The following is a 57,671-nucleotide window of genomic DNA, read 5'->3' as shown; positions in this document are numbered from 1 at the left end:
CGAGCGACTGGGTTGGGCACCCCGTTCGTCTCGTCGATGAGCCTGCCTGCCGTCGGCGAGCAAGTCGATCGCGAAGGGAACGGCGAAGGGAACAATTGACTCGTTGAGCGCCCCCGAGGTGCCCTTGGGGGCGCTCAACGAGTCCAGTGGGTCAGTTCGGCAGGACGGACTCGACTGCGCCGGTCGCCTTCGCGGTCGTGTCCTCCACCTGCTTGCGCGCCTTGCGAGCGGCGCGCTTGGCGCGCCAGCCGACGGACGGCTTGCCCTCGGTGTCGGCCATCGCCAGCAGCAGACCACCGGCAAGCCCCGCGTTCTTCAGGAACTGGACCTGCTCCTGGGCGCGCTCACCCTGGTCGCGCTTCTCCCAGAACGGGTGTCCCGCCACGGTCGTCGCCGTGATGCTGGTCAGCAGTGCCAGCGACGACAGGCGACGGAACCGGCCGAGCGCGAGCATCGAGCCCGCCGCGACCTTCACGGCGCCGTCGAACTTCACGACCGCCACCGGGTCCGTTTCGACAGGCAGGGCCTCGGCCGCCGGCAGGACGTTCTCGCTGAGGAACGGCTCCGCCGCCTGGGCATGCCCCTCCGCGTTGCGGATGGCGTTCAGGCCACCCGTGATGAAGACGGCGGCGAGCAGGGGTCGGGCCACGCGGCGCAGGATCATCGGTGCTCCTCCGGTCGAGCTGGGAGTTGTGGTCGGCGAGATCTCGTATCGGCGAGTCGGCTGGGAATCTCTCCACCCAAACGAACCGCTGTCCAAACGGATCTCTGCTCAAGGGATCTTCAGAAGATCTCCGCCTCAAACCTACCCAGCCATAGCCGTCTCACGCTCTCTACCACTTTCTAGTTGTATCGCTAGAAAGTGGTAGAGAGCGCTACGAAGGAGCGGAGGGAACGTTTGAGGCTCCCACCCGCCGGCCCGACGATCACCCCGTCAGCGATACCGCTTCGGGAGCTTGAAGCCGTACTCCTCGGCCACCTCACGCAGCCGGTTCGGGTAGTCACTGATGATGCCGTCCACGCCGTCGTCGATGAGCTTGCGCATGGTCGGCTTGTCGTTGATCGTCCACGGGATCACGTCGAGCCCCGCGGCGTGTGCCTCGTCGACCAGCTCGGCCGTCGTGAACGGAACGTAGTCCGGGTCGCCGACGGCACCGTCCTGCGGGTTGCCGTGGACCGGCGACAGCGCACTCGCCCCGAACGACTCCGCCGCGCGCACCGGGCTGCCCTCGAAGTCGTCGATGTCCAGGCCACCGAGCCACGGCGACGCGCCCGGCTCACCGACCTCGAGGAAGCCCGGTTCGGTCAGTGCGACGAGCGGCAGCCTCGGCATCCGCTCCTTCATGGCCATCAACGCGCCCCAGTCGAAGCTCTGGATGCTGACGTTCCGCGCGAGACCGCTGCGCTCGACCTCCGAGGCCACGCGTTCGACGAACTGCTGCCGTGGCGCCGTTTCGTGCGGCGCTGCGGCCTCGACCTTCGTCTCGATGTTGAACTTCACCCCGAACGCCCGATGCTCGCGGACCAGCGCGAACAGCTCGGCGAGCGTGGGCATCGGTTCGCCGGGGGAGAGCTCCTGGTCGGGGTGGCTCGGGTCCTGCTGCGATCCGCAGTCGAGCGTGCGCACCTGCTCGAAGGTCAGGTCCTTGACGTACTTGCCCGCGTAGGGGAACTGCGGATCTCCCGGCGTGACCGGCGCGGTGTCGAGGCACTTGTCCGGGTTGATCTGCCGGTCGTGGGTGATCACCTCGCGGCCGTCGCGCGTGATCTGGACGTCGAGTTCGAGCGTCGTGACGCCGAGTTCGAGTGCGCGGTCGAACGCCTTGAGCGTGCCCTCGACGGTCATGCCGATACCGCCGCGGTGGGCCTGGATGTCGAAGTGGGGATTGCCGTGGGGCGCAGTTTCCGGGAGCACAGCTTTCGGGGGCGCGGTTCCGTGGGCGTTGCCGGTCGGCGCCGTGCCGGCCGATGCCGTGTCGTGCGATTGCGCCGAGGCGGGAGCCGCACCGAATGCCGCCATGAGTGCCGCCGCGCCCAGCGCGAGGGCTGTTTTCACTGTCGTGGTCACGGGCTCCGACGGTGACACGACAGAGTGAAGGGAGGGTGTCCTGAGCATGGCGGGTGCGCTGAACATGTGTGCCTCGTTCGCCGTACCCGTCGGACCTCGTGCCGTGGCCGCAGCGACGCGCCCCGAAACGGCCTCGCGGGTAGCGTCAGCACCGATATCCGGCCGTCCGGTTCCCCGCGCCCCGTGAGGACAACCCCGTGACGACGGCCGGGAGACGACGGGCGCGGCCGCGATTCGCGCCAGGGACACCGGATTCGCAGTGCTCACGACGTACGGAGCCGTTCATGGACCTCCCCGGCGTACTGACCTTTCTCGCCCTGCTTGTGCCCGGGTTCACGGCGTGCGCCGAGTTCGGCTCCTATGCGTTCGTCCACCCGGTGATCCGACGGCTGCCGCTCGAACACCACGTCGCCGTCGAGCAGGGCCTCGTGCGCACGTTCGGCCGGTTCATGCCGGTGGCCATGCCGGTGTCGCTGGTCGCCGTCATCGCGTGGGCGAGCAGCGAGGCAAGACTCGTCCCATGGCTCGCGGTGGGCGCCTGGGGACTCGGGCTCGTCACCACGGTGATCGTCAATGTCGGCATCAACGTCCGTACCGCGCGGACCGACGCCGGCACCGTGGAACAGCAGCGCTGGCGAGACATGCGCCGGCGGTGGGAGTTCTTCCAGGGATTCCGCTCGTGGGCGTTCCTGGCGTCCTTCGCGCTGATCTGTCTGTCGGTCGCGTTCGGCTGGTGACCTTCACCCGCGTGATCGGGCCGTGCCGGAGGCCAGGGCCCCCGTCACCCACCGGCACGTCCGCAACACGCGGGTAGGGATTTCTCGCGGAATATCGGACTGGAGCTAGACAACCCAATAGTGTCGTAGCGATGGACCCCGTGCGGAACCCGTTCGCCCCCGGAGCAGGTCAACGCCCACCCGAACTGGCCGGGCGTGAACGCGAGCTGGACGCGTTCGACGTGGTACTGGAGCGCGTGGCACGCGGGAGGCCCGAGCGCAGCCTGATGCTCACCGGACTGCGCGGTGTCGGCAAGACCGTGCTGCTCGGCGAGCTGCGGTCCATGGCGATCCGCCGCCGCTGGGGTGCGGGCAAGGTCGAAGCGCGTCCCGACGCCGAACTCCGCAGGCCCCTGTCTGCCGCGCTGCACCGCGCGGTCCGCGATCTGGCCGTCCGTCACCGCGCCCCCGACCGCGTCGACGAGGTACTCGCCGTCCTGAAGGCGTTCGCACTCAAGGCGAACAAGCCGGACGCGAAGATGCGCGATCGCTGGCAGCCGGGCATCGACGTGCCACCGGCGCAGGGCAGGGCCGACTCCGGGGACATCGAGATCGACCTCGTCGAGCTGTTCACCGAGGTCGCCGAGCTGGCCACCGACGTCGGCTCCGGGGTCGCCCTGCTGATCGACGAGATCCAGGACCTGGGTCCCGAGGACGTCTCCGCCCTGTGCGCGGCGTGCCACGAGCTCTCGCAGTCCGGGGCACCGCTCGTCGTGGTGGGTGCGGGACTGCCGCACGTGCCCGCGGTGTTGTCCGCGTCGAAGTCGTACTCCGAACGCCTCTTCCGCTACACCCGGATCGATCGCCTGAGCAGGGAGGACGCCGACCGCGCCGTCCTCGCACCGATCGAACGCGAGGACGCCGAGATCGCACCGCACGCGCTGGACGCGCTGCACACGGCATCCGGTGGCTATCCGTACTTCATCCAGGCCTACGGCAAGGCCGCGTGGGACGCCGCGCCGACGAATCCGATCACCGAGGAGGACGTGCGCGTCGCCGCTCCCGAGGCCGAGGCCGAGCTCGCCGTCGGTTTCTTCGGCTCCCGCTACGAACGAGCCACTCCCGCCGAACGCGAGTACCTACGGGCGATGGCCGAGCTCACGCAGGGCAAGGACGAAAGCGCCGTCACCTCCGACATCGCCGTCTACCTTGGCCGCAAGCCCTCGTCGTTGTCACCGGCACGCGACAGTCTGATGAAGAAGGGCCTGGTCTACTCGGCCGAACGCGGCCACATCGCGTTCACCGTGCCGCATTTCGGCAACTACCTCCTCACGCGCGCCGACTGACCGTCACGCCCTTCCCTCGGCGTTCTCCACCGGGAACCGGTGTGGCAGCCCCACCTCGAGCCGATCCATAGGCGTCGATACCTGTTTCTAGGTTTATATAGCGATTACGCTAGATATCCGAAGACGAACCTAGCTTTCGATGTCACCCGGATGGACCACGCGGAATACGTAACGCTGCCGACGATCATTCGGGAAGTAAGCCAGCTCACCGGATGATCACTGGCGAAGCCGGCGAAGGTTGCGGATAATAAGACATGTAGGGATCGAAGTCGAGGGGTGATCGGTCAATCCGTTCACGCTCCGCCGGCACACCGGTGTCGACGACCCACCGATCAGCCAGCGCCGGCAGTCGCCATGGGGGCTCGCGGCCGACAGGACGCGAGCGGGCAGCCGGCACCGAGCGGCCCACATCCGATCCCGACGTACGGCCGGCCCAACACGACCGGCACCACAACCGAGTAGCTCTCGAAGGAGATGCCACACCGCAGATGTCGAACCTCGCCGCACGCCTCCGCGCCCGTCGAGCCCACACCCGCACCCGCCGCGCCGTCAGCAAGGCGATCGACACCGCCACCACGACGACGATGCGCGACGAGCTCATCACCCTCGCTCAGACACACGGTTACCAAAAACCCAAGCCGCGAGTGTGACCTGAATTACAATAGGTTTCAGGTGTAACGCCGCCGGTATCGGTGGCGATATGCCCCATGACCCCGCGGTGCTGGCGGACCCCCGACCTGGCAGCACCGCGGGGTTTCCATATGTCCAGACCCGCCGTCGCACCGCCTGCGACCTGCGGTTCTACCTGTCACCGCGCCGAAACTCGACCCGAAAGACGTCCCAAGTGGACGAATCGGGCAGCGCGACGACGATCAGACCTCGATCTTCGCCGTCCACGATGGACGATTCGTCAGCCCGTCGACGATCACGCCCGCGACGACGCTGACAAGCCGTCACACCCACGCCTACCGACCGCCTGACCTCACTCGATAGAGTGAGCGCGATGTCGAGATCTGGGCGAATCGCGCTGGCCACGTCGGCGGTGGCCGCCGCCCTCGTGCTGGCCGGATGCGCCGACGCGACGATCGGACTGGCCGAACCCGATCGCATGCGCACCGTCGAGACATCGGCAGGCACGCCCGGCGACGTTCCCGCTACCGACGGCGACGCCGGCGGGGGCAGCGACAACGCCCAGCGCACGATCGTCGCGGAGGTCGGCGAATGCCTCGACGGTGACAACCCGGGTCCCGTCGAATGCTCCGACGAGCACACCGTGGAGGTCACCAAGCAGGGCACCTTCGGCGGCGACCTGGGCTCCACACTGGAAGGCACCCCACCCGACGCCTCGACCGTCTTCCGCACCGTCTTCCCGCAGTGCCGCGCCGCTGCCGCCGAATACCTCGGCAGCTCCTCCTACGACGCCTCCACGCTCGGGGCATGGCTGGTGTGGGCCGACGCCGAGGACTGGAACGCCGGCCACCGCTGGTACCGCTGCGGTGTCGCGCAGCTCGACGGCGCGGGCAAGCCCGTCGAGCGCACCGGATCGATCCGCAACGCGCTGGCCGAGAACTTCGACGGCTACCGGGTCTGCTCCACCACCCGGCCTTCGGCCGAGCTTCCCGAGACCGTTCCTTGCAGTGAGCCGCACCTGGCCGAGGCCGTCGGCGTCGTCGACACGGGCAAGGCCGTGCCGACCGAACGGGAATTCAACGACAAAGCACGCAGCGCATGTGGCACGAAAGTGCACGAGTTCGTCGGCGCGGACCGTCGCGATGTGGCACCTTCGTGGCGCTGGCCCGACAGCACGAACTGGCGCATCGGATTCACCAACATCACGTGCTACGCCGAGTTGAACCAGGCCACCACGGGTTCCGTGCGCGATATCGGCTCGTCGCAGATGCCCAATTAGGACGTTCGTCGTCGCTGTCAAGTCCCGATTTTCCAGACGATCGGCAGGTTGATACCACCGATTCGGCCCGCTTGAATGTCCTCGATCATTTCGAGATTGAGGGACTCCATGACCATGACGACATTGCGGCGGACCGTGGTCGCGGGATCGCTGGCGACCGCTCTCGTCGCCAGCATCACTCCCGCCGCCGCGGCCACCGGCACCCCGGCAGAGGAGCCGCCGCGGCAGCGGACGACGCAACAGGCGACGACCGCGCAGCCCGAGATCGCCCACGAGGTCCCGGAGCGCTACGCCGAGCAACAGCTGAACTGGCACGCGTGTTCCAAGGACGAACTCGGCGCCAAGCCGCCGAAGGAGTACGACCTGGAGTGCGCCACCTACCGGACGCCCCAGGACTGGAACAACGCCGATGCGGGCGAGGACATCACGATCGCCGTGAGCAGGCTGAAGGCCGAGGGCGATTCGACCGCGAGCGTGCTGACGAACCCGGGTGGCCCCGGCGCTCCCGGCCGTGACTTCCCGTTGCGCCTCGCCGATCAGGACCGCCTGCGCCAGCACCAGGACGTCATCGGCTTCGACCCGCGCGGCACGGGCCACAGCACGAACATCACGTGCGGCGGCGCCATCGGTACCGGCGACTCGCTCGATCCTCGCGACCGCAGCCGCGAGAACCTCAACCTGATCCTCGACGCCACGAAGTACGCGGCCGACTCCTGCCAGATCAAGTCCGGTGAGCTGGGCCCGCTGATCAACACCTTCCAGACCACCCACGACATGGATCTGCTCCGCACCCTGCTCGGACGTGAGAAGATCAACTGGGTCGGCTACTCGGCGGGTACGTGGCTCGGCGCGCACTACGCGCAGCGGTTCCCCGAGCACACCGGCCGGTTCGTGCTGGACTCGGCGACCGAGTTCACCACGACGTGGCAGCGCTCGTTCGACTGGCAGCCGCTCGGCTTCGAACGCCGCTGGCGGGACGACTTCCTGCCGTGGATGGCCCAGCACGACGAGCAGTACGGCTTCGGCGACTCCGGCGAGCGTGCCCGGCAGACCTACGAGCAGGTGCGCGCGGCGCTGGCCGAGAAGCCCGTGGAGCTGGACGGGGAGAAGGTCGGCCCGAACGAGCTCGACTCGGCGATCGCGGGCATGCTCTACAGCAAGGCGGCGTTCCCGTCGCTGGCCGAGTATCTCGTGTCGTTGCGCGAGCTGACCAGCGAGAAGATGCGCACCGGGTCCGCAACGGCGCTGGACAACGTGCGCGAGCTGCTCGCCAACACGAAGTCGCGCGGACCGCAGCCGCTCGTCGTGGACAACGGCCACGGCGCGCAGCAGTACGACGACGCCTATGACGCCAGCTTCTGGACCATCCCCTGCAACGAGGGTCCGTGGTACGGCAACCGGATGACCGCCAGGTGGCAGTCCGAACTGATGGGCCGGCAATGGCCCCTGCTGGGTTGGGGCTGGCTGATCCAGCCGTGCATCTTCTGGAAGGGCAACCCGATCGACCTGCCGAAGATGGACGGCGAGGGCGTGCCGCCGACACTGATCGTCCAGTCGGAGCGCGACCCGGCGACACCGATCGAGGGCGCCCGCCGCGCTCACGAGAAGTTCGAGGGTTCGCGGATGATCACCGTGACCGACGAGGGCGACCACGGCATCTACGCGGGCGACAACCCGGCCGTGGACAAGGTGGTGGAGGACTACCTGGTCGATGGCATCGTGCCGGAGGACCAGAGCATCCCCGGCGCACCGATGCCCACGCCGAACGGCGCGAACGGATCATGACCGCCGTCCGCCGGCGCACATCTCGCCGACCGGGACCGCACCGAACGGCGTGACACCGGCGGACCACCGACCGACCCGGTAACGGCCGGCGGATCTCCGCAGCGCACGAGGCCCGTCTTCCCCGTCTCACGGCAGGGGAGGCGGGCCTCGTCGTGTACGTCCCACGGGAGGTCTGCCACGGTCACGACGGTCGGTCACCGACGCGTTCACAGCCTTGTGCACAGCCTCCCCATGTTTTCCACAGAGTTATCCACAAGCTGTGTGCACAGGTGCGTGCCCGCTGTGTGCACGGCTCCGCTCCATGCGGCCGCCGCCGGTCGCCGGTCCCTGGTCACCACCGATCGGTATTACTATCGGCGCCGTGGTGCGAGTGCCGTTGAGCGAAGCCGAACGCCTCCGTGGCGAACGACTCGGCGTCGCCCTGCGCGGCGCACGCGGCGCACGCAGCATGGTCGCGGTCGCCGCCGACGCGGGCATCTCCGTGGAAACCCTGCGCAAGATCGAGACCGGCCGCATCCCGACGCCCGCGTTCTTCACCGTGATGGCGATCGCCGACGCCGTCGGCCTGCCCCTCGACGACCTGCGCACGACGCTGGCCGACCCCACAGGAGAAGCAGCGGACACCGCTCTGTCCCCGCGCGCCGACGCCGGTTAGATTGCTGCGCATGTCCTCCGATCCCCGCCACGGCGAGGTGGCAGAACCCGAAGTCCCCGTCGGTCTGAAGGCGAAAGTACGTCAGATCGGCCCCGGCATCATGGCCGCAGCGACCGGCGTCGGTGCGGGCGATCTCGTGGCCACGATGGTCGCGGGCTCGCGCTACGGCTACACGCTGCTGTGGGCGGTGATCGTCGGAACGATCTTCAAGATCGCGCTCGCCGAAGCCGTCGGCCGCTGGCATCTGACGTCCGGCCGCACGATGCTGTCGGGCTGGCGCACACTCGGCCGCTGGGTTCTCGTCTATTTCGGTGCGTACGCCGTGGTGTGGGGCTTCGTCTACGGCGCCACGGCCATGTCGGCGAGCGGCCTGCCGCTGAACGCGCTCTTCCCCGCACTCGACGTGCGCTACTGGGCGATCATCAGCGGCCTCGTCGGGTTCGCGCTCGTGTGGTTCAGCCGGTACGCCGTGATCGAGAAGGTGATGACCGCGCTCGTCGGCGTCATGTTCGTCGCCGTCGTCGGCACCGCGATCCTCGTGACGCCGAACCTGGTCGAGACGTTCCAAGGTTTCGTGCCGCGGCTGCCCGACGGCTCGTTCGTCTACGTCCTGGGCCTGGTCGGCGGTGTCGGCGGCACCATCACGATGGCCGCCTACGGCTACTGGACGCTCGCCAAGGGCTGGCGGTCGTCGCGGTGGTTGTCGATGATGCGGCTCGACAACACGACCGGCTACATCACCACGGCGATCTTCGTCATCGCGATGCTCGTCGTCGGTGCCGAACTGCTCGCGGGGCAGAACGTCGTCGACGGCGACGAGGGCCTGCTCATGCTCGGCAACACACTCGCCGCCGACTACGGCCAGTGGGCGCGTATCCCGTTCCTCGTCGGGTTCTGGGCCGTGTCGTTCAGCTCGCTCGTGGGTGTGTGGAACGGTGTCAGCCTGCTGTTCGCCGACTGGTGGCGCACCTGGCGCCTGCCGCGGTATCAGGTGGGCGAAGCCGAGGGACTCTCCGACTACGACCACCGTGCGGGCATCGGCAGCCCGGTGTTCCGCGGGTACGTCGCCTGGCTGACGTTCCCGCCGATGGCGCTGCTGTTCCTCGACCAGCCGTTCCAGCTGACCGTCGCCTACGGTGCGCTCGGCGCGCTGTTCATGCCGTTCCTCGCGGGCACACTGCTGTTCCTGCTCAACTCGAACCGGGTCGAGCGCGTCGGCCGCTCCGGCTGGGTGTCGAACACGCTGTTGACCGTGTGTCTGGGATTGTTCGGCTACCTGGCGGTGGACGAGCTCATCGGCCTGTTCTGAGTGGACCGGCTCCGAGTGGACCTGTTCTGAATGGACCTTTCCTGAGTTGACCTTTCCTGAGTTGAGTCAGCGAAGCAACGCCCAGCCGATGCCCGCGGCGGGCACGATCAGCGCCGCGGGCATCGGCACCACCGCGATGAGCTCCATCAGCGCAGCTGCTCGATGACGCTCGCGAAGGTGTCCATGTCCTTCTCCATGACCGTGATGTAGCTGAAGCCGAACCGTTCCCGGTGGGCGCGCAGCCGGTCGGCGATCTCTCCGGCGGTTCCGACGAGCAGCATCGGCAGCTCACCCAGCTCCTCGGCCGATTTCGTCTCGTCGTACGGCCGGATGCGTTCGAGTCCGGCCGCGCGGTCGTCGGTGATGTCGACGTGCTGCACGAGCATGTTCAGCTCCGGGTCGCGGTCACCCGCCGCGGTGCGCACGAATGCAACCCGTTCGTCCAGTTCGGACAACCCGGCGAGGCTCGCCTTGTCGCCGTCGCGGTTGAAGTGCGCACCCGTGAACCCGACGACGTCGGCCTCGCGCGCGGCGATGCGCAGCATCCGGTCGCGCTGTCCACCGAGGACGATCGGCGGCAGCTTGCGCTCGCCGTAGTGCTCCCGCAGCACGGCCAGGCATCGTTCGAGGTGGTCCAGACGTGCGCCGGGGCCCGGGAACGGCAGACCCGCCTCGTCGAACTCGGTCCTGGCGTAACCGGTGCCGAGACCCAATTCGAGCCTGCCGTCGAGGAGCAGATCGGTCGTGTCGACCTCACGCGCGAGCAGAGTGGGGTTGTAGAACGCGGTGTTGACGACGAACGTCGTGAGCCGCACCCGCTCCGTCGCCCCGGCCGCCGCGACCAGCGACGGAAACGGTGCGGGCATCCCCAGGTGGTCGGGCGTGGCGACGACGTCGAAGCCGAGGTCCTCGGCCTTGCGGCACTTGTCGAGCCACCGCGTCCGCTCGTCCGAGGCGAGCATGTTGACACCGAATCGGAACTCCATGGCGGCACGGTACCGAAATCGGGCGCCGGGCAGGCCGTCCGAGCGCCGGTTCCGCAACGAGCGAAATCCGTTCGCCGGTCGCGTCCGCGCGCTCGTACCCTCTGCGGATGCCGGACGCGATCTTCGAAGACCCACGCCTCGCGCTCCTCTACGACACGTTCGAGGGCGAGCGTGACGACCTGCCGCTGTATCTGGACATCGCCGACGAGACCGGAGCTGTGCAGGTGCTCGACGTCGGCTGTGGGACGGGCGAGCTCGCGGTGGCGCTGGCCGAGCGGGGCCGGGACGTCGTCGGCGTCGACCCGGCGGAGGCGTCCCTGAACATCGCGCGCGGCAAGAGCACCGACGTCACGTGGCTCGGCGGAGATGCCGCTGCCGCGGCCTCGCAGCTGCCCTGCTTTCGCGCCGACCTGGCCGTGATGACGGGCAACGTCGCGCAGGTGTTCCTCACCGACGACGACTGGCAGGCCACACTCAGCGCCATCCACGCGGCGCTGCGTCCGGGCGGTCACCTCGTGTTCGAGACACGGCGCCCGGACGCACGCGCGTGGCAGCGGTGGGCTCAGGCCCCGGCGGTGACCCGCGACGTGCCGGGGATCGGCACCGTGACCGGACAGCTCACCCTCACCGACGTCGACCTGCCGCTCGTGTCGTTCCGGCACACGTATCGATTCCCGGACGGGTCCACACTGGCCTCGGACTCGACCCTGCGGTTCCGCGACCCCGACGGGATCGCCGCGAACCTGCACTCCGCGGGGTTCGACGTCACCGACGTCCGTGACGCACCCGATCGCCCCGGCATGGAGTACGTCTTCGTTGCCCGCGCGGACGCCGCAGCCACCGTGGACACCGCAGCCCGGACATGACGACGGCTCCCCGCGGAAGTCCCACGGGGAGCCGTCGTCACGACAGGTGCGTCAGCCGAGGCGCTGCTTGAGCGCGGCGAGCTCGTCCTTCAGCGCGGACGGGATCTTGTCCTCACCGATCGAGGCGAACCACTCCTCGATGAGCGGGATCTCCTGCTTCCACTCCTCGACGTTCACGTCCAGCGACGCCTGGATGTCCTCGATCGGCTCCGACAGGCCGGAGGTCTCGATGTCCTCGGCGGTCGGCACGAGACCCACCGGCGTCTCCTGGGCGTTCGCCTTGCCTTCGAGGCGCTCGACGATCCACTTGAGAACGCGCGTGTTCTCGCCGAAGCCCGGCCACAGGAACCGGCCGTCGTCGCCGCGGCGGAACCAGTTGACATAGAAGATCTTCGGCAGCTTCGACTGGTCGGCGTTCTTGCCGGTGTCCAGCCAGTGCTGGAAGTAGTCAGCGGCGTGGTACCCGAGGAACGGCAGCATCGCCATCGGGTCGCGGCGCACCTCGCCGACCTTGCCCGCGGCGGCCGCGGTCTTCTCCGACGACATGGTGGCGCCCATGAACACGCCCTGCTGCCAGTCGCGGGACTCGTTGACCAGCGGCACCGTCGTCTTCCGGCGGCCACCGAACAGGATCGCCGAGATCGGCACGCCCTTCGGGTCGTCCCACTCCGGCGCCAGCGTCGGGATCTGCGAGATCGGAGCGCAGAACCGCGAGTTCGGGTGCGCGGCGGGCTCGTCCGAGTCCGGCGTCCAGTCGCGGCCCTTCCAGTCGGTCAGGTGGGCGGGCGCCTCCTTGGTCAGGCCCTCCCACCAGACGTCGCCGTCGTCGGTCAGGGCGACGTTGGTGTAGACCGTGTTGCCCTTCTCGATGGTCTTCACGGCCACCGGGTTCGTCTTCTCGCCGGTGCCGGGCGCGACACCGAAGAGGCCGAACTCGGGGTTGATCGCGTACAGCCGGCCGTCCTCGCCGAACCGCATCCACGCGATGTCGTCACCGATGGTCTCGGCGCGCCAGCCCGGCAGGGTCGGCTGCAGCATCGCGAGGTTGGTCTTGCCGCAGGCGCTCGGGAACGCGGCCGCCACGTAGTAGGCCTTGTTCTCCGGCGAGATCAGCTTGAGGATCAGCATGTGCTCGGCGAGCCAGCCCTCGTCGCGCGCCATCGCCGAGGCGATGCGCAGCGAGTAGCACTTCTTGCCGAGCAGCGAGTTGCCGCCGTAGCCCGAGCCGTAGCTCCAGATCGTGCGCGACTCCGGGAAGTGCGTGATGTACTTCGTGTCGTTACACGGCCACGCGACGTCCTGCTCGCCGGGCTCGAGCGGCTTGCCGACCGAGTGCAGCGCAGGCACGAACTCGCGCTCGGTGCCGTCCTCCTTCACGAACTTGTCGAGCGCCTTCTTGCCCATGCGGGTCATGACGCCCATGGAGGCCACCACGTAGGCGAAGTCGGTGACCTCGATGCCGAGCTTCGGGTCGTCGTCGCCGAGCGGGCCCATGCAGAACGGGATGACGTACATCGTCCGACCACGCATGGAGCCCCGGTAGAGCTCGGTCATGGTGGCCTTCATCTCGTCCGGGTTCATCCAGTTGTTGGTGGGCCCGGCGTCCTCTTCGCGCTCGGAGCAGATGAAGGTGCGCTCCTCGACCCGCGCGACATCGCTCGGGTCGGAAGCGGCCCAGTAGGAGTTCGGCCGCTTGTCGAGCTTGACGAACGTGCCAGCCTCAACCAGTTCCTGGTTGATGCGCTCGGCCTCTTCCTGGGAACCGTCGACCCACACCACCCGGTCAGGCGTGGTCAGTTCCGCGACCTCCCGCACCCAAGACAGCACGCCACTGTGCGTGGTCGGTGCGTCGTCCAGCCCTGGGATGGCTACTGCAGTCATCTCTTCTCCTGTCTTCGACGACAAGAGCCCACACCGAACTGCAGCGTCCTGGTGCGGGCTCCGTTGCCGGCGACCGAAATGGCTTCACACACCGCGGCTAAACGGTGCGTGCGTTTCTTGGGGATTCCCAGAGACTAACGGCCGTATTGCGACCACAGGCAGGTCAGTGCTGTCGGTTCTCTCACAAGAACGATCAGGGAATCGATTCAGTTACAGCCGATCGGCGCAGTTGAAGGATGACTTTCGCCAGGTAGAAGCGGTGAACTCGGACGTAAGGGGCGGCGAACACTTGCGGCCCGACGCCCGGTGGGGCATCGGGCCGCAATGAGCCGGGCACAGCTGGTCGCAACGTCCGGCGCGACCGGGCAAGCCACTCAGCGTGGTGAAATCGCCCGATCGGCAGAACTCCATGGTCGGCCGCCGATCGAGCGACGCCGGCCGCGCCGCGCGCCGCCTCGCCGGTTCAGTTCTGGCTGATCCACTGGCCGGTGGCCGAGTCGATCTTCGCGACGCCTTCGACACCGGCACCGATCGAGGCGCCCTCGCCCCATGCGTCAGCGGTCTCGGGGACGCGTGCGGCACTCGGCGAGCCGCTGGTGTCGGAGGTCTCGGTCCACTCACCGTCCCCGTCGCTCTCGAGCACGACCTCGTTGCCGTGCTCGTCGATGACCACGGCGATGTCCGCCTCGCCGTCGCCGTCCTCGTCGGTGAAGGCGATCGTGTTGCCGTCGTCGGTCTCGACGATGGCGGTGTCGTTCGTGCCGTCCTCGTCGGTGTCGATCGTCGCCGGGCCGACCTCGACGTCCCCTTCGCCCAGGTCAGCGGTGATCATGCCGCCGGCACCCGCGTCGGTCTCCGGCGGCGCGTCGGCGGGACCGCCGCCCATCTCGACCCACTGCCCGCTGGACTCGTCGTACTCGGCCTCGACGATCACGTTGCGGTCGGAATCGGCCGCGGCGTACTGGTCGGCCTCACCGTCACCGTCGGTGTCGACGAACAGCTGAGCCGAACCGTCCTCGTGCTCGATCAGGGCGGCGTCGTACACACCGTCGCCGTCGACGTCCTGGTTGAGCTCGGCCGTGTACTCCTCGCCGTCGACCGTCACCGTCATGTCCTCGGTGGTGGCCGTGGTGTCAGCGCTTCCGTCGTCGACCCACACTGCAAACTCCCCCTAGCTCAGGGCTGATGATCCTTTCGCACCTGCCGGCCGCGCCGCGGTCTCCCACGGCGATCACCGGCCTCCCCGGTGCTCCCGCCTTGCGCGGGTCCTGCCTTTGGGACTCACGGTATGCCGGTTCGGTTCCCTCCACCAGCAGGCCGCGGCACGCGACAGGAACGTTATCCCTGTTCGCCCGCCCGGGGCCGGTCCCGCAGCGCCCGGATCCGTGCCAGCAACGTCTCGGCACGCTCGCGGCCGTCGGCCAGGTCCTTGACCCGCTTGGTCGCCACCGCCAGCTTCTGCTTGCGCTCCTGGGCGTCCATCTTGATGCTCTTGTCGACCTCTTTGAGCTCGGCCTCGATCGCCTCGATCCGTCTGCTCAACGCCTCGTCCAGGGCCAGCGCCAGCTGTTGCTCCGCCTCGATGAGCTGTTCGGACACGAGCTGGTCCAGCGTGGAGCGCGCATCGGCGATCGACTCGACGAGCCACTGCTTCGTGTGCTGCTTGTCCGCCGAGTGCCTGCGCGTCCGGCCGACCCACCAGCCCGCGCCGAGGCCGACGACGACCGTCGCGGGCAACACGATCGGGTTGAACAGGGCGAATCCCGCCAACGGCGCAGCGGCCAGTTTCGCCGCACCCGCACCGCTGGTCAGGCCCATGAACACCAGCAACTTGTCCTCGGCCGACGAAGGGCGCTTGTCCGGCGGCCGCAGTTCCACCGGCGGCGTCACCCCGCGCAGGAACTGCGAGCGGATGACGGCCAGCTCCTCCTCGGAGAACAGCTCGGCCAGCGTCGCGTCGGCCACCTGGTTGAGCCGGTGCGCGAGCATCCCCGAGATGTGCTGCGACGACGCCTGCAGTACCGCGTCGACCTGCGCGGGCAGATCCTTCAGGTCCTGCCGCCGCGCCCCGTCGATCTCCTGCCGGAACCGCGCCTGGGCGTCCCGCATGCGCCGTGCCGACTCGTGCGTCAGATCGCTGCGAGCCCGCTGGATCTCGCCGCGCAGCTTGAGCTGCCAACCCCGCGTCGACGAACGGCGGGCGGCAGTCAGCTCGTCCCGGCGGGCCCGCAGCGCGGCGGCCTCGTCCTCCCCGGAGGTCAGCGCGCGCTGGTCGGCGACCGCGTTCGCATGCCGCTCGGACAGCGCCGTGGCCAGCGAGCGCATCGTGTTCGCCTCGGCCAGCATCGCCGCCCTGCCGACGAGCGTCTCCTGCAGCGACCCCTGCAGCTCGGCGATCCCCGACTTCTCCCGCAGCGTCGCCGCTGCCTGCTCGTTCGGCGCCTTCGCGGCCATCTCGAACATGCGCGCCGACACCGGGTGGAACACCGCCTCGGCGAAACGGGGAGCGTGCTCGGCCAGCAACTTGCGGTCGGCCTCGAGGATCTCCCGCCAGCCCCGGAACTGGTCGGTCTTGGCGAGTGCGAACAGCACGGTCTCGACGCGATCGCTCATCTCGGTCAGGAACCGCAGCTCGCTCGACGTGAACGGAGCCGACGCGTCGACGACGAACAGCAGCGCCGTCGCGTTGGCCGCAGCCTCCATCGCGAGCTCGGCGTGCCCGACGTCCAGTCCGCCGACACCTGGGGTGTCGACCACGGTGACGCGTTCCAGCAACGGCACCGGCCCGTCGACCTGCACGTACCGCGGCGGCAACTGGCCTGCCGGCAGTTCGTGCGACACCGAGGACCACGCGGGCAGCTCCACCATCGGGAACCCCACCGGGGCGAGCTGTCCCGGGTAGCACGCCTTGGCCGCCCACTCGTCGGCGTGATCGAAGACCAGGTACGTCGACGTCGCCACCTCGGCGTCCACGGGCGAGAGCCCCGGCGCCGCCAACACGGCGTTGACCAGGGAACTCTTACCGCGGTTCGTCTCGCCGACCACGACCACCGTCGGCTTGGCCGCCGCCGAGGAACGCTGCCGCTCCACCCAGTCGGCCGACTCCGGCTCCTCTCCGCGCAGCAGTGTGAGCAGCGTTTCCCTGGCCTGCTTGACCTGGGCGGGCAGGCCGGCCTTGCCCAGCGAGCGTGTGGATGCCGTCACAGCGCGCAGCCTATCGGGGAGCCGCCTGCGGGCTCAGCGACGCGTGTACACGGTGACGACGGGTGCGCGCAGCAGACGGTCGTGGTCGACGAAGCCGGGGACCTCGGTCTCGGCGACCGTGCCCTCCAGGCGGGCGTCCTCGGTGCGCACGGCACCGCCAGCCTCGTGTTGCGCCGGGTCGAACCGCGCACCGTCGGGACGCAGCGCGTGCACGCCGATCGCCGCGAGTCCCTTCTCGATTCGCTCGGCGACACCGTCACTGTGCGCGCGGTCCATGGCGTACAGGCAGAGCTGGATGAGCGCCTGGCGGTCGGCCAGCGCCTGCTCCGGCTCGATGCCGCTGGCGAGTGCTACCGGGTCCACATCGCTTTCCGACGTGCTACCCGCCGGTACGGTTCCCACGTTCCGGAACTCTTCGGTCGCTGAGTCGCCCACGGGTCACCGACCAGCGCCGCCGGGCCCGGCGGCGGGCGGGTGCACCGGCTGCGGGCGAGCCGCCTGCGGTGGTGCGGGATTCGGATACCCGGCGGGCCGCGCTGCCGGGTCCGGCCGTGCGGCCGGGTCGGGCCGTGCCGGCGGACCGGGGCGTGGCGGCGGGTCGTGACGTGCGGGCGGGTCCTGGCGAATGTGGCCCGTCCGGGCGCCGTCGGGAGCCGGATCGACTCGGCGAACACCGTCGGCGGCCCCGGCGGATTCGCCCCCAGGCCCGGGACCGGACGCGGAGCCCCCTGCTCCCGCCGCCTGGCTCGCCCGGGTCTTCAGGCGCTGCCACATCAGGAAGTACGCGCGGTGCACGACGTGCGCCACCCGAGCCTGCGCAGGCGTCGCACCGAATGAGGCGAACGACCGCCACCAGCCCGCGCGCTCCAGCGCGTATGCCGCCAGGTCGTCCACAGGTGCGCCGGGCAAACCGAGCTGGGCGTCCACCTCGGCGCTGCTGCCGACCCGCAGCACCTCGTCGGTCAGGTCCTGCGGCATCTCGACCGCACCCGACGTGACCAGCGTCAACGCCTCCAGCAGCCGCAGCTGGTGCGCCTCGGGGCGGGCGAGGAGGACCTCGATGGCGTCGTGCACCCGCTGTCGTTCCGCGTGGTCACCGGAATGGTGGGCGAATGCCGTGATCGAAGCCAGCGCCGCGGCCGCCTTGATGCCGTCGGCCCTCGCGGCGAACACGCTGGCCAGCCGCCGCTGCACGGCCTCAAGTCCGGAGACGTCGAGCAACCGCCGGTGCAGCGCACCCACCGTGATCCGCTCGTCCTCGCGAATGACCTCGATCGCCCTGCGGATGCCGAACAGGTCCAGCTTCTCCAGCAGCCGCACCCGCACCCCCGCGGGCACGTCGCAGTCCCAGGTGGTGAACAGGTCGGCCGAGACGAGCATGACCTCGAGGTCGCCGTCGTCGAGGCCGGCGAGGGTGCGGAGCGCGTCGGCCTCGGTGTCGGTGAACGCTCCCGTCTCCGTCGACTCGGCGAGCAGGCCGATCACCGGCAGTACGTCGGCGACCCGCGGGCGCAGCAGGCCGGCCTGCTTCTCGGCGAGCTTCGTCGCGGCGAGCCACACGTCGCCGTCGGCGCCCTCGACCGACTCCGGCGGCACCGTGTCGGCCTTGTTCAGCACCGCGATGGCGTTGACCGGACCCGCCTCGCGGCTCGCCGTCGCCGCCGTGAACGCGGCGAGTGCCTGCTGATCGTCGGCCCGGATGCCCTGCGTGACGACGTACAGCACCGCCTCGGCGCCGACCAGCGCGCTGCGGGACGTCTCGTCGAGCGCGTCGGCGCTGCCGGGGTCCTCGGCGTCCTCCGATGGTTCGGCCGGCTCGCCGGTCTGCACTTCCACGTCGTCGGCGAGTGATCCGCTCAGCCGGGTCGCACCGAGTGCCCGCTGGGTACGCGCCACCGACGACGTGTCGAGCGAGCCCAGTCCCGGGGTGTCGATCACCGTCATGTCGCGCAGCACCGCGTTCGTCAGGTACGCCTCGATGTGCGACACCCGCTCGATGTCGACGCCCAGCTCCGCGGGGATGCCACCGTCGGGCGCGAACGGTTGCACCTGCTTGGTGCCGTCGGTGAACACCACCTCGATGCGGTCCACCGTGCCGTACTGGAACCGCGTCACGAGCCTCGTGCACTCGCCGACGGCCGTGGGCGCCACGCGACGTCCGATCAGGGCGTTGACCAGTGTCGACTTTCCGGACTTGATCCGCCCGGCGACCGCGACCTGCAACGGCGCCTCGAGCCTGCGCAGCACCTCGGTGAAACCTGCCGCCGTGCGAGGGGAAACCTGACCACGCAGCCGGTGGCACAGATCCGCGACCGAGTCCGAAAGCGGGCCGGCCGGTCTGCCCTCACCTGCCGCCGTCATCCGAACCCCCTGCTGGCCGTGTCCGCCACCGCTGTTTGCGGGCACATCCTCCCACCCGGATCCCGCCGCCGACCACCTCGGACGCGGGACACGCCGACGGCGACGCCGGGCCCGGCGACCCGACTCGGGGCGGTTCCGCCCGCCGCCGGGACGCCGGGCCGTCCCACGCGGTCATCCCAGGCGGTCATCCCAGGCGACGACCCGGCGTGCGACCTCAGGGCGACGCGCGGGCGGTCCACAGCCGCCTACCGTGGGCTGGTGCGCCGCATCAGTCTCTGGATGAAGGCCCATCCCGTGGTGGGCGACAGCCTCATCGCCATCGTGCTGTTCGCACTCGACGTGCTGGTCTACGCCCTGTTCGTGGCGTTTCCGGTGCCCGACATCGCCACCCCGCCGTGGTACGTGGGACTGCCGCTGATCGTGATCCTGCTGGGCGTCGTCCCGCTGCGGCGCAAGTACCCGCTGGTCATGGCGTACTGGGTGCTCGTCTGGACGATCCCGTACGTCGCGGCGGGGTTCGGCGACGTCGCGTTCAGCGTGGCCGTGGTCAGCTGTATCGCGCTGTACACGGTGGTCGTCTACAGCGGACGCCGACAGGCCGCGTTCTACACCGCGTTGACGCTGGTCGTGAGCCTGACGCACCAGATACTCCAGTACCCCGACGACTGGGTCGTCAACACGGTGACCGTCGTGCTGGCCCTGGCGCTCTGCTGGGTACTGGGTGAGTTCGTCGGCGCCCGGCGCGCCTACCAGGCCGAGGTCGAGGCGCGGCTGCACCTGCTGGAGAACGAACGCCACCAGGCCACCCGCATCGCCGTCGCCGAGGAGCGCGAACGCATCGCCCGCGAGCTGCACGACGTCGTGGCGCACGCCGTCAGCGTGATCGTGGTGCACGCCGACGGCGCGTCCTACGCCGTCCGCAAGGACCCCGACCTGGCCGAACGCGCGATCGGCACCATCTCCGACACGGGCCGCAGCGCGCTGCACGAACTGCGCAGACTGCTGGCGATCCTGCGCGACGACGACCGCGACGACGAGAATCGCGTCGGCGGCGAGGGGGCGCGCACGCCGCAACCGACGGCCGCCGACCTCGTCGAACTGGCCGACCGCGTCGAGACGGCGGGCCTGACGGTGCGGCTCGACCTGGACGAGACCATCGACGAGCTGCCCGCGGGCGTATCGCTCGGCGTGTACCGGATCGTCCAGGAGGCGCTCACCAACAGCCTCAAGCACGCGGGCGTCGGCACGCGCGCGCACGTGCGGGTGCGCTGGGACCGCGGGGCCGGCCGCGACACCGACCACGCCGGGTCGGTGCACATCGACGTGGAGGACGACGGCGCGGGCCGGGCCAACCCGGTGCTGGCGGGTGGGCCCGGTGCGGGCGCGGCGCGCGAAGGACCGGCCGAGCGCGCACCGTCGGCGCCGGGTGGGAACGGCCTCATCGGCATGCGCGAACGCACGAACGTCCACGACGGAACCCTCACCGCAGGACCGGCACCCGGCGGCGGCTGGCAGGTCCGTGCCGTACTCACCGTTAGGTTGGGCGGATGATCCGAGTACTCGTCGTCGACGATCAGGAACTGATGCGGGTCGGCTTCCGCATGGTGCTCGACGCGTCCGGCGACATCGAGGTTGCGGGGGAGGCGGGCAACGGCGAGGAGGCGGTGCACCTCGCCGAGCAGCTGAACCCGGACGTCGTGCTGATGGACGTGCGCATGCCCGTGCTCGACGGCGTCGAGGCGACGCAGCGGATCGTGACGGCGGGCAGTTCGCGGGTGCTGGTCATGACGACGTTCGACCTGGACGAATACGTCTACTCGGCGTTGCAGGCCGGCGCGTCCGGGTTCCTGTTGAAGGACACGCCGCCCGACGATCTGGTGTCGGCGCTGCGGTCGGTGGCGCGCGGCGACGCGGTGGTCTCGCCCGCGGTGACCCGGCGGCTGCTGGACCGGTTCGTCGACACCGGACGGATCGCACCACGCGACGCGAGCGCGCTGGACGCGCTCACCGAGCGGGAACGCGAAGTCCTGGCCCACGTCGCGAAGGGACAGTCGAACACGGAGATCGCGCGAGAGCTGTTCCTGTCCGAGGCGACCGTGAAGACCCACGTCGGCCGCATCCTCACGAAGCTCGACCTGCGCGACCGCGTCCAGGCCGTCGTCCTCGCCTACGAAACCGGACTCGCCCGCCCCGGAACCTGACACCTCAACGCAAATCTTCCGGATCGGGCAGTGAGGCGGGTTGCTCCCAAGGGCACCTTGGGGGCGTTGAGTGCCACTAAGGTGCCCTTGGGGGCACTACCCGTGAGGGATGAGGCGGAAGAATTTCGGGGGATGCCTCAGCGGTACACCGACATGTCGACCGTCCTCGGGTCGAGCCCCGCCTGGAAGACCTCGCGGAAACAGCGGCCGAAGTCGGGACGGCTGCCGTCGACGTCGGTGATGTCGTACATCGACGACAGCGTCCACGACGCGAGCGTGCGGCCCGCCAGCCGCGCCACATCGGGATCGGCCGCCAGCGCGGCGACACCGCGCGCCAGGTACGCGGGCGTCTCCGACACGGCGAACTCCGGGCGCTCGTCGGTCACCGCATCCCGCCAGTTCTCCTCGGTGACGCCGAACAGGTCGAGCATGGCCTCCGAACGCAGGAATCCCGGTGTGACCGACAGCCCCGTGCAGCCGTGGGCGGTGAGTTCAGCGCCCAGCGCCCGCCCGATGGCCCGCACCCCGCACTTGACGAGGTAGTACGGGATGCCCGCACCGAGGTACTCGTCGTCCTCGGCGTCGGTCACCTCGACCACGAGACCGCCCGGATCGCGCACAACCAGCGGCAGCAGCCGGTGCAGCGCGATGAGGTGCGTCTCCAGTCCGCCGCGCACGAGAGTCAGCGCACTGTCCAACGGCGACTCCCAGTACGCGTTGTCGAAGTCGACGTACGGATCGCCGCCCCACACGTCGTCGACGAGCACGTCGATCCGCCCACCCGCTTCGGCGTCGACCCTGGCGACGAGACCGTCCACATCAGCCACGTTCGAGAAGTCGCACCGGACCGGGATCCCGCGGCCGCCTGCCTCGTCGACGAGTTCGGCTGTCCCCTCGATGGTCTCCGGCCTGCCCATCGGCGACGCGTGCTCGCGCGTCGTCCTTCCCGCGACGAACACGGTCGCCCCGCCGCGCCCGAGTTCCACCGCGATCGCCCTGCCGCATCCCCGCGTCGCACCCGTCACCACGGCGACCTTGCCTTGCAGCGGGCCGGTTCCGGTCATGGCAGCCATCCCTTCATGATCATGTCGACGGTCTCGGCGAGACAGGCCCGCAACGTGCCCCTCACCGGTCCCGCTTCGTTCGCCGCCGTCGTGTTGTTCGCAGGCCCGGTGTCGTCGGCGATGTCGTTCGCAAGTCCGGTGTCGTTGGTGGCGTCGTCGGCCCGCAGCGACCAGTCCAGTGCCGCGCCGTTGACCGCCGACAGCAGCACGCGCGCGGCGACGTCGGGTTCCGGTCCGCGCCACCCGCTGTCCGGCACGGCGCGCAGCAGCACGGTCAGCTCGCCCCTGAGGGCCGCGTAGTGCAGGCCGAGGAGGCCGCGCAGCTCCGGGTCGGCGAGGTCGGTGCCGAGCTGGGCGAGGTGGTTCGCGACGCCGGAGTCGCCGCCGTTGTCCAGACCTGCGAACACCGCGAGCAGCGCCGACCGCACGGCCGCTGCCGGCGAGTCCGCTTCGGCCGCGGCCCCGCGCATGCGCTCGACGGCCTGGGTGCGCCCGAGTTCAGTCAACGCCCGCAGCAGGCCTGCCTTCGAGCCGAAGCGTTGCGCGACGCTGCCGACCGCCACCCCCGCCTCGCGGGCGACCTGCGCCAGCGTGAAACCCGGCCCTGCCTGCTCGATGACTGCGGCCGCTGCCGTCAGCAACCGTTCGTCGGTGATCGTCCGCGGTCTCGCCACCCCATTAATGAACCACAGTTCAATAACTGTCGCAAGCCGTGGCTGCCCGCACCCGAGCAGCCCCCGGACACGACATCCCCGACATCGGAAATCGGCGGTTCAGGGGGAACTCAGGGTTGTCACCGATCGCGCGTACGCCACCGATCCAGGAAGCTATGAGCACCGGCGAAGACCTGGGAAGAAACGACGACCGGCCACCCGCCTACGACCACGGGACAACCCGATTTCGGTCTACAGGATGACGCGCAACCGGGCGGGTAGCCGGAATGATGAAGCCCACCACAGGCGATCTACCCAGGCGAATCGCCGCACCGGGGACGACAACGACGTTCGCCACGGCCACCGCAGTGACGCATCGGCATCCGGGTTCGACCCGTGAACCCGGCGCCCGCCACACCCACGGCCGTCGAACGCCGCCACAGGAGGACACCATGATCGAGGCGCAGAGCCTCACCAAGAGGTACGGCGACAAACTCGCCGTCGACGACCTGTCGTTCACCGTCGAATCCGGACGCGTGACCGGATTCCTCGGCCCGAACGGCGCGGGCAAGTCGACGACGATGCGGATGATGCTCGGGCTCGACAACCCGACGAGCGGCACCGTCACCATCGGCGGCAAGCGCTACTCCGAACTGCACCATCCACTGCGGACCGTTGGCGCACTCCTCGACGCGCGGTGGGTGCACCCCAACCGCAGCGCCCGCGCCCACCTGTCGTGGATGGCGAAGTCGAACAAGATCTCGCCGAAGCGCGTCGACGAGGTGCTCGACATCGTGGGCCTTTCCGAGGTGGCGAGCAAACGCGCAGGCGGGTTCTCGCTCGGCATGTCACAGCGACTCGGCATCGCGGGCGCACTGCTGGGCGACCCGGAGGTGCTGCTGTTCGACGAGCCCGTCAACGGCCTCGACCCCGAAGGCATCCTCTGGATCCGCAAGTTCATGCAGCGCCTCGCCGATGAGGGCCGCACCGTGTTCGTCTCCAGCCACCTGCTCTCGGAGATGGCCCTGACGGCCACGGACCTCGTCGTCATCGGCAAGGGCAAGCTGATCTCGCAGAGCACCACCGAGGAGTTCGTCGCACGCGCCACCGACAGCACCGTCAAGGTGCGCAGCCCGCACCTCGACCGGCTGCGTCCGGCCCTCGACCGCGTCGGCGCGACCGTCACGCCCACCGACGACGGACTGCTCGTGGCGGGGGTCGCGGGCGAGAAGATCGGCGAGCTGGCCATGGAGAACCAGGTGACACTGCACGAGCTTGCCCCGCAGCAGGGCTCGCTGGAGCAGGCGTTCATGCAGATCACGGGGGACTCGGTCGAGTACCACGCCGATCTGGAGACCGAAGCCGCCGAGCAGCCCGCCGGTCACGCGGCCGTCACGAACTGACGCCGACGGCCAACCCGAACGGCGCCACGAACCAACAGGGGTAAACCGACATGACTCTTCTCGCAGTCGAACGCATCAAACTGCTCAGCACCCGGTCACCGTGGTGGTGCGCGCTCACGGCTCTGCTGCTCACCGGCGGGTTCACCGCACTGGTCGTGAGCCAGAGCAACGCACAGTTCCCGGCCACCGTGTCGGCCACGCAGTACGCCTACAACTTCGGCATGGCCGTGATCATGGTGCTGGCGGCACTCGCCGTCACCACCGAGTACCGGTTCGGGACGATCCGCACCACGTTCCAGGCGGTGCCCAACCGCGCAGCCGCGCTCGCCGCCAAGGCGACCGTCATCGCTCTCATCGCGCTGGTCATCGGCGAGATCATGGCCTTCCTGTCGTGGGGCCTGGCCACGCTTATCAAGCCCGAAGCCGACCTGGCGCTCAACAGCGCAGCCGACTGGATCAACGTCGCCGGCGTCGGACCTGCGTGCGCACTGGCCGCCGTGGTCGCGATGGCGGTCGGCATCCTCGTGCGGCACAGCGCGGGTGCGATCTCCCTGGTGCTGATCTACTTCCTCGCCGCGGAGAACCTGGTAACGCTGATTCCGGGCATCGGCGCCGACATCTTCAAGTGGCTGCCGTTCAACGTGCTGCACAAGTTCGTCACCGGCAACGGCGAGTCCGCGGGCGGTGCAGCGTACGGGCAGCCGCTGTCGACGTCGACGCTGAGCCAGTGGTGGGCGCTGGCCTACTTCGCCGCGTTCGCCGTGGTGCTGCTGGCCATCGCGATCGCGACCGCGCGCAAGCGCGACGCGTGACCCGCGGCCGCCCTCGGGGGAGGGCGGCCGCTAGGGAGAAGAACCGCCCACCCGTGGAAGGCGTACGGGACCGCCGCGGGGCTGCGGGTGGGCGGAGACCCCGAGGAGGGGAGCAGCGGGTCCGGGCCGCGATTCGGGGGCGGCCCGGACCCGACTGTGCGGCTGCGTCCGGCTCGTCCTCACCCGCCGTGCCTGCTTGGCCCCAGACAGGCGACGGTGTGGACGTGAGCCGGGTTCCGGTAGCGACGGCCGGCGAACGTGGTGTGAATACCCCCACGGAGGACGCGCAGCCGGGCGGTTTCGGGGGATGCTGGATGTCAGCCCGTCAGGACTCTACGGAGGTGATCCTTGACGGTGTCCGAGATTCAGCAGGAGTTCCACATCCCGCGACCGGCAGGCGGCGAACTGCCGGACCGTGCTGCGCCGCCGACCCGTGCTGCGCCGCCGACCCGTGCTGCGCCACCGGGTGGAGTTGCCTCGCCTGGTGATGTCACACCGGGTGATACGGCTCCGGGTGATGTCGTGCCTGGTGAGGCCGGGCCGGCGGGCCGGGACGTACCCGGTGCCGATCCGCCCGACCTCGACCTGCCCGACCCAGACCGGCGCGACCCAGATCGGCGCGGCACCGACCGGCGCAGCCGGGACGACGCCTCACTCAGCCTGGAGCCGATGGTCGGGCTGGAATGGTCGCAGGCCATCGAGCTGCCACTCGTCACCGGCGACGCCGCCAGCCCCGCCGACCTGCGCGTGGCCTGGGTACACCGCGCACCGCTGAGCCAGGTGCTGGCCCTCTACCGTGCCGCCGGGCGAGGTGGCGCGACCGTGCCGTCCCCGTGGTGGTTGCGCGCGCTCGCCGACGGGACGCTCGAATCGCGCGACGCGGGGTTCCGCATCGAGGACCGCGTGCACAACCTCCTCAGTCGCCGTCCGGGCTGGGAGTTCGTGCCCTGGGCCGCGGGCGGCGAATCCGGCTACTGGGAGTTCATGCCGTCCGAGGGCACGGGTGAGAACCGGCGCACCCCGACCACGATCGTCAACACCTCGCGTCACACCGGTTGGATCGACATGCTCCCTGCGCACGAGGCTGCCGCACCGGAACCGGTCCCGATAGCGGGACCCGCGGAGCTGCGGGCGCGGCTGGGGGAGATCGAAGCGGTCCGCTGACCCGCGGCTATCGTCGGCGTCCGTGGAGAGCGAAGGACAGCCCCGGCTGCGCAGCGTCGTCAGTTACGTCAAGCGCGGCGGGCGGATGACGGTCGGCCAGCAGCGCGCGTGGGACACCCGGTGGTCCGAGCTGGGCCGGGCGGTGTCCGAACTCGAACCCGGCCGGATCGACTTCGATGCGTGGTTCGACAGGTCGGCGCCCGTCGTGCTGGAGATCGGCTCCGGCATGGGCGAGGCGACCGCCCAGCTCGCGGCCGAAGCGCCGGAGGTCAACTACGTCGCCATCGAGGTCTACGAGGCGGGTCTCGGCCAGCTGATGCTGCGCGCCGACAAGCTCGGCGTGTCGAACCTGCGGCTGCTGCACGGCGACACGGTGCCGCTGCTGCGCGACCACGTCGAACCCGGCTCGCTGGCGGGCGTGCGCATCTTCTTCCCCGATCCGTGGCCGAAGAAGCGCCATCACAAGCGGCGTCTCGTGCAGCCGACGTTCGTCGAGCTCGTGGCCTCTCGGCTGGCCGAAGGGGGAACACTGCACCTCGCGACGGACTGGCAGGACTACGCCGACCAGATGCTCGAGGTGTGTTCGGCGGAGAAGTCGCTGGTCAACCGCTTCGACGGCTGGGCTCCGCGGCCCGAGTGGCGCCCCGTGACCAAGTTCGAACAGCGCGCCGAACAGGAGGGCCGCGTCTCCCGCGACCTGATCTTCGAGAAGCACTGATTCTTCGAGAAGCACTGACCCGGTCGGCCCGGCCTCGAGCGGTGACGGCGGGCGGCGGGCGGGCACAACACGGTCCCGGAAAGCGCGACACAGCCCCCGGAGGACGCAACACGAGCCCCGGAAAGCGCAACACGGCGGGGCGTCCCCCGATGAACGCCCCGCCGTGTTTCCCCGGTCCCCGCAATCCCCCTCGCGGTTCCCCCTCGGCCCCTCGATCCCTCGATCCCCCGTCCCCGCGGGTTCCTCGTCCCCTCGATCCCTCGTCCCCGCGGGGTCCTCGTCCCCTCGATCCCTCGTCCCCGCGGGGTCCTCGTCCCCGCGGGTTCCCCTTCTCCCCGCGGTCCCTGCTCCCCGCCGCGGTTACTCGTCGGCCAGCGGTTCGGCCTGGACACGGCGCAGGGCGGGCGCACACACCGACGACGCGATCAGCGCGACCCCGATCCCCAGCACCACGGGCGCCGCCAGCCACGGGGTGAGCACCTCGGTGCCGTCGTCGACCACGGCGAACAGGCCGATCCCGACGAGCGTCCCCGCCACGCCCGCACCGACGGTCGCCACCAACGCCGGCAGTGCCGCCTCCGCGCGCAGCGCCCTCGCCAGCACCCGCACCGGAGTGCCCGCCGCCATGAGCGCACCGAACGTGCGCCGCCGGTCCAGCACCGATCCGGCCGTGCTGATGGCCGCGCTGCAGCCGCCGAGTATCGACGCCGCGAGCAGGCCGATCACCGTGACTCGCTGCAGGTCGTCGAGCTGGGAGAGCTGCCCGTCGAGGCGTGCCTGCCTGCTCTGCACCGGCAGGCCGCCCGCGGCGGACGCCAGTGCCGTGCGGACGACGTCGGCGTTGGCGGGCGTCGACGGGACCGCGACCGTGCCCGCGTTCGGGGTGAAGTCCGAGGGGATCACCGCCGGGTCGACGATGACCTCGGGCGCCAGTTCGGACTCGGCCGTCATCGGCCGCACGGGCACGTCCGCGGGCAGCGACGTGCCCGGCTGATCGAACTCCGCCGACACCGTCAGCTCGTCCCGCGAAACGTCCGGGTACGGCGTGTACACACCGGGCGTGCCCTCGCAGGCCCCGCGCATGTCGACCGCCAGGAGCTGCTCGGCCGCATCGCAGTCGACGACCCTGGCGTAGGCGTTGTCGTTGCCGAGGAAGGCGTCGCCGATCGCTACGGCTCGCTCGTCCTGGCCGTAGCGCGCCAGCGCCTCGTTGGTGTCGGCCGCGATCCGCTGCAGCGAGTCCTGGTCGACATCGACGTAGAGCACGCCGTCGGCGTACTCCCGCAGCGCTCCCGCCTGCCCTTCGATGCTCGGCAGCACCGTCAGTGCCATCGAGCCGGTGAACACGGCCAGGACCACACCGGCGGTCGCCCGGTAGGCCCCGCGGGGGTCGTCGCGCAGCCGACGTCCGGCCAGCAGTCCCGACGGCCTGCGCCAGCGCCGTACGAACATCCCGCCGATCGCCGAGGTGAGCCACGGGCCCGCCAACGTCAGTGAGCCGATCACCATCGCCATCGACAGCAACAGCAGCGTCGCTTCGAACTGGCTTTCGGCGGTGGTGGCCAGGAAGGCGAACAACGCGCCCGACACCGGGAGCGGCACGAGGCGCCACCAGTGCAACGGTTTGGGCTCGTGCCCACCCGCGGCGCCGAGCGGGGTCGACAGCACCCGTCGCAGCCCGAAGGCCGCGGCCAACACGACCAGCAACGGCACCACGACGACGATCGCCACGGTCGGCACCGCACCCAGCACGAAGTCCGAAGCCTGCCACGTGCCGCCGCCCCATGGCACGGTGGTGGCCGCCTGCCGCAGCAGCGGGCTCACCGCCCAGCCGAGCAGCGCACCGCCCGCAGCCGCGATCGCGGTCTCGGCCGTGACCATCGCGATGACCTGCCGCGGGGTCGCACCCGCCAGCCGGAACGCGGCGAGCCTGCGTTCCCTGCGTGCCGCGATCAGCCGTGCCGCCGACGCCACGAGCACCATGCTCGGCACCGTCAGCACCACCACGCCGACGCCCGCCAGCAGCCCCAGCAGCGGGTCCGGACCCTGGCCCCCTGGATTGAACCCGGCCTGCGGCGCCGCCGCCGCGGGCATGTCGTCGGGTGCGTGGCCGACCAGCGCGACCAACTGTTCCGGATACGCCAACGCGTCGTCACCGAGCACTCCTGCGTTCGCGCCGAAGCGCTCGCCGAGCTGCGAGCCGGGCGTGTGGTCGACCGCGTCGGCAAGCTCCGGCGACAGCAACGCCTCGCCGGGCGCGGGCAGGCGGTCGATACCGGGCGGGAGGTCGATCTGCGCGGGATCAGCCAGCGCGGCGACGTCCACCCGCTGGATCTGCCTGCCGTCCGGCGTGATGTCCTCGCTGGCCGCCAGTTCCAGGGACGCTCCGCCGGACGACGGCTCGCCGAACTGCTGCCACGCAGATCGGTCCGCGCGCGACTCGGTGGCGCCCGGCAGCGAGACGAGCAGCAGCACCAGGGCCGTGGCCACGGCCACGCCGACGGCGATCAGGATCGCCGAGACGCGTGTGCGGCCGTCGGTCCGCAACACGCGCAGCGCGAGCTGGAAGCTGTTCACGCCGGCACCACCGCTCCCGCGCGGGTGTCGGCCTCGATCCGGCCGTCGCGGAGGCTGACCGTGCGCGGCAACGACGCGGCCAGGTCCCGGTCGTGCGTCACGACCACGACCGCGGCGCCGGATCCGGCTGCCGCCTCGAGGAGCGCCCGCATCGTCTCGCCGCCGGTGCGGGTGTCGAGTGCACCGGTCGGCTCGTCGGCGAAGATCACGCTCGGCCGGTGCACGAGCGCCCGGGCGATCGCGACGCGCTGTGCCTGCCCGCCGGACAGTTCGCCTGGCCGGTTGCGTTCCTTGCCCTTGAGACCGAGGTGCTCGAGCCACCGGCGCGCTTCGGCCAGCGCCTCCTTGCGGCCGGTGCCGGCCAGCAGTGTGGGCAGCGCGGCGTTCTCCTCGGCCGAGAGCTCGCCGACCAGCATGCCCGACTGGAAGACGAACCCGAACTCGGTGCGCCGCAGTTCACTGCGTTTCGTCTCGCCGAGCGAGTCGATGCGCCTGCCGCCGAGCGTCACCTCGCCGTCGTCCGCCGGCAGGATGCCGGCCAGCACGTGCAGCAACGTCGACTTGCCGGACCCGGAGGGCCCCACGATCGCCATCGCCTCACCCGGCGTGACGTCGATGTCCACTCCGGACAAGGCGTGCTGCGCGCCGTAGCGCTTGCTGAGACCGCGGCCGCTCAACGCGGGCCGGGCCGGGATTGCCGGGGAGGGCGGCTGCCCTGAAATCCGTGTCGTCATGGCTGTGCAGCCTGGCTGAGCCGTGGGGGCGGCCACTTCGGACGGAAGGCCGGAACCACGCGTTGCGGCATCGGCCGATCGGCCGATCCGACACGAGCCGTCCGGCCGGGCCTCCTCCGTGGCCGGCTCGACTACCGTCCGCGGCATGCCCGACACGTCCCCGTTCCGCGAACGCGTCACCCGGCTGTTGCGTCAGGTCGACCCCGCCATCATGGTGCTGCTCGCCGCCGTGCTGGCCGATCTCGCCGTGTTGCTGCCCGCGGCGACCGACGGGGTGGGGATGCCGCTCGTCGACCTGATCCCGCTGCCGGGGATCCTGCTGCTGGCGGCCTGTGCGGTGACCGGCAGGTCCAGACCCGTGTTCGCGGGCTGGTCCGGCGCCTGCGTACTCGGCGCGAACTCGGTGCTGATCAACTTCACGGACGCCCCGACCTTCTCGACACTGCTGCCGGAGACGTCGTTCGCCGAATGCGTCGCCGGCCTGCTGCTCGTCTACTACTGCGCGCGGTCGGCACCCGCGGCGATCGCGGTCGTGACGATCTCGGCGCTCGTCACGGCCGAGGTGGCGACCGCGGTGCTGCGCGACGCGGGCGTGCACATCCTGCAGCTGGCAGGCATGGGAGTCGCGCTGCTGGTCGTGGCCGTCGTTCCCGGTGCCCGTGCCCGGCAGGGGATCGGCGACGGCGCGCTCGGCACACTGCTCCGGCAACAGTGGCTGCTCGTCGGCGTGCTGGCGCTGGCACTGTTCCTCGACGCGTCGATCGTGCTCAGCGGGCCGGACGTCGACCTCGTGATGATCGTGCCCGCGATCGCAGCCGTGGTGCTGGCGCTGCGTGGCGTGAACCACCCGTTCAGCCACGCGTTCGGAATCAGCGGAGTGATCGCGGCGACCACGATGCTGGCGCTGCTCACCCGCGCCGACCGGTACGTCTCGCTGGGCGGTGTGCCCGTGGCCGTCACCGCATCGGGCATGGTCGTCACCGCGCTGCTCGTGCGACTCGAATCGCCGCGGCGTGCCGTCACCGCGATCGCGACGCTCTCCGCCGCCGTCGCCGTCGGAACGGTCGTGCAGGTCGTGACGTTCATCCAGCCGTTCACGCATTACGACCGCCGCTTCCAGCTCTTGCAGGGGCTCGCGGTCACCGCGGCGCTGTTGCTGGGCATCAGTGTCGCCATCGGCCTGTTCCTGCGGGCCCGCGACTCCGAACGCAAGACCACGGTCGAAGCGGCCGTCGCGGAGGCGCAGACCGCCGAACGGATGGCGCTGGCCCGCGAACTGCACGACGTCGTGGCGCACCACGTCACCGGCATCGTGGTGCAGGCCCAGGCGGTGCGGATCGTCGCGGAGCAGAACCCGCACGTCGTCGCCGATTCGCTGGGGCAGATCGAGACCGCGGGCACCGAGGCGCTCGCGGCGATGCGGCGACTGGTGCGCAGCATGCGCGGGGAGACCGGCGACGCCGCAGCAGCCGCGGGCGAACAGCCGGGACCGGGCGAGCAGGCGACCACTGACCTCGACGCCGACCTGCGGAAACTCGCCACCTCGGCGGTACACGGCGTGCCGGTGCAGCTCGACGTCGACGTGCCGCAGGGACTGCCGCAGGAGGTCGCACGGTCGGCGCTGCGGATCGTGCAGGAGGCACTCACCAACGTCAGCAAGCACGCCACGGGCGCCTCCGCGGCATGGGCGACAGTGCGCGGCGAGACCGATGCCGGCGGGCCGGACGAGAGCGGGCGCGCCCTGCTGCACATCCGGGTGGCCGACGACGGTGAGCCGGGGGAACCGGGACCGCTCGCCGCCGTCGGCGGCTACGGTCTGGTGGGCATGCGCGAGCGGGTCGAACTGCTGGGTGGCACGCTCACCGCCGACCGGCACGGCGGCGGCTGGGTCGTCGAAGCGTGGTTGCCGTTGCAGGGAGATGAGGAGTCTCAGTGATCCGGGTACTGATCGCCGACGACCAGGACATGGTGCGCACCGGCTTCCGCATGATCGTGGACGCCTCAGACGACATGGAGGTCGTGGCCGACGTCGCGGACGGGATCGACGCCGTGTCCAAGGCGCGAGAGCTGCGGCCTGACGTGTGCCTGCTCGACATCCGCATGCCGGGCATGGACGGGCTCGAGGTCACGCGGCAGCTGGCCGGCCCGGACGTCGCCGACCCGTTGAAGGTCGTCGTCGTGACGACGTTCGACCTCGACGAGTACGTCCACAGCGCGCTCACCGGCGGGGCGTCGGGGTTCCTGCTCAAGGACGCGGGGCCTGCGCTGCTGCTGGAGGCCATCCGCGCGGCCGCCCGCGGCGACGCGCTGGTGTCACCGCAGATCACGGTGCGGCTGCTGCAGCACTTCGCCGACGCACCCGCCGAGGACGTGCCGACGGTGGAGGAGCCCGCCGAGCCGTTGACGACGCGGGAACTCGACGTCGTGCGCGCGGCGGCCCGCGGCTGCACGAACACCGAGATCGGCGAGGAGCTGTTCCTGTCGCTGTCGACCGTGAAGACACACCTCGCCGCGGTGCAGAACAAGATCGGCGCCCGCAACCGGGTCGAGATCGCCGCGTGGGCGTGGCGGAACCGCGTCGTCACCGACTGATCGGCCGACCGGTGCGCAAGGGCGCAGGACCCGGGTGGGTGGAGCATCGCTCGATAGAGTGGGCCGATGATCCACCGTCTGACAGCGCCCGTGGTCCTGCCCGCCGATCCGGCCTGTTCCGTCATCCGTGACGGGGCCGTCGACATCGACGAGACCGGCCGGATCACGTACTGCGGACCGGCGAGCGAGGCCACGGCGGCCGCCGAGACGACGGCCCACAAGTCGGGGATCCTGCTGCCCGGCCTGGTCAACACGCACGCGCACAGCCCGATGGTGCTGCTCCGCGGCATGGGCGGTGACCTACCGCTGCTGCGCTGGCTCCGCGAGGTCATCTGGCCCACCGAGGCGAGGCTCCGGCCGTCCGACGTGCACGCGGGCATGGTCCTCGGCTCGGTGGAGATGCTGCGCCGCGGCGTCACGACCAGCGCAGAGATGTACTTCCACGCGGAACAGATGGCCGACGCGGTGCTCACGACGGGTGCTCGCGGCATCATCGGCGGGCCGATCATCGACCTGCCGGGCCTCGACTGGCGATCGCTGCTCGCCGATGCCACCAAGTGGATCGACGCCGACGGCCTGCGATTCGGGCCCGGCGACCGCATCGAACTGTCGTACGCGGGCCACTCGGCGTACATGCTGCCCGCCGAGGCGCTCGGCGCGATCGCCGACGACGCCGCCACGCGCGGCGCCCTGGTGCAGATCCACGTCGCCGAAGCGGCGGAGGAGGACGCCGCGCAGCGCGCCGAGCACGGTTCGGTGCCGAAGCTGCTCGACGAGGTCGGCCTGCTGCGCGGCAGGCTCATCGCGGCACACGCGGTGCACCTGTCCGATGAGGACATCGCACTACTGGCCTCCCGTGGCACCGGCGTCGCCCACTGTCCGGGGTCGAACGCCAAGCTCGCGTCCGGCATCGCCCGGCTGGCCGACCTCCGCGCGGCAGACATCCACATCGGACTCGGCACCGACGGCCCCTCCAGCAACGACGACCTCGACCTGTGGGAGGAGGTTCAGCTGTCGGCGATGCTGTCACGTCTCGCCGAAGGGGACGCCACGGCGCTGACGGCTCCGGCCGCGTTGCTGCTCGCCACCCGCGGCGGCGCCGATGCCCTTGGCCGCGACGACATCGGCGCGCTCGAACCGGGCCGCTGGGCCGACGTCGTGCACGTCGACGTCGACGATCCCGCGTTCGCCACGGGCCTCGACGTTCCCGACGACCAGCTGCTGGGCAACCTCGTGTGGGCGGCCGGGTCGCGCAGGGTGCGGGACGTGTGGGTCGCGGGCGAGCAGGTCGTCACCGACGGCGAATCGTCCCGCGTGGATCGCGGGCAGGCTCAGGCGAACGTCGCCGCCGCGGCGCGGCGCCTCCGCACGGCCTGACCGCACCCCGACGCGGCGCCCGCGACGACGGCACCTCGTCGCAGAAGGCCGCACGGCGGACGGCGGGTGTTCGGGCACTCGACGTCGGACGGGCTTCCCCTCGGCAGCAGGCTGCGCCGGTCCCGGCATCCCCCGATGACCGGAACCGGCGCAGATCCCCTTTTCCCCTTACCGGAAGGCGCCGACGATCACTGCGGCGGCACCGTGGCCTGTCACGTCATCGCCGGTCACGGAACCGCGCGACGGCTGGTCGCGTAGGTCGCGGCCGCCAGGATCGCGGCGATCAACGTCGGATAGCCGGCGAACATCAACAGCGTCGGCGTCTCCGCGAAGAAGTCGAAGACCTGCTGCCACCAGCCCTGCGACCCGACCAGCGCCATCAGGCCGACGAGCAGGGCACCGAGGGCCAGCCCCAGGACCCACACGCCCAGCTGCCCCCAGCGGTGGAACACGATGCCCGCCCACAGCCCGGCGAACGACAGCAGCAGGAACGGTCCCGCGTACACGAGGACCTGCGTCACCACGTTGCTCTCCTGCAGGAACGGCAGGTCGAACATCGCGAGGTCGAGCCCCCAGCCACCGGTTGCCCCCTCGAGCAGCGCCATGACCCAGATGATGACGCCGTACACCAGCGCCTGGCCGACGATGACCAGTCCCGCAGCGCCGACGAAATCGCGTCGTGTGACGCTGATGCCGAGTGCGAACGGGAACATCTGCGTCATCGTCTGGACGTGCGTCACCAGCGTCACGATGTAGATCGAGATCAGCGCGCCGGTGATCGCGGACTCACCCGGAGGCGACGGTGTCTGGATCGCCATGAAGATCACGATGTTGGCCGCCAACACGCAGACGAGCACCAGCAGCGGCATGCCGAGCACCATGCGCGCGTTCACCAGCTGAATCCGCGCGACTTTCACGAGCTGTGTCAGTGTCATGACCAGGCCCCCTTGCCGTTGCCCTTGCCATTTCCGTTGCCTGAACCCGCGAGCGCGGCGTCGTGGAACTGTGTGGTGCGGACGACGAGCTGCTGCAGCGATACCGGCTCGACCTGCAGGCTTGCCGTGTCACGGCCGGTGGGTACGCCGGATACGAGCACGCGCGTGAAGCCGCCCAGGTCCTCGCGGTGCAGCACCTCGTGGCCGTCGGAGAACTGTTCGACCGCCTTCGTGGGACCGCTGACCGTCACGGCCTGGCTGCGCAGGTTCTCGGAGGAGTCGTCCATGACGATCCGGCCGCGGTCGATCACTGTGACGTGCTCGATGATGTCCGCGACCTCGTCGATGAGGTGTGTCGAGAGCACGATCGTGCGGGGGTGCTCGGCGTAGTCGGCGATCAGGTGGTCGTAGAACGCCTGCCGTGCCACGGCATCCAGCCCGAGGTACGGCTCGTCGAACAGCGTCACCGGTGCGCGCGCGGCGAGTCCGATGATCACGCCGACGGACGAGAGTTGCCCGCGCGACAGTTTCCTCACCCGACTCTTGAGCGGCAGCCGGAACTCCTCGACGAGCCGGTCGGCGAAATCCTGGTCCCAGTTCGGGAAGACCATCGCCGCGGCTTCGAGCGCGTGCCGGGCCACAAAGATGTCGGGATAGCGCTGCGATTCCTTGATGAAGCACACGCGGCTGAGCACGTCGGCGTTCTCGTACGGATTCTCGCCGAACACGCGGACCTGTCCCGAGGTCGGAACCTCCTGGCCCGTGAGCATCCGCATCGCCGTGCTCTTGCCCGCACCGTTGCGGCCGAGCAGGCCGTGGATGCGGTTCTCGTGCAGGTCGAACGAGACGTCGTCGACGGCCCGGGTGTCGCCGTAGCGTTTCGTCACCCCTCGCAGGCTCACCACGCTCATTGGTCGTCCCTCCAGGCGTCGATCATCTTCTTCACGTCCTCGGCGTCCATCTCGAGTCGTCTCGCCTCTGCGAGCAGCGGCGCGATGTAGGAGCGACCGAATGCTTCCTGCCTGCGTTCGACGAGCTTTTCCCTGGCCCCCGCCGGTACGAACATTCCGACCCCCCGTTTCTTGTAGAGCAGGCCATCCGCCACGAGCTGATTGATGCCGTTCGCCGCGGTGGCGGGGTTGATCCGGTGGAACGCGGCCAGCTCGTTCGTGGACGGCGCCCTGCTCTCCTCCGGCAGGGAGCCGTCGATGATCGAGTCCTCGATCTGTTCCGCGATCTGTTGGAACAGCGGCCGCGCGTCGTCCATCACGATCGCCACCCGATGAACCGCATTGGTTCATTAGTCATGTAGGTAACCATGACACCGGGGTGGTCGGGTGTCAACTCGACACGGAACGGAGGGAGCGAGACCACATCGAGCCAGGACCGCGGGCGACGTCCGCCGTTAGAGTCCGTGTTGTGGGAGCGGTCACAGCGGCGGGGGAGTTCTCCCCGTACGGGTTGTCGCACTGGCTGGCCGTGGGAGTCTTCGCGGTCGGCGCAGCGCTGGTCGTCCACCTCGGCCGACGGCAGCGGGGAACCGCGCGTGCCAGGCACTTCAGCCGGGCGTTCGCGGTGACGATCGTCGTCCTCAGCGTGGCGGACCTGTGGTACGAGCTCGTGCCCCCGACCCTCGAACGCTCGGTGCCGTTGCACCTGTCGGACCTCGTACCGCTGGTCGCCGCCTACGCCTTGTACTTCCAGCGCGCGTGGGCTCACGCCCTCGCCTACTACTGGGGGCTGGTGCTGAGTACCCAGGCGTTGATCTCACCTGCGCTGACCGGTCCGGACTTCCCGCACGCCAACTATGTGCTGTTCTGGGGGAGTCATCTACTGGCCGTACTGGCCGCGATCTACCTCACCTGGGGCCTGGGGATGCGCGTCGACTGGCGCAGCTACCGGCTCGCGGTCGCCGTCACGCTGACGTGGGCGACCGTGACGATGACGTTCAACGCCGCTGCCGGCACCAACTACGGTTTCCTCAACGGCAAATCCGACACGGTGTCCGCACTGGACCTGTTCGGCCCGTGGCCCTGGTATCTGCCGCCCGTCGCCGCGCTGCTGCTCGCGGTGTGGGCACTGATGACCTGGCCCTGGGTACGGCTCCGCGATCGCAACCACGTCACGTGATGCCCGGAAACCCGAGCGAGCGGCCGGGGCCGACGATCTGCCGGCCCCGGCGGAGGCTCACCGGTGAGGACGGGGACGGACTGTGACGTCGGTCAGATGGGCGTCGGCACCGGCCAGCACGGCCGCGGACACCGCACCCGCGACCGACTCCGGGCGCAAGTACCTCTCCGGGCGGTACTCGCCACCCTCGCCCGCGACCACGGCCTGCTGCATCTCGGTGTCGGTCCGGCCCGGGTACACCGACGTCACACGTAGGCCGTTCGGCTCCTCCTCCGCGCGCAGGGCGTCCGCGAACGCGCGCACACCGAACTTGCTCGCCGCGTACGGCCCCCAGCCCTCCCGGGCGGACAGCCCCTGACCGGAGTTGATCACCACGACGTGACCGTGTGCCCTGCGCAGTGCCGGCAGCAACAACCGGGTCAGCTCGGCCACGGCGACGACATTGACCTCGAAGTTCGCGCGCCACGACTCGGCTGCCGAATCGACCACGTCACCGAGCCGGGCGACACCAGCGGAGTGGACGAGCACGTCGAGGTGCTCGATCCGCGCGGCTGCGTCGGCGACGGCGGCCTCGTCGGACAGGTCGACAGCCCAGGGCTGCGCGTCGGGCAGCTCGGCCGCGAGCGCGGACAGTGCCGCCTCGTCCCTGCCACCGAGCAGGACCCGATGGGTGTCGGCGAGGGTACGGGCGACGGCGGCTCCGATGCCGCGCGAGGATCCGGTGACGAGTGCGAGTGGGCGATCGGTCATGGCCGCCACGGTAATGCGCTTGTGCCAGGCTTGGGCAGCGAGATCAACGACGATCGAGGAGGAACACGGCATGCGCAAGGTCGGCAGCGGCGAGCACATCGTCATCGCACTGCACGGATGGTTCGGCTCCAGTGGAGCGTGGACGGCGTTCGAGCCCCACCTCGACCGGGACCGGTTCACCTACGTCTTCCCCGATTACCGCGGCTACGGCGACAGGCGCGGCGAATCCGGCGACTACAGCATCGCGGAAGCGGCCGCCGATGTGCTGGCACTGGCCGACGAGCTCGGCGCGGACCGGTTCTCCCTCGTCGGCCACTCGATGGGCGGCAGCGTGATGCAGTACGTGTACGCCGAGGCGCCCGAACGAGTACGCGCGATGGTCGGCATCTCGCCGGTTCCCGCGAGCGGTGTGCCGCTGGACGAACAGAGCAGGCAGCTGTTCGCGGGCGCCGCCGATTCGCCCGACAACCGGCGCGCGATCGTGGACTTCACCACCGGAAACCGCCTCACCGGCACGTGGCTCGACGCGATCGTGCGGCACTCGCTCGAAGCCGACCGCGACGCCGTCGCCGCCTACTTCGAAGCCTGGAGCGGCACCGACTTCCACGACCGCATCGCGGGAAGCGACGTTCCGATCAAGGTGATCGCGGGCGAAAACGACCCGGCACTCGGGCCGGACACGATGAAGGCGACGTTCGCCGAGTGGTACCCGAGGGCGGAACTCGAACAGCTCGCGGGCGCCGGGCACTACGGCATCGACGAGACCCCGGTCGCCCTGGCCACGTCCGTGGAACGCTTCCTCGCCGAGGCGTGACGCGGTGTAGTCAGCGAAATGCCCCCAAGGGCACCCTGGTTGCATTGAACGCAACCAAAGTGCCCTTGGGGGCAAAACCGGACGACCCGCTCGGGGCGCTCAGGCGCCGATGCGGCCGCCGTCGGACTTGCGGACCGCGACGATCGCCGGCCGGGCGTGGCCGCCGTCGGGCCAGCTCGACCCCGGCTCACCGCCCTCGCCCGGGTGCTGCACCGCAACGAGCACGAGGTCGTCACGCACGACCGGACCGCACGTCTCGGCACCCACCGGCACGGTCAGGAACTGCTTGACCTGCCCGCGGTTCGGGCCCGTGACCGGCACGGAGAACAGCCCGTCGTTGGAACCCAGCGCGTTGCCGTCCGTGGAGATCCAGAGGTTGCCGTAGCCGTCGAAGGCCACGTTGTCCGGGCACGAGATCGGGCTGACCTGGCTCTTGTCGAACCCGCCGAAGTACGTGTCGGCCGCATCCGGGTCACCGCACACGAGCAGCAGCCGCCAGCGGAACTTCGTCTCCGTGCCGTCCTCGTCCCATTCGAGGACGTGGCCGTTCTTGTTGCCGTTACGCGGGTTCGGCTCGTCGGCACCGGCCTTGCCTGCGGCGCCGCGGTCGCTGTTGTTGGTCAGCGCGGCGTAGATACGGCCGGTGACCGGATTCGGCTCGATGTCCTCGGGGCGGTCCATCTTCGTGGCGCCCACCTTGTCGGCGGCGAGCCGCGTGAAGACGTACACCTCCTCGGCCGTAAAGCCGTCCACAAAGGACTTGTCGCCGCTGGCGAGCGCGATCCACTCGCCGGTGCCGTCGAACTCGCCGTCCGAGGGGAGCGTGCCGCTGCCGTCGATCTCCTCGGCCGGACTGTTGCCGGTGAACTTGGCGACGTACAACGTGCCCTCGTCCAGCAGGGCCATGTTGTGCCTGCGGGCGTGCGCGCTGCGGCCCGGCTTGTACCGGCCGTTGGAGACGAACTTGTAGATGTAGTCGAACCGCTCGTCGTCGCCCGAGTACACGACCACGCGGCCGTCCCGCGCGATCTTGACGTTGGCGGCCTCGTGCTTGAACCGGCCCAGTGCGGTGTGTTTGATCGGCTTGGCGTTCGGATCGTTCGGATCGATCTCGACGACCCAGCCGAAGCGGTGGACCTCGTTGGGCTCCTGCGAGATGTCCCAGCGCTTGTCGAAGCGCTCCCACTTGCGGGTCGTCTCACCGCCTGCGAGGCCGTACCGGTCGAGCCGCTCGGCCTGCACCGGATCGGTCACCCGCTCGCCGTGGGCGAAGTACTGGTGGAAGTTCTCCTCGCCGGACAGCACCGTGCCCCACGGCGTGACCCCACCCGCGCAGTTGTTCTGCGTACCGTGGACGATCGTGCCCGTCGGGTCGGCGGACGTCTTCAGCAGGTCCGAACCGGCGACCGGACCGCGCACCTCGAACTCGGTGTCGAGCGTGATGCGGCGGTTGTACCGGCTGGGCTTGACCTCGAGGCCGCCGTCACGGGTGCGGTCCGCCTGCACCACCGAAAGACCGTGCGCCGCCCACGCGATGCGCACCTGCTCCTCGGTGGGGTTCGCCTCGTCGTAGCTGCCTTCCGGGAACATCTCCGTCTCGGTGGTGTACTCGTGGTTTACCACCAGGAAGTTGCGCCGGCCGGAGCCGTCCTGCGGGATGAGGCCGACGAAGTCGTTGTTGTAGCCGAACTGCTTCGCCTGCGCTGCCGCGGTCTGGCCGTTCACGTCGAACGCGGGCGCGCCCGGCACCACGGGATCGCCCCAGCGGATGACGACCTGCTGCTCGTAACCCTCCGGCACGGTCACGGCGTCGCGGCTGTTCGGCGCGACGGGTTCGAAGTCAGTTCCGGGAACGGAACGCCCGCCCTGGCGACCGTTGCCCCGGCCAGGGTTCGCGGCCAGTGCCGGCACCTCGGCCGCGGCAGTGCCCGACATCGCGGCGAACCCGGCGGCCGTCGCCGCCATGACGCCACCGGCTCGCAGCGCGCCACGCCGGGACATGACGCTTCGCACGACGTCGCCGAAGTACTCGTTGTCGGAGGTGTTCGGGGCTGGGTGGGAACACTGATTGCCGCAACGGTATTCACACGTCACCGGCGAACGACCGGTTCGGTGGGTAGTCAGCAGTGGGAGCAGTCGCCCAGGCTTGGCGGACACGCGGCCTCCAGTCACTCGGTCAGGGGAACAAACGTGACGTTAGGTGCCGAACTTGAGTCCCTCTCATCCGCGAGGTGAACGACGGGAGAACGCCCGGCCGCACACGTTCAGACCTCCTCACCCACCAGCGCGGCCTCCGCGGGCACCTGGGTGGTGTCTTTACCGCCGGCCGGGACCAACAGCAACCCGGCGGCGACCGCCGACAGCACCGCCGCAGCCAGGAACGGCGCACGGTCGAACCCGAACCACTCGGCGACGTGCCCCACGAGCGTCGCCGCGGCGGCTCCGCCGAGCCAGCGGCAGAAGTTGTACCCGGCGCTGGCGACCGGACGCGGCGCGTCGCTGATCGACATCGCCGTCCCGGTGAACAACGTGTTCAGCAGCCCGGAGATCAAGCCACTGACGACGATCGCCACCACGAGCAGCGCCTTGCTGGGAATCACCATCACCAGCAGCAACACGGCATAGCCCGCGACGGCCAATGCGGTCGCGTGCCGTTCACCGAGCCGCGCTGCCAACCGCGGCGCGAGCAGGACGCCCGCGATCGCCACGCACAGCCCCCAGCCGAAGAAGATCAGGCCGATCTCGATAGCACCCCATTCGAGCACGAACGGCGACCACGCCAGCACGGCGAAGAACCCCGCCGTGTACAGCGCCGATCCGATCGAGGTGCGCAGCAGCCCGCCGTGCCCGAGCGCGCGCAGCGGGTCGAGCAGCTTCACTCGAGGCCGCGCCTGCCCCGCATCGCTCTTCAGGAACACCGCGCACAGCACGAGTGCCGCGCCCATGAGTACCGCCGTGCCCATGAACGGGCCACGCCACGACAGGTGCCCGAGCAGCGCACCGAGCAGCGGCCCGACCGAAAGCCCGAGGCCGAGCGCCGCCTCGTACAACAGGATCGCGCCCGCCTGGCCGCCCGCGGCCGCGCCCACGATCACCGACAGCGCCGTGGCGATGAAGAAGGCGTTGCCGAGGCCCCACACCGCGCGCAGCCCGATCAGCTGCTCGATCGAACCCGCCGCGGCGCACAGCGCGGTGGCGAGCACGATCAGTGTCAGGCCGACGACGACCGTGCGCTTCGCACCGAACCTCGCGCTCGCCGCACTCGTGAACAGCATCGCGACGACCTGGATCGCCAGATACGAAGAGAACAGCAACGTCGTCTGCTGCGGCGTCGCGTCGAGGCCCTCGGCGATCGACAACAGGATCGGGTCGACCAGACCGATCCCCATGAAAGCGATGACCGCGGCGAACGCGGTGATCCAGACCTGTTTCGGCTGACATTTGACGGCCGACAGCAGCGAATGCTGCTCACTCATCGGCTCGAACCTCCTGACGCGGATGTCGACGTGGTGGCTGGTGCGCTGCCCGCGGCGTGCGCATCGGCGATGCGGGTCGCCGTTGCGGCGCCGGTGGGGAAGCGGAGTGCGGTGTCGGCGGAGCGATACACGGCAGCGCCGATTGCCTGCCGGGCAGACGGGGCCTGCGGTCGAAAGGCAGCGGCCGCAGGTCGCAGCGGCTGTGACTCCGGCAGCGAGCCGCACTACGCGACCTTCCGATTAGCTATGCTAACCAAAAAAGGTTAGGTATACGAAGTAAGTTCGGTCACGGGTGTGCGACTCGTGCCTGACGACCCGGACGACGTGACCTCGGCCCGTGGGATGCACAGCTGGCCACGAACACGGAGACGACCCGCTCGGATCGGCGGCGCGGGCGACGACGCGGACAGGACATCCGCGGTAGCCGGCAAGTTCCCTGACTTCCTGGTCGCGGCCTGAGGGACCGCCGGACCCTACGCGAAGGCGACACCCTGTGCCGCCGTGCGAGGCCGCCTTCCGCAAGCGGATCCTCGATCGAGACGCTCGAAAGGCAGTCGCTGGTCAGTCGGCGTTGCTGCTGCGGTAACGGATATGGGTGGCCAACGGTGAGTGGAGCACCTCGACGGGCGTGAAGCCGAAGTTCTCAACGCCGTCGAACATGCGCTCGCCGCCGCCGAGCAGAACGGGCGCGATGTCGAGTGTGAGTTCATCGATCACGCCGGCGTTGAGCGCCTGCCGTACTGTCGACGCGCCGCCGGCGATGTCCACGCCGTTGCCGTCGGCCACCTCGAGCGCCCGTTCGTAGGCGGCATCGAAGCCCGCGGTGACGAAGTGGAACGTGGTCCCGCCCTCCATCTCGATCGGTTCGCGGGCGTGGTGAGTCAGCACGAAGACCGGCGCGTGGAAGGGCGGCTCGGGGCCCCACCATCCATCCCAGTCCTCATCCCACTCACCGCGGATCGGCCCGAACATGTTGCGGCCCATGACGTAGGCCCCTCGCGGTCGCAACAGCCAGCGCTCCGCCGTCACGTCGGCATCGGATGCGCGCTCGTCGCCGAGGTGCCAGCCGTGGTTCTTCAAGCCGCCCTTCCCCATGGGATTGTCACGGCTCTGGTCCGGACCGGCGACGAAACCGTCGAGCGAGATCGACATGTGGCACGTGGTGTCGGACATCAGCACCTCTCAGGAACCACCAGCTGCAGGCCACAACCGGTCGGTGACACCGTACGACCACGTCGGCCGATTGTCGTCCCGCGAGCAGTCGTGTTCGGAAACCGGCGGCCTTTCCGCATCCCGCAGGAGCGAACGTGGCGGTGCCGATTTTCGGCGAGCACCACGGCCACCGCTGCGACTCCGGAAACACCCGTGAACGCCGACGTGGGTACAGCTCACCCGTCTCCCGCCACCGCCCAACCGGACACACTCCGCGTGACTGCCTAGGATTCAGGTATGCAGGCGATCGTATTCGACATGGACGGCGTACTCGTCGACTCCGAGCAGCTGTGGGACGAGGTCCGGCGATCGGTGGCGGCCTCCCACGGCGGCACCTGGAACGGCGAGGCCACCCGCGCGATGCAGGGCATGAGCACCCCGGAATGGGCCGAGTACCTCGTCACCGAGGTCGGCGTTCAGCTCACGCCCGACGAGGTCGCCCGCACGGTGATCGACGAGATGCGCAACCGCTACGCCGGCGCACCTCCCGTGCTACCCGGAGCGGCCGAGACCCTGAGCCGGATCGCGGCGCAATACCCGGCCGCGATCGCCAGCTCGTCACCCCCGGTACTCATCGAGTCGTTCCTGAGCGCGACCGGACTGACGTCGCAGGTACCGGTCGCCGTGTCGAGCGAACAGGTCGCGAAGGGCAAACCCGCACCCGACGTCTACCTCGAGGCAGCCTCGCAGCTGGGAATCGCGCCGCGCGAATGCGCCGCCGTCGAGGATTCGACCAGCGGTCTGCAAGCGGCGTTGGCCGCCGAGATGACGGTGTTCGCGGTGCCCAATCCGCACTACCCACCGGACGAGACGGTCGTCGCCAGGACGCACCGCGTCCTCGGCGGCATCACGGAGCTGCCGGCCGCACTGGATCTGTAGGCCGCACTGGATCTGTAGGGCGCGGCTCTCCGCACACCGACCGCGGCCACGGGGAGCGCGCCGGCTGACGGGGCGCAGCTCACCCGGCCGTGACCGCAGCCCTCGCGACGAGACAGTCGTGCGTCACTGCGTCAGCGTGTCAGTGCGTCAGTGCGGCAGTGCGTCAGTCGTCAGCGTGTCCTCGAGCCGGCGGCGGCCGAGAGACGGACGGGCGCAGAACGCGCCGTCCCGAGCGCAGGACACGCGGTCCCGAGTGCAGGACACGCGGTGCCGAGTGCAGGACACGCGAGAGCGGAGCGGGCGCATCTGTGCCCGCTCCGCTCTCGCCGAAACGTTCCTCGTCCTCGCCCGTGACTCCGCCGTATGCGCGAAATGCCCACGGACCGGGCTTACTTGTCGCCCGTACCCTCGATGAACTTCTCCACCGCGTCGCGGGCCGTGGAGTCGTCGTACTGCACCGGCGGCGACTTCATGAAGTACGAGGACGCCGACAGCACCGGACCACCGAAGCCGCGGTCCTTCGCGATCTTCGCCGCCCGCAGCGCGTCGATGATGATGCCCGCCGAGTTGGGGGAGTCCCACACCTCGAGCTTGTACTCCATGTTCAGCGGCGCGTCGCCGAACGCACGGCCTTCGAGGCGCACGTAGGCCCACTTGCGGTCCGACAGCCACGCGACGTGGTCCGAAGGACCGACGTGCACGTTCGACTTGCCCATGTCGCGCTCGACCTGCGACGTGACGGCCTGCGTCTTCGAGATCTTCTTCGACTCGAGACGCTCGTTCTCCTTCATGTTGAGGAAGTCCATGTTGCCGCCGACGTTCAGCTGCATGGTGCGGTCGAGCTGCACACCACGGTCCTCGAACAGCTTCGCCAGCACCCGGTGCGTGATCGTGGCGCCGACCTGCGACTTGATGTCGTCGCCGACGATCGGCACACCGGCCTTCTCGAACTTCTCCGCCCACACCGGGTCGGAGGCGATGAACACCGGGATGGCGTTGACGAACGCGACACCTGCGTCGATGGCGGCCTGCGCGTAGAACTCGGTCGCCTCGGTCGAGCCGACCGGCAGGTACGACACCAGCACGTCGACCTCGGCGGCCTTCAGCGCGGCGGCGACGTCGACCGGCGCCTCGTCGGACTCCTCGATGGTCTCGCGGTAGTACTTGCCGAGACCGTCGAGCGTGTGCCCCCGCTGCACGGGCACACCGAGCGGCGGCACGTCACAGATCTTGATCGTGTTGTTCTCACTCGCGAGAACAGCCTCGGACAGGTCCTGGCCGACCTTCTTGGCGTCCACGTCGAACGCGGCGACGAAGTCGATGTCACTGATGTGATAGTCGCCGAACTGGACGTGCATCAAGCCGGGAACACGCGAACCCTTGTCGGCGTCGCGGTAGTAGTGCACACCCTGAACCAGCGAGGCCGCACAGTTGCCAACACCCGCGATGGCCACCCTCACGCGGCGATTCTCGCCCATGCCGGTATCTCCCTTACTCGTGTTCCGTACTACCTGGGTCACGCCGAGTGGCCGCCTGTGTCGACGTCTCCTGCTCGGCCTTTTCATGCGCGATGAGCTCGTTGAGCCAGCGCACCTCCCGCTCACTGGTCTCGAGTCCCAGCTCGTGCAGCTCACGGGTGTAGCGATCGATCTTTTCCTCGGCCCTGGCCAACGCTGCCCGAAGACCTTCGCGGCGCTCCTCGACCCGCCTGCGCCTGCCCTCCAGGATCCGCATGCGGACATCGGCGGGCGTGCGTGAGAAGAACGTCAGATGGACGCCGAAACCCTCGTCGTCCCACGTCTGTGGACCGGCGTCGGCGAGCAGCTCACCGAACCGCTCCTTGCCCTCGGCCGTGAGCTTGTACACGCGCTTGGACTTGCTCGCCCTGCGATTCCACGGCGTCGTGGTGGAGGCGTGCGCTGCCGAAGTGGGGCCGTTCGCCGGACCGGCCGCGGCGTCGGCCTCGGCCGTGTCCTCGGCGATCCAGCCGGCCCGCTGCATCCGGCGCAGTGTCGGGTACAGCGATCCGTAACTGAACGTGCGGAACATCCCCAACGATTCGTGGAGGCGTTTCCGCAGCACATAGCCATGCATGGGGGCCTCGTGCAACAGGCCGAGAATTGCGAACTCGAGCACACGGGCACCCCCTTCGGGAACGAATCGACATCGCCCGGCGTTTCGATCTTTCTGGTGACCAGCTTTTCTGGTTGACCGCCGCCGGATGACTACGACCCAATGTACCGGCTCATTATATCGCGCTGATACATCGCAGTGGCGTAGCTAACCTCGGAGCCACTCACGCAACAGCCAACCGTCATCCGACCGTTATCCGCGCCGACGGCGTGTCGCCTCGCCGCAGCCAGACCTCACCTCGAACGGCCCGTGGCCAATCGCCGGGAACCACGTACTCTGTTGAGGTGCAGAACCAGCGGCAGGTCGTCGACTACGCGCTTCAGCGCCGTGCGTTGCTGGCCGAGTTCCGGACGGGACGGGCCAGCGCCATGGACGTCTGCGACGCCACCCCGCAGTTGTTGCAGGCAGCCAAGTTCCACGGGATGCCTGACGACAACGCCTGCCCGGTGTGCGGCAAGCACTCCTTGGCGCAGGTCAGCTGGGTGTTCGGCGACGAGCTCAAGCACGCGGCGGGTTCGGCGAGGAAGCCGGACGAACTCGAGCGCATGGCCTCACTTTTCGCCGAGTTCACCGTCTACGTCGTAGAGGTCTGCCGCGCATGTGCATGGAACCACCTGGTGCTCTCATACGTCCTCGGGACGGCTGAGACACCGGAGCGGGTTCCCCGCCCTACGCGGAGCACACGGAGGACCGCGGGACAGTGACGACGTGACGACCGCGACCACGCGGCCGGGGGCCAGGTGCCCTCGGCCGTTCACACGAGAGGGTTGGGTCCGCAGAACGGCGTTCCCCGACGCGCCGATCTGGGAGGGTCTTGAGTGAACGACCAGGGAAATCACGGCTGGCCGGAACAGGAGCCGGGCCACCAGCCCCGGCATCGGCACCCCGAAGCCGGTGACGCTCCGCAATGGCCCGGTGACGGAGCGGACGAACCGCCGAGACCTCCGCGCGGGCCGCGGCAGGCACCGCAGGGCGATCAGCCCCGGCGGCAACAGCCCCAGCAACAGCAGCCCCAGCAACCAGGGCAGCACCCCCAGCAGCGCCCCGCGCGGCCGCCGCAGCAGCAGCGCCCGCCACAGGAGGGGCAGCAGCCACCGCGGGGCCAGCGCCCGCCGCAGGACCCCGGCCAGCAGCCTCCCCGGAGGCCACAGCAGCCCGACCAGCCGCGGCAGCCCCGCGGTGGTCCGCAGGCCGGCAGGCCGCCGCAGCAGCCGGGGCAGCCTCGCAACCCGGGCCAGCAACCGCCTCCCGCCTGGCCGGACGCCGAGAGCGACCACGGCGGCAGACACGCCTCGCCCGAAGGCAGGCCACCCCGGCAGCCACAGCGTCCGGCCGAATCGCAGCGTCCGCCCGAATCGCAGCGTCCGCCCGAGCGGCAGGGACGTCCGCAGCACCCCGAGGCGGGCCGCGACCCCGGTGGCCGCCCGGTGGACCCGCAGCAGGATCCGCGGCGCAGGCAGGCGCCACCGCCCGGTGGCGCGGACCAGACCCGTCGCGGGCAGCGTGGTCCGGAGGAGCAGCGCCGTCCGGAGGAGCAGCGTCACCCGGAGCAGGGCCCTGACCAGCAGCGCCAGGCCGGCACGCGCCGCCCCGACCAGCAGCGCAGGCCCGACGACCGGCGCAGGCCCGACGATCGCCGTCCCGAAGGGCGCCCCGGTGAACGCACCCAGCATCGCCCGGGCGCCGCGGCGGCGGGAGCGGCCGGTGCCGGTGCAGCGGGCGCGGCCGCAGGCGGATACGCCGCCGCGCACGCGTCCGAACAGCCCGACCCGGGACTGATCACCCACCAGGGTTATGGCAGGCGTGACTACTCCGACCCGTACGGCCAGGAGGCCTACCGGGCCGACCCGCTCACCGGCGCCTACGACGAGGACGGCTTCTCCGACGAGACCGCACTGACGTCGTCGGCCTCGCACGCCGAGGGCGGCATCGGACCCGACGACGAGGAGCCCACCGACCGCAAGGGGAAGAAGCTCCTGACACCGGCCCAGCGCAAGAAGCGCCGCTGGCGGCGGGTCCGCCGCACGATCTACGCCTGTGTCGGCGTGTTCATCGTGCTGCCCGCGATCGCCTTCGTGGTGACGTACTTCATGGTCGACGTGCCGACCCCGGAGGAGGTCGCCGCCCAGCAGGGCAAGGTCGTCAACTACTACTACGCCGGTGGCGAGAAGATGGCCGAGGAGGCGCCGCCCGAGGGCAGGCGCGTCATCCTGCAGCCGGAGGACATTCCGGACACGGTGAAGCACGCCGTGTACGCGGCCGAGGACGCCACGTTCGAGACCAACTCGGGTTTCGACGTCACCGGCATCCTGCGCGCCGTGTGGAATCAGGCCACGGGTGGCGCCGGCGGTGGTTCGACCATCAGCCAGCAGTACGTCAAGGTCGCGACCGAGAACGACGAGTACTCGTACACGCGGAAATGGACCGAGCTCGTCAAGTCGTTCAAGATGAACAACGAGCAGTCCAAGGCCGAGATCGTCACCGCGTACCTGAACACGATCTACTTCGGGCGCGGTGCGTACGGCATCGAGACGGCGGCGCAGTCCTACTACGGCAAGAGCGCCAAGGACCTGAACGCCTCCGAGGCGGCGCTGCTGGCCGGCATGATCCAGCAGCCGGGCCGCGTCGAGGACGAACAGGTCCGGGAGCAGCGCTGGGCCTACGTGATGGACCAGATGGTCGCCAACAACTGGGTGTCCAAGCAGGAGCGGACCGCGGCGCAGCCGCCGGAGCTGATCCCCGACGAGAAGGCCAGGCCGGAAGCGTTGACGGGCGCGGACGCGTTCGTCAAGAACCGGGTGATGGCCGAACTCGCCGCGAAGGGCTACTCCCAGGAAAAGATCCAGACCGGCGGCTACAAGATCTACACCACGATCGACAAACGGGCCCAGAAGGCGGCCAAGGAGTCGGTCAACGAGGTGATGAAGGACCAGCCGAAGGAGCTCCGCAAGGCACTCGTCGCCGTCGACCCGAAGAGCGGCGGGGTGCGTGCCTACTACGGCGGTCCGAACAAGGCGGGCGTCGACGAGGTGGACTGGGGCAACGTCCAGCGCAACCCCGGGTCGTCGTTCAAGCCGTTCGACTTCACGGCTCTGCTGCAGAAGGGCGAGAAGGGCCTGTACTCGACCTACGACGGCAGCTCGCCGCGGCAGTTCGGCACGGTCACGGTCGGCAACTCGAGCGGCGTGGAGTGCAACCCGTGCACCGTGCGCGAAGCGATGGAGCGCTCCATCAACACCGTGTTCTACGACATGGTGACCAACGACGTCGGCCCGCGCGCGGTGGTGGAGGCCGCGAAGGCCGCGGGTATCCCGGAGAAGCACGGTAAGAAGCCGACGATGGCCAGCCTCGACGGCAACATCTCCATCGGCGGCGGTCAGACCCAGGTCACGCCGACGGACATGGCGGGCGCCTATGCGACGTTCGCCTCCGACGGCATCCAGCGCGACGCCCACTTCGTGGCCAAGCTGGAGACGGCGGACGGTGAAGTGCTGTTCGACGAGACCACGCCGGCGGCGAAGAAGGGCGAGCAGGCGTTCGACTCCGATCCGGAGAAGAACCGGCAGATCTCGCGCAACGTCACCGAGTCGATGCTCGACGTGCTGCCCGGTTCGGACCTGTCGTGCCCTGGTGAGCACTCGTGCGCCGGCAAGACCGGTACGCACCAGTACGACCAGGGTGACGTCGACTCCGATGAGAACTCGCAGGCGTGGATGGTCGGTTACTCGCCGCAGATCTCCGCGGCCACGTGGGTCGGCACCGGTGGCGGTGAACCGATCAGTGACGCGAACGGCAGCCCGATCTACGGCAGCGGTCTGCCGGGCTCCATCTGGGAAGAGTTCATGACTCGCTACCTCGAGCCGCTCGACCCGGAGGAATTCAGCGACCTGTCCTCCGACGAGATCTTCGGGCCCGCGCAGGCGCCCGTCACCGACGACTCGTCGGCCACGCCGGAGGAGCCGGAGCAGCCCTCGCCCACAGAGGAGTCGACCAGCCAGGAGTCCAGCAGCAAGCCGTCGCGGCCGCCCCAGTCGTCGGAACCGCCGTCGCACGGACGGCCGTCCGAGCCCAGTTCGCCGGCTGAGCCCACCGAGAGTGAGGACGACGATGGTGGCGGTTGGCTCGGCGGTGCAGACGAACCGGAGAACGCCAACGGCAACGGCGGCGGCAACGGCGGCGGCCCGCCGGACGGCTGATGCGCCATCGCACGACTCGGACGTGAGCCCTCCGAGCCAGCCTGAGGGCTCACGTCCGAGTCAGGACGCTCCGAGTCGGGGACGCATCGCGGGCGACGCATTACAGGAGCGTCACGGCTACCGCTTGTAACATCCGACGCGTGCCCAGCGATACGCCTTCTTCCTCGTCGCACGCCGGCTCGGCGGACGGAACGGACAACGGCTCCGGCGACGAACCGGACCCGCCGGGCACGATCGACTCGGAATCCGCCGGGGCCGAATCCACCGACGCCGAATCAACCGGCTCGGATCCCGCCGGGGCCGGTCCCGCGGAGCGTGAACGGGCGGACCGGCAGCTCGACGACCCGGCCGGAACCCCGGAGACGGCGTCGCTGGACCCGTCACAGCGGGTGATCCCGAGTCACACCGACCCGGTGGCCGCGAAGGTCACCACGCCGCTCGGCGGTCCGCTGGGCGAGCACGCTGCCGTCGGCAGGCACTGGTTCTGGTCGCCGCTACGGGTAGGGCTGCTGCTCGGCGTGATCGCGCTGATGCTGTCGTGGTTCGGCAAGGCCGCCTGCATCCAGCAGTACGAGGACGCCGCGGGAAACCTGCAGCTGGACTGGCAGTCGAACCGCCAGTACGTGGCGATGTGCTATTCCGACATCGTCCCGCTGTACACCGCCGAACGTCTCGACCAGTCGGACACCTTCCCGTACGCCACCCACTGGAGCGAAGAGGTCTCCGAGGGCGAGTTCCAGCGCCGCTACATGGAGTACCCGGTGCTGACCGGCCTGTTCCAGTGGGTCAACGCGAAGCTCACGCACGGCTGGGTGGGGGTGGCCGACAGGGGTCTGCTGCCCGGGGCGCTGCCGGTGGCGGTGTATTTCAACATCACGGCGTTGCTGCTCGCGGCCGCGTGGTTGACGACGATCTGGGCCACGGCGCGCATCGCCCGGCGCAGACCGTGGGACGCGGCGCTCGTGGCGATCTCACCGCTGGTCGTCGTGCACGCGTTCACGAACTTCGACACGCTCGCCGTCGCACTGGCCATGTGCGGGCTGCTCGCCTGGGCCCGGCACAGACCCGTGGTCGCGGGGGTGCTCCTCGGGCTCGGCGCCGCGGCGAAGCTGTATCCGCTGCTGCTGCTCGGTCCACTGCTCGTGTTGTGCATCCGGGCGGGCAGAACCGGCGACTGGCTCAAGACGACCTTGGCCACCGGGGGCACCTGGCTGGTGGTGAACCTGCCGTTCCTGGCCGCGTTCACCGAGGGCTGGCGCGAGTTCTTCCGCCTCAACACCGAACGTCCCATGGATCCGGACTCGATCTACAACGTGATCTCGTACTTCACGGGGTGGGCCGGGTTCGACGGGCCGCTCGGAGCGGGCCAGACACCGAGCGTGCTCAACACCGTCAGCGCCGTGCTGTTCCTGCTGGGCTGTATCGGCGTGGCGTACGTGGCCCTGACCGCGCCCCGTCGGCCGCGGCTGGCACAGCTGTGTTTCCTCGTCGTGGCCGTGTTCCTGCTGACCAACAAGGTGTGGAGTCCGCAGTACTCGTTGTGGCTGGTGCCGCTCGCGGTGCTCGCGATCCCGCGCTGGCGACTGCTGCTGAGCTGGATGCTCGTCGACGCGCTCGTGTGGGCGCCGCGGATGCTGTCCTACGTCGACGTCGAGGACAAGGGCCTGCCGGACGACTGGTTCCTGGCCTCGGTCGTGGTGCGAGACCTGATGGTCGTCGCGCTCTGCGTACTGATCGTGCGGGAGATCTACCGGCCGTCGTCGGACCTGGTGCGCTGCCCGTCGGGGCCCGGTTCCGGGGACGACGATCCGATGGGCGGGGTGCTGTCGGGGGCGCGGGACGCCGTCGTCCTGCCACGTATGTCGTCGCTGCTGCGGCGCAGGCCCGCGGCGGAGTCCGCTACGGAGTCGGCAACTGCCTCGCCCAGCACGTCGCGGGGTGGGACGTCGAACGGGGAGTCCGCCCCGGAATCGACGTGGAACGGGCGGTAGCCGGGGGAGAGCGGACCGGCCGGCGTGCGGTCGGTGACCGCGCGGGAGGTCAGGAACGCCACGAACAGCCCGGCCAGCAGCGCCGCCCTGCCCCACACCCCGATGACGACCGCCTGCGCCGCGAAACCGTCCGCGACGGACTGTTCGAAGTCGCCGTACCAGCGGAAGACGCCGACGCCCAGCGCCACGTCCGCGGCCAGATAGCCCGCGATCCAGCCCCAGCGCACACGCAGCAGCACGAACATCGGCAACAGCCACAGCGTGTACTGCGGAGAGTGGACCTTGTGCAACAGCAGGAACCCGCACAGCGCCGCAGCGCACACCTGCAGCAGCGGGAAGCTCCCCTCCCGCTGGGCGCGGTCCCAGCCGACGCCGCACGCCAGCGCCAGTGCAGTGAGCACCGCCAACGGCGACACGACGTCGGTGAACTGCTGGAACGCAACGTCACCCGAGAACAGGTGCCGCACACCCCAGTACCAGATCGAGTTCGACGTGCCGTCGGCCTGCCGCTGCCCCTGGAACTCGATGGAGGCCCACCAGCCGTCGAACCCGGCCAGCACGAACGGCAGATTCACGGCTGCCACGACCCCGCCGGCCAGCAGCGGGACCCGCAGCGCCTCCCGCACGGCTCGGCTTCTGCCGACATCCCGGTCGTCACCGGCGCCGCGCCTGCTCTCGACATAGACATACAGCGCGAGCGGCACCACGAACAACGCGGGATACAGCTTCAACACCGCCCCGACACCGAGCAGCACGGCCGCCCATCCCGCGCGGCTGCGCAGCGAACCGCGCGGGCTCTGCAGCACGAAGAAGGCCGCCACCGCCGCCGCGACCACCGGCAGATCCCAGTTGTGGAACGCGTACAGCACCAGCGGTGGACCGAGCGCCCACAGCAGCGCACGCCACCCGGCGAGCCTGCCCAGCAGCCACGCGGTGAGCAGTCCGAACGGCGCCAACAGCACGGCGGAGCCGAGCAGGAACTCGGCGTCGGTGTCGGCGAAGGCGGCCCCCGCCCAGATCAACATGCCGGTCAGCACCGGATACTCCAGTGTGCCGCCGACGAGCCTGCCGTCCGGCGTGATGTCGCCGTGGACGTACGGCAAGACGTGGTTGTCGACGTCCCTGCCCAGCCAGAGGAACTGGATGTCCGAGTAGCACGCGTCGTGGTAGTTGCGCTCGGCGTAGTTGGGCGTGCTGCGACCGTTCTCGTCGAACGATGGCCCGGTGCAGCGGTGCTTGTTCAGCAGTCCGAACGCCAGCGTGATGCCGCACAGCAGGATGGCCGCCGCGGCGGCGGCACGGGTCGACGGCGACGGGCCCGACCCGGCGGCCGTTCCGCGCCCTGGATCGCCGGGCGGACCGTCAGCCGCGGAGGTATCCGATGTCGTCTCGCTGGCCATCGGGTGGAGTCTCCACGATCACCGGTGCCTGCGCGGCCAGCGCCACGGCCCGCAGCACCTCGGGGTCGATCGTGCCTTCCTCGCCGACGACGTTCGCGTGGCGGTCGCGCTGCGAACCGGCCTCGTCGCGCGAGTTGTTCAGGTGCACCAGGTCGATCCGCCCGGTGATCGCCATGACGTCGTCGACGACCGTGGCCAGGTCCCAACCCGCCGCGTGCGCGTGGCACGTGTCGAGGCAGAACCCCGCGCCGAACTCACCGACCGCGTCCCACAGCCGCGCCAGCATGTCCAGGTCTCGCGCCATGGCGCCGTCGCCGCCCGCCGTGTTCTCGATGAGGATCGGCACGTCGAGCGAGAGTCGTTCGAACAGCTTCCGCCAGTTCGCGATGCCCTCTGCCGGGTCCTCGCCCTTGCGGACGTGCCCGCCGTGCACGACCAGTCCCCGCGCGCCGACCGTGGCCGCCGCCTCCGCGTGCTGCGTCACGCCCTTGCGCGACGGGATGCGGATGCGGTTGTTCAGCGAGGCCACGTTCAGCACGTACGGCGAGTGGATGAACACCTCGACGTCGCTCGCGACCAGCTCCTCGGCGTGCGGATGCGGCTGCGGCTTCTTCCAGCCCTGTGGATCCGCTAGGAAGAACTGGACGGCGTCCGCCCCGACCTCACCCGCTGTGGTCAACGGATCGTCGTCGGGGACGTGCGCGCCGACACGCGTAGCGAGCTCCATCGCCCGAGGGTATCGACCACCCACGACACTCATCGAGTACCTTCACTCCTGACGACACCGATCACTCGGTGCGACCGCAGAGTGACGGAACCGAAGGCGGCGACCGACCGTCGCCGAGGCGGCAGCGGCAGTGCCCGGACGGCGGCGGTCGAGCGGCAGTGGTCGAGCGGGCGGCGGTCGAGCGGGCGGCGGTCGAACGGCGGCGGTCGGACGGCGGCGGTCTAACGGCACCGCCCGGAAGGCAGTGCTCAGAAGGCCGGGCATCGAACGGCAAGGCAGTGAAACGAGGGTGGGGCTCGTGAGGAACGTGCGGAAGACGGCGCGGAAGAGCGTCGTGCGCACGGGCGTCGTGACGGCGGCGGCCGGTATCGCCGCGTTCGGCATCGGCGGAGTGGCGCAGGCACAGGACAGCGATATCGAGACCGGGGGTATCGAAAGCACGGCTGTCGACGGCACGGCCACCGACAGCGCCACGGAGGACACGACCACCGGCGAGTCCGCACCCAACAACTCCGCGACCGACGACTCCGCGACCGGTGACAGCGAAACCGGTGACAGCACCGCACGGGACGTCGAACGCGAGGACACGACGCCGAAGGTCATCGAGGGCGAGTGCGACGCGACGGTCAAGGGCGACGACGGCGAGCCGCTGACCGTCGACGCGGGTGCCGCGGCGGGCGCCGAGGGCCTCGCGGGAATCGGCACCGGCTCCGAAGCCGAGGACACGCTGGTGTCACTGCCGCTGAAGGAGACCCTCGCAGGCACGGGCCTGAGCGAGACCGGCGTCGTGGTCGACTCGCTCGGCCAGGTGTGCGACACCGCGCAGAGCACCGTCAACACACTCGGGGCGACGACCCGCGACGTCACCGACGGCCTCACGCCCGACGAGCCCGCCCCCGAGGAACCGGCCGACCCGCCGCAGCCCGGCGATCCGCAGCCCGAACCCGACCCCTCGCCGGCCCCAGAGCGCCCTGCTCCCGGAGAGGGCGAGGACGTCCCCGAAGCCGACGTCCCGCCCGCACCGGACGCGCCTGCCGTGCCGCCCGCCGACCAGGGTGCGCTCGTCGAGCCACTCAGCCCCGTCGCGCTGCCGCCGTCGGCGGACATCACCGTGCCGAAGGCTCCCATCGGTCCCGGCATGGAGGCGCCGAACCGCGGTAGCCAGCCCGGCGAGCAGGAGAACACCGCGCGCAAGTCCGGCACGGCCAGGGCGTTGCCGCAGGCCTCCGAGACCGACCGCACGCCGCTCGTGCTGTCGGTGGGTGCGCTGTTGCTGGTCGTCGCCGGCCTGAGCAGGGCGTGGATCGCGCGGAAGAACGCCTGATCGGAGGGCATCCGTCACGCCTCCCCGTGTGGTTCGTTGTTCCCAGTGAGCCGACCTGGGAGGCCCCCGATGCGCACACCCGGCAGTGAGGCCGACGGCCGCGCCCACGACGACGCCGGGCCCACCCGCGCGGACGGACCCACCAAGACGAGGGTGACCTCGGCGGTGGCGAAACCGGCCGCCGTGGCAACAGCCGGCTTGATGCTCGCGGCGACCGCGGGACTCGCGGCTCCCGCCACGGCCGTGGCCGAGACCAAACAGGTCCGCTGCGGCGACACCGTGACGGCCGCCCCCGGCGACCGGATCCAGGGCATCACCGCGCTCGGCGTACCGCTCGACCTCGGCGTCGTCACGGACACGGTCGGCTCGCTGCTGAGCGGCGTCTGCAAGGTGACGGTCAACGTGGTCGACACGGCGGTGCGACCCGTTCCCGGTGCCGGAGAACCGGTCGCCGACGGGGTGAACGACGCCGTCGGCGACGTCACCCGCAACGCCAAGAAGGCCACCGACACGCTCGGCGGACGCGACTCCGTCGTGCCCGGTCCCGGTGACGACTCCGGCGAACCGTCGGAACCGGAACCCGGTGAGGATGGCGGTGGCGGCCCGGACTCCGGCTCGGGTGCCGGCAACGGATCCGACCACGGAGCCGGCAACGGATCCGGCGGCGACGAAGGCGGCACGGGTACCCGCGAGCCGAACAGCCCGGTCGTGGAAGGAAACGGGTCGGGGTCGGGCTCCGGGGGTTCCGGCGGCGCCTCGGCGCTGGCGGCACCCGCGGCGATGTCGCCCGAGCTCCGGTACGCCGGGATCCCGGTGGCCCGCGGGGCGATGTTCGACGCCGCGCCCGGCCTGCGCTACGGCGGTCAGATCCCCGGCTACAACCCCGAGTTCGGCGTACTGGGCAGTGCCGGCGACCCCGGCGGCCCGGCAACCGGTGCGGGCGGGAACGCCCAGGACACCGCACCCGAACCCGACGGCAGGGCGACGGGACAGGGCCAGGAGAACACCGACCTGCGCACGGCCGGCGACGCCTCGTCACTGCCCTCGGCCGCACCCGAGGACGAACGCGGGCCGTCGATCCCGATGCTGCTGGCGGTGCTCGCGCTCGCGGGTGTCAGCGCGGGTCTGGTCCGCACCTGGGTCATCCAGCGCGCGAGCGCCTGACCCGGCAACGTCGTCGCGGCCCGACGGCCGTCCGGGCACGTCGTCCCGGCACACGGTGCGGGCCCGCACCGCCACTGCAGGCCACCACCCACGGTCCGGCCTCGCACGGTCCGGTGACGACGCGCGGCGAGCTTGTCACCGGACCGTGGTCGGCACCAC

General features: G+C 70.0%; 47 protein-coding genes and 1 pseudogene. 25 read left to right on the top strand and 23 right to left on the bottom strand.

The annotated features are described in order from the left end of the window. Positions 1-151: 151 nt before the first annotated feature. Both FB384_RS08700 and FB384_RS08695 read right to left on the bottom strand, forming a co-directional pair. Complete coding sequence (locus FB384_RS08700) at positions 152-664, bottom strand: DoxX family protein (protein ID WP_183781245.1); 513 nt, start codon at positions 662-664, stop codon at positions 152-154. Positions 665-934: 270 nt separating this feature from the next. Further along, the gene (locus FB384_RS08695; protein WP_183785194.1) at positions 935-2,020 is read right to left on the bottom strand and encodes a glycerophosphodiester phosphodiesterase family protein; all 1,086 of its coding nucleotides are present in this window, start codon (positions 2,018-2,020) and stop codon (positions 935-937) included. A 332-nt stretch (positions 2,021-2,352) separates the two neighbouring features. Here FB384_RS08695 and FB384_RS08690 point away from each other — a divergent pair, with 332 nt between their 5' ends. The 7 genes from FB384_RS08690 (at position 2,353) to FB384_RS08660 (ending at position 9,788) form a co-directional block, all read left to right on the top strand. Next, the gene (locus FB384_RS08690) at positions 2,353-2,805 is read left to right on the top strand and encodes an anthrone oxygenase family protein (protein WP_221212675.1); all 453 of its coding nucleotides are present in this window, start codon (positions 2,353-2,355) and stop codon (positions 2,803-2,805) included. Positions 2,806-2,936: 131 nt separating this feature from the next. After that, positions 2,937-4,130, top strand: coding sequence for an ATP-binding protein (locus FB384_RS08685; RefSeq protein WP_183781242.1), 1,194 nt, complete (start codon positions 2,937-2,939; stop codon positions 4,128-4,130). Positions 4,131-4,618: 488 nt separating this feature from the next. Continuing rightward, complete coding sequence (locus tag FB384_RS08680; protein WP_183781239.1) at positions 4,619-4,780, top strand: hypothetical protein; 162 nt, start codon at positions 4,619-4,621, stop codon at positions 4,778-4,780. Positions 4,781-5,133: 353 nt separating this feature from the next. Then, complete coding sequence (locus FB384_RS08675) at positions 5,134-6,039, top strand: septum formation family protein (protein WP_183781236.1); 906 nt, start codon at positions 5,134-5,136, stop codon at positions 6,037-6,039. A gap of 114 nt (positions 6,040-6,153) precedes the next feature. Continuing rightward, complete coding sequence (locus FB384_RS08670; RefSeq protein WP_183785190.1) at positions 6,154-7,824, top strand: alpha/beta hydrolase; 1,671 nt, start codon at positions 6,154-6,156, stop codon at positions 7,822-7,824. 361 nt (positions 7,825-8,185) lie between these two features. After that, on the top strand, positions 8,186-8,479 hold the full coding sequence (locus FB384_RS08665; protein ID WP_183781233.1) for a helix-turn-helix domain-containing protein: 294 nt from the start codon (positions 8,186-8,188) through the stop codon (positions 8,477-8,479). A gap of 10 nt (positions 8,480-8,489) precedes the next feature. Then, complete coding sequence (locus FB384_RS08660; protein ID WP_183781230.1) at positions 8,490-9,788, top strand: Nramp family divalent metal transporter; 1,299 nt, start codon at positions 8,490-8,492, stop codon at positions 9,786-9,788. Positions 9,789-9,934: 146 nt separating this feature from the next. Here the strand turns inward: FB384_RS08660 and FB384_RS08655 are convergent, their stop codons facing one another. Next, positions 9,935-10,774, bottom strand: coding sequence for a TIGR03621 family F420-dependent LLM class oxidoreductase (locus FB384_RS08655; protein ID WP_183781227.1), 840 nt, complete (start codon positions 10,772-10,774; stop codon positions 9,935-9,937). 107 nt (positions 10,775-10,881) lie between these two features. Between FB384_RS08655 and FB384_RS08650 the strand changes: the two genes are divergently transcribed. Continuing rightward, the gene (locus tag FB384_RS08650) at positions 10,882-11,640 is read left to right on the top strand and encodes a class I SAM-dependent DNA methyltransferase (protein ID WP_183781224.1); all 759 of its coding nucleotides are present in this window, start codon (positions 10,882-10,884) and stop codon (positions 11,638-11,640) included. A 51-nt stretch (positions 11,641-11,691) separates the two neighbouring features. Here FB384_RS08650 and FB384_RS08645 read toward each other — a convergent pair whose 3' ends face one another. From FB384_RS08645 to FB384_RS08625, 5 genes are all read right to left on the bottom strand, one after another. Beyond that, positions 11,692-13,521 (bottom strand): phosphoenolpyruvate carboxykinase (GTP), encoded by a 1,830-nt coding sequence (locus FB384_RS08645; protein WP_183781221.1) that lies wholly within the window; start codon positions 13,519-13,521, stop codon positions 11,692-11,694. A gap of 463 nt (positions 13,522-13,984) precedes the next feature. Further along, a complete protein-coding gene (locus FB384_RS08640) occupies positions 13,985-14,680 on the bottom strand; it encodes a hypothetical protein (RefSeq protein ID WP_183781219.1) in 696 nt (231 codons plus the stop codon). Positions 14,681-14,859: 179 nt separating this feature from the next. Beyond that, positions 14,860-16,725, bottom strand: a complete 1,866-nt coding sequence (locus FB384_RS08635) for a dynamin family protein (RefSeq protein WP_183781216.1) — start codon at positions 16,723-16,725, stop codon at positions 14,860-14,862. Positions 16,726-16,758: 33 nt separating this feature from the next. Continuing rightward, positions 16,759-17,088 carry a nucleotide exchange factor GrpE gene (gene grpE / locus FB384_RS08630; protein ID WP_323985289.1) on the bottom strand — a complete coding sequence of 110 codons (330 nt, stop codon included), beginning with the start codon at positions 17,086-17,088 and terminating at the stop codon, positions 16,759-16,761. A 75-nt stretch (positions 17,089-17,163) separates the two neighbouring features. Continuing rightward, complete coding sequence (locus tag FB384_RS08625; protein WP_407676071.1) at positions 17,164-19,086, bottom strand: dynamin family protein; 1,923 nt, start codon at positions 19,084-19,086, stop codon at positions 17,164-17,166. Positions 19,087-19,365: 279 nt separating this feature from the next. Between FB384_RS08625 and FB384_RS08620 the strand changes: the two genes are divergently transcribed. Next, entirely contained in the window at positions 19,366-20,637 is a 1,272-nt protein-coding gene (locus FB384_RS08620) for a histidine kinase (RefSeq protein ID WP_221213112.1), read from the top strand. Beyond that, positions 20,634-21,287 (top strand): response regulator, encoded by a 654-nt coding sequence (locus tag FB384_RS08615; protein WP_183781210.1) that lies wholly within the window; start codon positions 20,634-20,636, stop codon positions 21,285-21,287. Before FB384_RS08620 ends, FB384_RS08615 begins: the two co-directional genes overlap by 4 nt. Positions 21,288-21,424: 137 nt before the next feature. Here FB384_RS08615 and FB384_RS08610 read toward each other — a convergent pair whose 3' ends face one another. Together FB384_RS08610 and FB384_RS08605 are read right to left on the bottom strand one after the other, a co-directional pair. Continuing rightward, positions 21,425-22,351: an SDR family oxidoreductase gene (locus tag FB384_RS08610; protein WP_183781207.1), complete on the bottom strand. Its 927-nt coding sequence runs from the start codon at positions 22,349-22,351 to the stop codon at positions 21,425-21,427. After that, complete coding sequence (locus FB384_RS08605; RefSeq protein ID WP_183781204.1) at positions 22,348-23,025, bottom strand: TetR/AcrR family transcriptional regulator; 678 nt, start codon at positions 23,023-23,025, stop codon at positions 22,348-22,350. Before FB384_RS08605 ends, FB384_RS08610 begins: the two co-directional genes overlap by 4 nt. 431 nt (positions 23,026-23,456) lie before the next feature. On the opposite strand from FB384_RS08605, the gene FB384_RS08600 reads away from it, so the two are divergent. The 4 genes from FB384_RS08600 to trmB all read left to right on the top strand — a co-directional run bounded on the left by FB384_RS08600 (position 23,457) and on the right by trmB (position 27,101). Beyond that, positions 23,457-24,407, top strand: a complete 951-nt coding sequence (locus FB384_RS08600) for an ABC transporter ATP-binding protein (protein WP_183781202.1) — start codon at positions 23,457-23,459, stop codon at positions 24,405-24,407. Between the two features lie 50 nt (positions 24,408-24,457). After that, the gene (locus FB384_RS08595; RefSeq protein ID WP_183781198.1) at positions 24,458-25,219 is read left to right on the top strand and encodes a hypothetical protein; all 762 of its coding nucleotides are present in this window, start codon (positions 24,458-24,460) and stop codon (positions 25,217-25,219) included. A 669-nt stretch (positions 25,220-25,888) separates the two neighbouring features. Next, complete coding sequence (locus tag FB384_RS08590) at positions 25,889-26,383, top strand: hypothetical protein (protein WP_183785186.1); 495 nt, start codon at positions 25,889-25,891, stop codon at positions 26,381-26,383. A 22-nt stretch (positions 26,384-26,405) separates the two neighbouring features. Then, a complete protein-coding gene (gene trmB / locus FB384_RS08585; protein WP_183781195.1) occupies positions 26,406-27,101 on the top strand; it encodes a tRNA (guanosine(46)-N7)-methyltransferase TrmB in 696 nt (231 codons plus the stop codon). A 360-nt stretch (positions 27,102-27,461) separates the two neighbouring features. On the opposite strand, the gene FB384_RS08580 is transcribed toward trmB, so the two are convergent. Beyond that, positions 27,462-29,678, bottom strand: coding sequence for an FtsX-like permease family protein (locus tag FB384_RS08580; RefSeq protein ID WP_183781193.1), 2,217 nt, complete (start codon positions 29,676-29,678; stop codon positions 27,462-27,464). After that, positions 29,675-30,412, bottom strand: a complete 738-nt coding sequence (locus FB384_RS08575; RefSeq protein ID WP_183781190.1) for an ABC transporter ATP-binding protein — start codon at positions 30,410-30,412, stop codon at positions 29,675-29,677. The genes FB384_RS08580 and FB384_RS08575 overlap by 4 nt, the downstream gene beginning before the upstream one ends. Before the next feature lie 145 nt (positions 30,413-30,557). On the opposite strand from FB384_RS08575, the gene FB384_RS08570 reads away from it, so the two are divergent. From FB384_RS08570 to FB384_RS08560, 3 genes are all read left to right on the top strand, one after another. After that, positions 30,558-32,348, top strand: coding sequence for a sensor histidine kinase (locus FB384_RS08570; RefSeq protein ID WP_221212673.1), 1,791 nt, complete (start codon positions 30,558-30,560; stop codon positions 32,346-32,348). Next, positions 32,345-33,004 (top strand): response regulator, encoded by a 660-nt coding sequence (locus tag FB384_RS08565; RefSeq protein ID WP_183781187.1) that lies wholly within the window; start codon positions 32,345-32,347, stop codon positions 33,002-33,004. The genes FB384_RS08570 and FB384_RS08565 overlap by 4 nt, the downstream gene beginning before the upstream one ends. Before the next feature lie 66 nt (positions 33,005-33,070). Beyond that, on the top strand, positions 33,071-34,381 hold the full coding sequence (locus tag FB384_RS08560; protein WP_183781184.1) for an amidohydrolase family protein: 1,311 nt from the start codon (positions 33,071-33,073) through the stop codon (positions 34,379-34,381). Positions 34,382-34,608: 227 nt separating this feature from the next. Here FB384_RS08560 and FB384_RS08555 read toward each other — a convergent pair whose 3' ends face one another. From FB384_RS08555 to FB384_RS08545, 3 genes are read right to left on the bottom strand one after another with little or no spacing between them, the layout of a single operon-like run. Further along, positions 34,609-35,316: a hypothetical protein gene (locus FB384_RS08555; protein WP_307876669.1), complete on the bottom strand. Its 708-nt coding sequence runs from the start codon at positions 35,314-35,316 to the stop codon at positions 34,609-34,611. After that, positions 35,313-36,227 (bottom strand): ABC transporter ATP-binding protein, encoded by a 915-nt coding sequence (locus FB384_RS08550; protein WP_183781180.1) that lies wholly within the window; start codon positions 36,225-36,227, stop codon positions 35,313-35,315. Before FB384_RS08550 ends, FB384_RS08555 begins: the two co-directional genes overlap by 4 nt. Beyond that, entirely contained in the window at positions 36,224-36,583 is a 360-nt protein-coding gene (locus FB384_RS08545) for a GntR family transcriptional regulator (RefSeq protein WP_183785180.1), read from the bottom strand. The genes FB384_RS08550 and FB384_RS08545 overlap by 4 nt, the downstream gene beginning before the upstream one ends. A gap of 152 nt (positions 36,584-36,735) precedes the next feature. Between FB384_RS08545 and FB384_RS08540 the strand changes: the two genes are divergently transcribed. Beyond that, a complete protein-coding gene (locus FB384_RS08540) occupies positions 36,736-37,446 on the top strand; it encodes a YwaF family protein (protein ID WP_183781176.1) in 711 nt (236 codons plus the stop codon). A 57-nt stretch (positions 37,447-37,503) separates the two neighbouring features. On the opposite strand, the gene FB384_RS08535 is transcribed toward FB384_RS08540, so the two are convergent. Further along, positions 37,504-38,196: an SDR family oxidoreductase gene (locus FB384_RS08535; RefSeq protein ID WP_183781173.1), complete on the bottom strand. Its 693-nt coding sequence runs from the start codon at positions 38,194-38,196 to the stop codon at positions 37,504-37,506. Positions 38,197-38,266: 70 nt separating this feature from the next. On the opposite strand from FB384_RS08535, the gene FB384_RS08530 reads away from it, so the two are divergent. Further along, the gene (locus FB384_RS08530) at positions 38,267-39,010 is read left to right on the top strand and encodes an alpha/beta fold hydrolase (RefSeq protein ID WP_183781170.1); all 744 of its coding nucleotides are present in this window, start codon (positions 38,267-38,269) and stop codon (positions 39,008-39,010) included. 99 nt (positions 39,011-39,109) lie between these two features. On the opposite strand, the gene FB384_RS08525 is transcribed toward FB384_RS08530, so the two are convergent. The 3 genes from FB384_RS08525 to FB384_RS08515 all read right to left on the bottom strand — a co-directional run bounded on the left by FB384_RS08525 (position 39,110) and on the right by FB384_RS08515 (position 43,659). After that, positions 39,110-41,167: a PhoX family protein gene (locus tag FB384_RS08525; protein WP_183781168.1), complete on the bottom strand. Its 2,058-nt coding sequence runs from the start codon at positions 41,165-41,167 to the stop codon at positions 39,110-39,112. Between the two features lie 107 nt (positions 41,168-41,274). Next, a complete protein-coding gene (locus tag FB384_RS08520) occupies positions 41,275-42,486 on the bottom strand; it encodes an MFS transporter (RefSeq protein ID WP_183781165.1) in 1,212 nt (403 codons plus the stop codon). Positions 42,487-43,047: 561 nt separating this feature from the next. Beyond that, entirely contained in the window at positions 43,048-43,659 is a 612-nt protein-coding gene (locus FB384_RS08515) for a dihydrofolate reductase family protein (RefSeq protein WP_183781162.1), read from the bottom strand. 276 nt (positions 43,660-43,935) lie between these two features. On the opposite strand from FB384_RS08515, the gene FB384_RS08510 reads away from it, so the two are divergent. Next, positions 43,936-44,577 carry an HAD family hydrolase gene (locus tag FB384_RS08510; protein ID WP_183781159.1) on the top strand — a complete coding sequence of 214 codons (642 nt, stop codon included), beginning with the start codon at positions 43,936-43,938 and terminating at the stop codon, positions 44,575-44,577. Positions 44,578-44,966: 389 nt separating this feature from the next. Here the strand turns inward: FB384_RS08510 and FB384_RS08505 are convergent, their stop codons facing one another. Both FB384_RS08505 and FB384_RS08500 read right to left on the bottom strand, forming a co-directional pair. Next, positions 44,967-46,055, bottom strand: coding sequence for an inositol-3-phosphate synthase (locus FB384_RS08505; RefSeq protein ID WP_183781156.1), 1,089 nt, complete (start codon positions 46,053-46,055; stop codon positions 44,967-44,969). 13 nt (positions 46,056-46,068) lie between these two features. After that, positions 46,069-46,713: a PadR family transcriptional regulator gene (locus FB384_RS08500; protein WP_183781153.1), complete on the bottom strand. Its 645-nt coding sequence runs from the start codon at positions 46,711-46,713 to the stop codon at positions 46,069-46,071. Between the two features lie 281 nt (positions 46,714-46,994). Between FB384_RS08500 and FB384_RS26800 the strand changes: the two genes are divergently transcribed. The 3 genes from FB384_RS26800 to FB384_RS08485 all read left to right on the top strand — a co-directional run bounded on the left by FB384_RS26800 (position 46,995) and on the right by FB384_RS08485 (position 52,897). Further along, complete coding sequence (locus FB384_RS26800; protein WP_183781150.1) at positions 46,995-47,414, top strand: DUF5318 family protein; 420 nt, start codon at positions 46,995-46,997, stop codon at positions 47,412-47,414. 114 nt (positions 47,415-47,528) lie between these two features. Further along, complete coding sequence (locus tag FB384_RS27290) at positions 47,529-50,906, top strand: transglycosylase domain-containing protein (RefSeq protein ID WP_323985170.1); 3,378 nt, start codon at positions 47,529-47,531, stop codon at positions 50,904-50,906. Positions 50,907-51,277: 371 nt separating this feature from the next. Continuing rightward, on the top strand, positions 51,278-52,897 hold the full coding sequence (locus FB384_RS08485; RefSeq protein ID WP_221213103.1) for a glycosyltransferase family 87 protein: 1,620 nt from the start codon (positions 51,278-51,280) through the stop codon (positions 52,895-52,897). Positions 52,898-53,217: 320 nt separating this feature from the next. Here the strand turns inward: FB384_RS08485 and FB384_RS08480 are convergent. Continuing rightward, positions 53,218-54,297 (bottom strand): annotated as a pseudogene (locus FB384_RS08480) (glycosyltransferase 87 family protein); the annotation flags it as partial. Then, a complete protein-coding gene (locus FB384_RS08475) occupies positions 54,260-55,024 on the bottom strand; it encodes a deoxyribonuclease IV (protein WP_183781147.1) in 765 nt (254 codons plus the stop codon). The gene FB384_RS08475 and the pseudogene FB384_RS08480, both read right to left, overlap by 38 nt. 298 nt (positions 55,025-55,322) lie before the next feature. Between FB384_RS08475 and FB384_RS08470 the strand changes: the two genes are divergently transcribed. Together FB384_RS08470 and FB384_RS08465 are read left to right on the top strand one after the other, a co-directional pair. After that, positions 55,323-56,348 (top strand): hypothetical protein, encoded by a 1,026-nt coding sequence (locus FB384_RS08470; protein ID WP_183781144.1) that lies wholly within the window; start codon positions 55,323-55,325, stop codon positions 56,346-56,348. Positions 56,349-56,417: 69 nt separating this feature from the next. Then, entirely contained in the window at positions 56,418-57,512 is a 1,095-nt protein-coding gene (locus FB384_RS08465) for a hypothetical protein (RefSeq protein ID WP_228725987.1), read from the top strand. Positions 57,513-57,671: the final 159 nt, after the last annotated feature.

The sequence above is a fragment of the Prauserella sediminis genome (assembly GCF_014195435.1).
Lineage (GTDB): Bacteria > Actinomycetota > Actinomycetes > Mycobacteriales > Pseudonocardiaceae > Prauserella > Prauserella salsuginis.
Note: the sequence above shows the minus strand (reverse complement) of the source record. Positions and strands in the feature narration are given on the sequence as shown.

Excerpts from the sequence above, each read along its gene's own strand:
- FB384_RS08505 (WP_183781156.1), bottom strand. The coding sequence starts at position 46,055 with ATGGGCGAGAATCGCCGCGTGAGGGTGGCCATCGCGGGTGTTGGCAAC.
- FB384_RS08680 (WP_183781239.1), top strand. The coding sequence starts at position 4,619 with ATGTCGAACCTCGCCGCACGCCTCCGCGCCCGTCGAGCCCACACCCGC.
- FB384_RS08670 (WP_183785190.1), top strand. The coding sequence starts at position 6,154 with ATGACGACATTGCGGCGGACCGTGGTCGCGGGATCGCTGGCGACCGCT.
- FB384_RS08615 (WP_183781210.1), top strand. The coding sequence starts at position 20,634 with ATGATCCGAGTACTCGTCGTCGACGATCAGGAACTGATGCGGGTCGGC.
- FB384_RS08675 (WP_183781236.1), top strand. The coding sequence starts at position 5,134 with ATGTCGAGATCTGGGCGAATCGCGCTGGCCACGTCGGCGGTGGCCGCC.
- FB384_RS08700 (WP_183781245.1), bottom strand. The coding sequence starts at position 664 with ATGATCCTGCGCCGCGTGGCCCGACCCCTGCTCGCCGCCGTCTTCATC.
- FB384_RS08600 (WP_183781202.1), top strand. The coding sequence starts at position 23,457 with ATGATCGAGGCGCAGAGCCTCACCAAGAGGTACGGCGACAAACTCGCC.
- FB384_RS08625 (WP_407676071.1), bottom strand. The coding sequence starts at position 19,086 with ATGACGGCGGCAGGTGAGGGCAGACCGGCCGGCCCGCTTTCGGACTCG.
- FB384_RS08595 (WP_183781198.1), top strand. The coding sequence starts at position 24,458 with ATGACTCTTCTCGCAGTCGAACGCATCAAACTGCTCAGCACCCGGTCA.
- FB384_RS08475 (WP_183781147.1), bottom strand. The coding sequence starts at position 55,024 with ATGGAGCTCGCTACGCGTGTCGGCGCGCACGTCCCCGACGACGATCCG.
- FB384_RS08510 (WP_183781159.1), top strand. The coding sequence starts at position 43,936 with ATGCAGGCGATCGTATTCGACATGGACGGCGTACTCGTCGACTCCGAG.
- FB384_RS08695 (WP_183785194.1), bottom strand. The coding sequence starts at position 2,020 with ATGGCGGCATTCGGTGCGGCTCCCGCCTCGGCGCAATCGCACGACACG.
- FB384_RS08560 (WP_183781184.1), top strand. The coding sequence starts at position 33,071 with ATGATCCACCGTCTGACAGCGCCCGTGGTCCTGCCCGCCGATCCGGCC.
- FB384_RS08515 (WP_183781162.1), bottom strand. The coding sequence starts at position 43,659 with ATGTCCGACACCACGTGCCACATGTCGATCTCGCTCGACGGTTTCGTC.
- FB384_RS08610 (WP_183781207.1), bottom strand. The coding sequence starts at position 22,351 with ATGACCGGAACCGGCCCGCTGCAAGGCAAGGTCGCCGTGGTGACGGGT.
- FB384_RS08545 (WP_183785180.1), bottom strand. The coding sequence starts at position 36,583 with ATGGACGACGCGCGGCCGCTGTTCCAACAGATCGCGGAACAGATCGAG.
- FB384_RS08660 (WP_183781230.1), top strand. The coding sequence starts at position 8,490 with ATGTCCTCCGATCCCCGCCACGGCGAGGTGGCAGAACCCGAAGTCCCC.
- FB384_RS08520 (WP_183781165.1), bottom strand. The coding sequence starts at position 42,486 with ATGAGTGAGCAGCATTCGCTGCTGTCGGCCGTCAAATGTCAGCCGAAA.
- FB384_RS08655 (WP_183781227.1), bottom strand. The coding sequence starts at position 10,774 with ATGGAGTTCCGATTCGGTGTCAACATGCTCGCCTCGGACGAGCGGACG.
- FB384_RS08645 (WP_183781221.1), bottom strand. The coding sequence starts at position 13,521 with ATGACTGCAGTAGCCATCCCAGGGCTGGACGACGCACCGACCACGCAC.
- FB384_RS08465 (WP_228725987.1), top strand. The coding sequence starts at position 56,418 with ATGCGCACACCCGGCAGTGAGGCCGACGGCCGCGCCCACGACGACGCC.
- FB384_RS08575 (WP_183781190.1), bottom strand. The coding sequence starts at position 30,412 with ATGACGACACGGATTTCAGGGCAGCCGCCCTCCCCGGCAATCCCGGCC.
- FB384_RS08590 (WP_183785186.1), top strand. The coding sequence starts at position 25,889 with ATGGTCGGGCTGGAATGGTCGCAGGCCATCGAGCTGCCACTCGTCACC.
- FB384_RS08570 (WP_221212673.1), top strand. The coding sequence starts at position 30,558 with ATGCCCGACACGTCCCCGTTCCGCGAACGCGTCACCCGGCTGTTGCGT.
- FB384_RS08690 (WP_221212675.1), top strand. The coding sequence starts at position 2,353 with ATGGACCTCCCCGGCGTACTGACCTTTCTCGCCCTGCTTGTGCCCGGG.
- FB384_RS08650 (WP_183781224.1), top strand. The coding sequence starts at position 10,882 with ATGCCGGACGCGATCTTCGAAGACCCACGCCTCGCGCTCCTCTACGAC.
- FB384_RS08555 (WP_307876669.1), bottom strand. The coding sequence starts at position 35,316 with ATGACACTGACACAGCTCGTGAAAGTCGCGCGGATTCAGCTGGTGAAC.
- FB384_RS08530 (WP_183781170.1), top strand. The coding sequence starts at position 38,267 with ATGCGCAAGGTCGGCAGCGGCGAGCACATCGTCATCGCACTGCACGGA.
- FB384_RS08535 (WP_183781173.1), bottom strand. The coding sequence starts at position 38,196 with ATGACCGATCGCCCACTCGCACTCGTCACCGGATCCTCGCGCGGCATC.
- FB384_RS08685 (WP_183781242.1), top strand. The coding sequence starts at position 2,937 with ATGGACCCCGTGCGGAACCCGTTCGCCCCCGGAGCAGGTCAACGCCCA.
- FB384_RS08620 (WP_221213112.1), top strand. The coding sequence starts at position 19,366 with ATGAAGGCCCATCCCGTGGTGGGCGACAGCCTCATCGCCATCGTGCTG.
- FB384_RS08550 (WP_183781180.1), bottom strand. The coding sequence starts at position 36,227 with ATGAGCGTGGTGAGCCTGCGAGGGGTGACGAAACGCTACGGCGACACC.